Origin of the sequence: Anaeromicropila populeti, from assembly GCF_900112775.1 — a bacterium.
GTDB lineage: Bacteria > Bacillota > Clostridia > Lachnospirales > Lachnospiraceae > Anaeromicropila_A > Anaeromicropila_A populeti.
Genome location: NZ_FOYZ01000004.1, coordinates 28,530 through 86,200, shown reverse-complemented (window position 1 = coordinate 86,200; position 57,671 = coordinate 28,530). Strand labels below are relative to the sequence as shown.

The following is a 57,671-nucleotide window of genomic DNA, read 5'->3' as shown; positions in this document are numbered from 1 at the left end:
CTAAAAAAAGATACTGTTTCTTCATAGAAATATGAAATATAACTTTCTAGACCCATGGACCCACTGTAGATTTGAATTTTTTCCTTAAACTCCTCCACAATCTCAGATATCCTGCCCGCCTCTTCAAACCGCTTATTCTGCTTTAGCTGTTCTACATACTTCTTTTTATCTACTCCAATTTTATGAATTCCTGCTGCAAACCTGTCTTTGTCCAGCACCACTTCTGTTGCTGGATAAATAGTTATCGAATCAATTTGTTCTATTGAACGCTGGCTTTCCACATCAAAAGAACGAATCGTATCAATTTCATCATCCCACAGCTCAACACGATAAGGACAATCTTCTGTCAAAGGGAAAATATCAATAATACCTCCTCTGACAGCAAATTGCCCTGGTCCTTCAACCTGTGCAGCTCGTTCATATCCCAAATGCACCAGCTTTTCCTTTATAATATCTAAATCAATTACCTGCTCAGACTTTAGTGTAAATACCTGATTTTCAATATATTTAAGCGGCAGGAGCCGATCCATACCTCCATCTACTGTCATAATAACCGTAGCTGGCTTCTTTTCCAGTAATCGTTTTAGCACCCTGATACGATCTCTGACAATTGCATTTCCATGAATATCAGCACTATAAAAAATAATATCCTTTGACGGATACAAAAATACATCCTTGTCAAACAACCTGTAATCTTCATAAATTTCCTTTGCTTTTAACTCAGAATAAGTGATAATTACCTTAAAACAGTACTCCTCTGCCAGGCCCGACATAAAATGTACCTTCTGGGTATCGATTGCTCCAGTAATATGCACTGGACTTACTCCGTTTTTTAAAAGCTTTTTGGACTCCTGAAACTCCTTTAATTCTTTTAGTGGTTCAAAAAACGTCTTCACTTTATTGACTCCATTCTAACACGAAATTGCTGTTTCTATTTTAAATTTGAATAATCTATTTTTTTATTATATTGATTCATTGCAAAATCCATTCCTTCTGCGATTATGTCCCGACAGGCATCTGATGCATTTTTTAAAGCTGCTCTGATAATAATCTCCTCATTTTTTGAAAATCTGCCTAGCACATAATCTGCCAAATCCCAGCCCTCTGGTTTATTGCCTACACCAAACTTTATTCTTGGAAATTCTTCTGTCCCTAAGTGCTTAATAATGCTTTTTATGCCATTATGCCCTCCAGCACTTCCCCTGGCTCTTAGCCTTAACTGTCCTACCTCCAGGCTGATATCATCATAAATAATAATCACCTGCGTACTTTCCACCTTAAAGAAATCTACAATTTCTCTTACCGATTCCCCACTGAGATTCATATACGTCTGAGGCTGAGCCAAAAAAACCTTTTCACCATTTATATACCCAGCTCCACACAAAGCCTTATGTTTTTTAATATTCATTGTTATATTATAATCATCTGCTATTCGTGTTATAACATCAAATCCAATATTATGCCTTGTACCAAAATATTCTCTTGATGGGTTCCCAAGCCCCACAATAATGTACATCACTATTTCCTCCGTTTTCTCTATTTTTTCAAACTCCTTTGTGCCATAGGATAGTTTTGTTGAAATAAATCTGTTTTATACTCTTCATCCCGAATATGATCCTGAAAGTCCTGCTGGCCTTTTAAAAAATACAGATATCTGTACTCGTCATTCTTTGCACCAATTGGATCATCCCATGTACAATCTAAGTTATACCACAAATTATCTATTTGCACAATATTCCATGCATGTGGTTCTTCATGTGCCTCTCCCGTAATGACACGGCACGAAATTCCAGCTTCCGTTAACATTATATACGTTAGGTTTGCATATCCCATACACGCTGAAGAATGATTTATCAACGCATCATATGCTGAATTATTTTTTACAGATATATCATATGCCACTGTTTCAATAATATAATCGTGAATTTTCTTAATTTTTTCATAATCTGTTTTTTGTTCCAGATAAAGTGTACTTAAAATTTCCCCAACCTTTTTTTCTACTTCATCGGTTTCTTCTTTTGATTCCAAATAGTTAAAATCATACGTAATAGAATAATTTTTTCCCCAGCCTCTTATTTTTATATTTGCCCCATAATACTTTGTCCTCAAATAATCATAATCGCTGGATGTACCTGGCTCATCTATCTTAAAAGCTTCATTAATTGCTTCTGTTGCAAAATCTTCTATGTCCTCAGCTCCTCCAGAATATCTGACTTCTACTTTTTCCCTTCCTTCCATCATCTGCTCCCTTAATTTTTCAATATATTCCTGCCTAATCGTATCTTTTTTTTCTTCATTTCCTCCAAAAAGAAAAGCAATATCCTTCAAAAACAGGCAGCCAAACAGCACCATGCAAATTAGTAAAAATAAAACTAAGGAATTTTTCCTCATCCTGCACCTTCCTCCTGCACCCTGCTTTTTAGGGTGCTTTTTAAAGTGATAGAAAATGCGGTGCAATTTCCTATCACTTTAAAAAGGGCTGCCACCAACGGCAACCCTATGTAAATACTATCCGAACATTCTACTACTGTGCAGCAGCAGCTGTTTCTTCCATTACGTCACTATCCTCTTCCGCATTTGCAGCAGTTTCATATTTTTCAAGAATAATAGACTGTATCTTTTCGCGAGTTTCCGAATTAATTGGATGTGCAATATCCCTATACTCTCCATCTCCAGCTCGTCTACTTGGCATCGCAATAAACATGCCTTTCTCACCCTCAATAATTTTAATATCGTGTACTACGAATTCATTATCAATTGTAATGGACACTACCGCTTTCATTTTTCCTTCTTTGTTTACTTTTCTGATGCGGACATCTGTTATCTGCATGTGTATATCCCCCTTTTAATTTGCAATATGTAAATTTTACAATACATATCTTTCGTTTTTTTCAACAACTATTTTAATATTGTTTGGTTCACCAACATATGTGGTGTTTGCTCTTATTGTATCACGACTTTCTACAATACAATTTTCAATGTATACATTGTCTCCAATATACACATCGTTTAAGATAATTGAATTCTTAATGGCAGCATTATTCCCAACATATACCTGCTTAAACAGTACGGAATTTTCAACAGTCCCATTAATAATACAACCACTAGATATTAAACTATTTTTTACTGAAGAACCTACATTATATTTGGCTGGAGGTAAATCTTCCACCTTAGAATAAATATCTGGATATCCTTTAAAAAAGTAATCCCTGATATCTTTTTTCAAAAAGTCCATGTTTGTATCATAGTAGGAATCTACAGAAGCTATATTTTTCCAATAACTATCCATAGAATATGCAAAAATTCTTTTAAGACCTTTATATCTTATCAGCACATCCTTAACAAAATCATGGCGCTCTTCTTGTTCAGCTTTTTCAATTAATTCAATCAGCTGTCTGCGTCGTATTACATACACACCAATAGATACTCTATTAGTTGCAGAAATGATAGGCTTCTCCTCAAATTCTTTTATTCTCCCCTCCTCATCAGTTCTAATTACACCAAAGCGACTGGCATCCTCCCCTTCAGGAAGTTCCTTAGTCACTACTGTGATGTCTGCTTTTTTGGAAATATGATATTCCAAAACCTTATTATAATCTATTTTATATACGCCATCGCCAGAGGCAATAACAACATAAGGCTCATGACTATTTTTAAGGAAACTCAAATTCTGTGCGATTGCATCAGCTGTTCCTCTATACCAAAACCCATTATCCACCGTTATCGTAGGAGTAAAAACATATAATCCTCCCTGCTTACGGCCGAAATCCCACCACTTTGATGAATTCAAGTGTTCGTTTAATGACTTGGCATTATATTGTGTAAAAACGGCAACTTTTTGTATATGAGAGTTCGACATATTACTTAATACAAAATCTATACTACGATATCCACCTGCAATTGGCATTGCAGCAATTGCACGCTTATTTGATAACGCTTTCATTCTTGTACTATTTCCACCAGCTAAAACGATTCCTATTGCTCTCATTATCTGTCACCTACCTTAATTAGAGTTTCTCCACTTTCAAGTATACCATTTACGTAATCATTTAATCCTGTTATTCCTGATATTGCAGTGTTCTTACCTACCTTAACGCCGTCTGGAACAAAAGAATCCTCTCCAATTGTTACCAATCCAAACGAATATACATCTGGCTTCACTTTATTCTCCAGTTCTTCGCCTGTTCCCAAAACAACATCATTGCCTACTACAACATTTTCTGCAATTACTGCTTTATCTATAATTGCTCTCTCACCTATTACAGAAGATGACATAATAATTGAATCGCGCACTACAGTGCCTGCTCCTATATATACCCCAGAGCCGATTACGGAATTATGTACCTCCCCATATATTTCAGCTGATTCACCAATAATAGCTTTATCTATAATTGCTGATTCCGCAATATACTGTGGCGGAATCTTGTCTGACTTTGTGTAAATCTTCCAGAATTCTTCGTATAGGTTAAATTCTGGTATCAAGTCAATTAGTTCCATATTGGATTCCCAATAGGAACCTAGTGTCCCTACATCTTTCCAGTAACCGTTGTATTCATAAGCAAAAATCCGTTTTCCATTATCATGGCAGTACGGAATAATATGCTTGCCAAAGTCACAGCCTGGCTGCTCTTTCAATGTAATCAAAGCATCTCTAAGTACAGGCCAGCTAAAAATGTAGATACCCATAGAAGCAAGATTGCTTCTTGGCTTTGGAGGCTTTTCTTCAAACTCTGTAATTTGATTATGGCTGTCAGTAATAACAACTCCAAATCTGCTTGCTTCCTCAATAGGTACAGGAATTGTAGCCAGAGTAATGTCTGCCTTATTTTCTTTATGGAAGTGAAGCATAACTTCGTAATCCATCTTGTATATGTGATCTCCCCCCAGTATCAATACATAATCTGGGTTATAGTATTCCATATACTCTAAGTTTTGAAAAATAGCGTTTGCAGTTCCAGTATACCACTCACTGCTATTGCTTTTTTCATATGGAGGCAGTATGGAAACACCTCCTATGTTTTTGTCCAAATCCCAAGGTATACCTATACCAATATGGGTATTTAAACGCAATGGCTGATACTGTGTTAAAACACCCACTGTATCAATACCAGAATTGATACAGTTACTTAATGGAAAATCAATAATTCGATACTTACCACCAAAAGCAACCGCTGGTTTAGCTACCTTAGCTGTTAAGACACCAAGTCTGGACCCTTGTCCACCTGCAAGTAACATTGCAATCATTTCCTTTTTAATCACGTAATCACCTCTTGTTGTTTAATATACTTATTATAACATTTATTTATACAATTGTGAATAATTTTCACTAATTTTTTGCAATTTATCTTGTTTTTTTTAGCATTTTTTCATTATCACTCCAATTTTATTGCAAAAGACTAGTGTATACTTATATTTTAATATGTTTTTGTTAGAAAAGCTAACAATTTTTCTTTATATTTATGTTTGTTTTTTTACCACAAATGATTATAATATCTTTAGAAAGATCATAATAACATTATAAGGAATAGATAGGAATGATTAATTATGTATAATATTGATTTCAAAAAACCCATTCACATTCATTTTATTGGAATCGGTGGAATCAGCATGAGTGGTTTTGCAGAGCTTCTTCACTCAATGGGATTTCAAATTAGCGGTTCTGATGCAAAGGAATCTAAAATCACGCAACACCTAAAAAATCTTGGTATTAATATATTATATGGACAAAGTGCCACAAATATTACGCCTAACATTGATTTAATTGTATATACCGCAGCTATTAGTAAAGAAAACCCCGAATTTATGGCTGCTTCAGCCTCAAAAATTCCTATGATGGATCGGGCAGAAATGGTAGGTCAGGTCATGAAAAATTATGAAAACGCCATTGCTGTATCTGGCACTCATGGCAAAACAACCACGACCTCCATGCTGTCTCATATTTTTTTAGCTGGAGAATTAGACCCCACCATATCTGTTGGAGGGATACTTGATGTCATTGGTGGAAACATCCGGATTGGTAAATCTCCTAATTTTATTACAGAAGCATGTGAATATACAAACAGCTTTTTAAAATTTTATCCTACAGCTGGGATTATCCTAAATGTAGATGCTGATCACTTAGATTTTTTTAAAGATCTAGATGACATTCGGAATTCATTTCATGCATTTGCAAAACGGATTCCTGCCGATGGAATTTTGGTTATTCATTCTGCCATCGAACACTATGAAGAGATTACCTCGGATTTGACTTGTAAAGTGATTACTTATGGCTTACCTTCTAGTAATGCCCTGTACCAGGCACATAACATTTCCTTTGATCCTATGGGAATAGGCCGCTATGATTTATACTATAAGGATACGTTTATTGCTCCAGTTCAGCTTAGTGTGGTTGGTGAACATAACATATGGAACTCACTTTCAGTGGCTGCTCTTGCTCTTGAAATGAATATTTCAGTCAAAACAGTTCAAAAAGGACTTCTGGCTTTTCGAGGCACTGAAAGAAGATTTGAAAAAAAAGGAATTAAAAACGGTGTAACCATTATTGATGATTATGCTCACCATCCAACAGAGATTACTGCTACATTACAATCTGCCAGAAATTATCCACACAAAAAGCTCTGGTGCGTATTTCAACCACATACTTATTCCAGAACGAAAGCATTATTAAAGGAATTTGCATCTGCCCTGTCTTTGGCTGACGGCATTGTAATAACTGATATTTATTCAGCCCGGGAAAAGGATCCTGGAGATATTTCTTCCAAAGATTTAGTGTCCGAGTTGGAACTTTTAGGTAAATCAGCAGAGTATTTTTCCACATTTACCGAAGTAGAAGACTATTTATTAAAAAAATGTACTAACGGTGACTTGTTGATAACTATGGGCGCTGGAGACGTTGTTTTAATAGGCGAAGAACTTTTATTGAAATAGTTATCCACATTATCCACAACCTTATCAACATTTTTATGTAGATTTGATTGTGGATTTTTTAATGCAAAACTTTGTTATAATCTTAACATTACATTAACTTGTCCACATTATCCACATTAAGCTGGGATAACTTATCCTTTTTCTGACTCAAGAAAGTGCTCTTTGCATAATTCCTAATCTATGCTATAATATTGATACTTTCAAGCAATTAGATAGGATGATGAAATGAATACTATAGTGTTAACTTCAAATAATATAGCTGCTGCTACCATTGTTTCAAATGTTTTTATTGATGTGTATATGCCTCATGCAAATGGTGAATACGTGAAGGTATATCTTTACTTGTTACGCTGTCTAACAGCGGGGAACAGGGAATTTTCTATTACATTAATTGCAGATCAATTAGATAACACCGAGAATGATATTATACGAGCACTACACTATTGGGAAAAGTCTAACCTAATTAGCCTTGACAAAGATGAGCGTGGTGCCATAACTAGTATTATGTTATTAGAACCTTATTCTTCAGAATCTGATTCAAAGAATATAGGAGCTGAGGAAGTCCGCCAGTCAGCAGCACTGGAGACTGCGGCAACTAGAACAGTTGATATGCCAGCTGAATATGAAAAGCCAACTTATACGGAAAACCAGATTTTTGAATTGACAAATACAGACGAGGTAAAATGGCTTATGAATATTATTGAAATTTACTTAGAACGCCTTTTAACTCCTACTGATATTCAGTTGATTTTATACTTATATGAAACCTTAGGATTTTCTACTGATTTAATTATGCACTTATATGACTATTGTGTCTCAAAAAACAAAAGAAATCCTTCTTACATAGAGGCTGTAGCTTTATCCTGGGCAAAAGAAGGAATAGACACCGTAGAGAAGGCAGAGTTATCCATTACAAAATATAACACCAACTATAATGCCATAAACAAAGCCTTTGGAATTAACAGACAGCCTGGTTCTATTGAAAAACAATACATGGATAAGTGGATTTCAAAATATTGTTTTGATACTTCTATTATTGTGGAAGCCTGCAACCGGACTTTATTACGAACTGGTAAACCAGACTTTAAGTATGCAGATAAGATTTTGGAAAATTGGTTTAAAAAAGGGGTAAAATCTAAAAAGGATATTGAACTGCTGGATGAAAAGCACAATAACAAAAATGTGTCCAACCCTTCAGCTGTTACTCAGCAAGCCAAGCCTGCCAATAAATTTAATGCATTTCCTCAACGTAACTATTCTAAAGAAGACTTTTCTTCAATAGAGCAACGCTTGTTAAACAAAATGCAGTGATAAAGGTTTACAAGGAGATTAATTATGGGATTGAAGAATTTTCAATACAATAAAATTTTGCGGGAATATGATGCCCGCCAGATAAGAAACCGTCACGAATTAGAAGAAAAGTACGCAAAGGTTTATAAACAGATTCCAGCCTTACATGATATTGACATTATGATCGCCGAAGAATCCGTTTCCTTTGCAAAGCTAGCACTAAATGGTGATTCTTCTGCCATTACTACCTTAAAGGAAAAAATTGCACTTTTGTCCTTTGAAAAAGAAGAGCTTTTAAAAGCCAACGGGTATCCGGCAAATTACCTGACTCCTAATTATACCTGTCCTATTTGCAAGGATACTGGGTTTGTAGGACGGGATAAATGTCAATGCTTTAAGCAGTCCATCGTAGATTTATTATACACCCAGTCAAATATTCGTTCCGCTATTGCTGAAGAAAATTTTGACACTTTTTCTTTTGACTATTATGATAAAAATTACAAAGAAGAAAGCACAGGTCTCAGCCCTTTTGAAAATATACAAAAGGTTGTAAAGGAATGTTTAAGCTTTATTAAAAATTTCGATTCTGTATATGAAAACATTTTATTTTATGGCAATACAGGAGTTGGAAAGACCTTTTTAACCAATTGCATTGCCCGCGAGCTGCTAAACAACTCACATACTGTCATTTACCTGACCTCTTTTCAGCTGTTTGACATTTTGGAAAAAAACAAGTTTAGCAAAAACGAAGAAAGCTATGAAATTACAGAACAGTTTCAGGGTATTATGAATTGCGACCTGCTGATTATTGATGATTTAGGTACAGAATTAAATAATAGTTTTATTTCTTCACAGCTCTACTTATGTATCAACGAACGTCATTTGAGTAAAAAATCAACAATAATTTCAACTAATTTGTCATTAGACAAATTAAATGCCCAGTACAGCGAAAGAATTTTCTCTAGAATAACCAGTAATTACAAGCTCTTAAAAATTGTTGGTAAAGATATTCGACTAAAAAAAGTATTTGCACCTTGACGTGTCACTTAGAAAATGATATAAAATTAACTGGATAAATTTTAATATCGTACAACGAACTATTAATCAGATACATTTAAAATGGAGGAATTGCAATGGCACCGCAAGAAAGAATTTTTAATACCATACCCGTAGGCACTTTAGGTATAATTGCCTTGGAAAGCAGCAGAGACTTAGGATATAAGGTAAATGATTATATTGTTGACTGGAGAAATGAACGAGATAGTGAACATAAAGCTACAATTGCTTTTGCCGGATATCAAAGAGATTCCTATTTATTGGACGCAGCCTGTCCCCGTTTTGGTTCAGGCGAAGCAAAAGGAGTAATCAAGGAATCTGTCCGTGGTTCAGATTTATACCTAATTGTTGATGTATGTAATTACAGTCTTACTTATACAGTTTGTGGGCAGACAAACCACATGTCTCCCGATGATCATTATCAGGACTTAAAACGTGTTATTGCTGCTGTAGGTGGAAAAGCGAGAAGAATTACCGTTATTATGCCTTTTCTATACGAAAGCAGACAACATAAACGTAGTTCTAGAGAATCCCTTGACTGTGCACTTGCCCTTCAAGAACTAACAAACATGGGTGTTGAAAGTATTATTACCTTTGATGCTCACGATCCAAGAGTACAAAATGCAATTCCTTTGAAGAGCTTTGAAACAGTACAACCTACTTATCAATTTATTAAAGCGCTTCTTCAAAATGTTCCTGATATCGAGATGGACGCAGAACATATGATGGTTATCAGCCCTGATGAAGGGGGTATGGGCAGAGCAGTATACTATGCCAACGTACTTGGTGTAGACATGGGTATGTTTTATAAACGCCGCGATTATACCAAAATAATAGATGGCAGAAACCCTATAGTTGCACACGAATTTCTTGGTACGGACATTGAAGGCAAAGACATGCTTATCATTGATGACATGATTTCTTCTGGTGAAAGTATTATTGATGTGGCAACAGAGTTAAAACGCAGAAAAGCTGGCAGAATTTTTGTTGCATGTACCTTTGGCTTATTTACCAACGGACTGGAAAAATTTGATAAGGCTTATGAAAATGGCTTGATTTACAGATTAATGACTACTAACTTAGTATATCAGTCAGAAGAGCTATTAACCAAAGAATATTATATAAGTGTTGATATGAGTAAATATATTGCTTTATTAATTGATACATTAAACCATGATTCTTCCATCAGCCAATACCTGAACCCAACAAAACGTATTCAGAAAATACTTGAACAGTATAACAAAAGATAATGTTTTATATAGCCAGAGCCTAAAGATTATTGTTACATCTTTAGGCTCTGTTTTAATTTATGGGAAACATCTGGTTTTATTCCACCACTTCTCCATCTTGAGGTTCTGTGTCTGCTCCGCTATCCTCTTCACTTGTTTCACTATTCTCTGTCACATCATCTTGCCCATCTTCTTGTGCTTCATCCGGTTCTTCTTCCATATTCTCTTCATTCTCATCTTCATCCCATTCTGGCTCATCAACCACATCTCCCCCATATCCTTCTACGCCATCTGTGGAAAGTGGTTCTTCTATTGGCTCATCTCCTTCTTCACTCCATTCTTCTTCTGGTGCCTCTTCTTCAGGCTCTTCAGAAAATTCTAAGTGCATATCCTCTTCCTTATAATCAATTTCCTCTTCTGTAGGCTGAACTTCGTTCTTTTCGTCCTTGGTATCCTCATACTCTTCAAACGGTTTATCTTCCAAATCTTCGTGAAGCCATTCCATATATGCTTTCCAAATACGTCCAGGATAAGATGCCCCCTGAAGGTCACTTAATGTCTGTGGTATATCATATCCAACCCAGACACTTGTCGTATAATATCGAGTAAATCCAACAAACCATCCATCCTTTTTATCATTGGTAGTGCCTGTTTTTCCAGCACAAGTCATATTAGAAAGTTTTATTCCAGCTCCTGTACCACTTGTCATAACAGTATTCATGCAGCTTACCATCATTCTTGAAGCATTTTTTTCATAAATTCTTTTTTTTGTAATTTGTTCAGGTACAATTTCATATCCTTGCGCATCTGTTATTTTAACAATACAAGTTGGCTCTCGATACACACCATCATTTTCCAATGCAGCATAACCAGATGCCATCTCTACCGGACTTGCTCCAATTGTCAATCCACCTAGTGCAGATGCTAAACCATAATCACTTTCTTGTATTTTAGCAAAATTCATTTTTAAAACGTAGGCCAGCCCTGCCTTTGGTGTAATTTCCTCAAAAAGCTTCCATGCAATGGTATTTTTTGATTTTGCAACTGCTGTTCTGATTGGAATAACTCCAAGATAAGTATTATCAGAATTCTTGGGACCATCCTTCAGCTTCTCATCCTTCACCTTGCTATTTGGCGTATACCCCAGTTCAAATGCTGGCGTATACACTACCAGTGGCTTAATTGAGCTTCCTGGCTGACGAAAGCTTTGGAATCCACGGTTTAAAGTATAACCAACAGATTTTTGATTACGTCCCCCAACAATTGCTACAACCCTTCCTGTTTTATTCTCAATAGAAACAGCTGCACCCTGTAGTTTATAAATTCCGTCCTCACTCTTCTCATCAAAACTTTTTAATTCCTCATTCACAGCATTCTGAAGCTTCTTCTGTTTTGTCATATCAATAGAAGTATAAATTCGGTATCCGCCGCTATATAGACTTTGCTGGCACTGGGTATACATATCACTATAACTAGTCTCGTAAGCCGCTTTCTCATCCTCTGAACTAAATTCATTTTTAAATTCAAAACCATTCTGGCTCATTAATGCTCTTGTGGCACAATATATAATATATGTGGCAACATAATTCTTTTTAGAAACCGACTTAACATCAAGTTCTATTGTCTCTGCAATAGCATCTTCATAAATCTCCTGTACAATCCATTTGTCCGTTTTCATCTGATACAAAATACGATCTCGTCTTTTTAAGGTATTTTCCAGGTGATCAATCGGATCATACAACGTTGGATTATTGGGTATTGCACATAAGAAAGCAATTTGTGATAAGCTAAGCTTATCTACTGTAACATTAAAGTAGCCTTTGCTTGCTGCCTGAATTCCATAGTAACCATTAGCAAAATAAATATTATTTAAATAAAATTCTAAAATCTGTGCCTTGGAGTACTTCTTTTCTAACTCAAATGCAATAAACATTTCCTTAATTTTTCTTTCCCAGCTTACTTCATGGGTTAAAAAAATATTTCGGCTCAGCTGTTGGGTAATTGTACTGGCTCCCTGGGTCACCTGTCCTCTGTGCTTAACCAACATCCATGCAGCCCGCATAACCCCCTTCCAGTCAACACCATGATGGATTGTAAAGTTTTTGTCCTCAATAGCAATCATTGCCTGCTTGGCTTCATCTGGTATATCCTCATATGCAATGTAATAGGAATCCTTTTCCCCTTTCATAGACATAAGAAGCTTTCCATTGGCACCATAAACCAGACTTGTCTCCGTTTGGCGAAATGTATCAACTGAAGATTCTCTTACTAAAATTTTCGCTTCCTTTTGCAACTGTAAAATATCTTTTCCATAGGCGAAATAGAACCAGACTCCACCAATCAGTCCTATCATTAATGTAATTAAGAAAGTAATTTTAAATGCCATTGTAAAAATATAATACCCACGGCTATGCTTACGCTTCTTTTTTTTCAATTTCTTACCCATAGTTATTCCTTTTCCTTAACAAAATATTGTTTCTGGCACTATAATTTTACAAGATGATATGGTATTTTGTTTTTCTTCATATAACTAATCTCTCTTTCCTGACAACTAAACAAAATAACCTGTCTGTCTTGTTTTTCCAGCCAGCTCATTACGTTATAAAATCTTTTTTCATCATAAAACGAAAAGCTTTCATCTAATAGAACAGGTACTTTTTTATCTGGAAACAAAAGTTCTCCTACTGCTAATCTTAGAGCCAGATACATCTGGGCAATGGTCCCTTCACTTAATCGGCTAATATCTATATATTGATTATCACAAAGAACTTTCATGTTCAGGTCTTCATCAATAAATAAATTAGTATACTTTTCTCCTGTAATCTCTGAAATAATCTGAGACGCCTTTTGATTCAGACTGTCTCCAAACCTGTTATGTATTTCTTTTGCAAGAGTACAGATAGTATCTATTGCCAACTTAATCGCTTGAAGTTCTTCCCTCTCCTTATTCTCCAGCCTGCTTAATTCAGTAAGTCTGCTGTTTAACTGCTCAAGCATCTGCTCTTCTGCTTCCAAGTCAGCCATTTCCCAGTGAAGACGTTCCAGCTGTACACGTCCTTCCTCTAGTTTCTTTGCCTCCTGCTCAAGCCGTTCCATCTGATTGTAAGGATTCTCCCCTGCCTTCTGGTTTATGTTTTGTTTTCCATATAAGTACTGTCTATTATCCACTATAATACACCCAATTACAACCAAAATGCAAAGAAAAAAATTTAGATATACCTTTTGGTAGAGCTGTGTAACACCAAAGATACCTGCAATTATTTCAATAATCAGCCAAAAAAACTTATGCTTTTGCTGCTTCACTGGCACCAGCCTTGTTTCTTGCAAAGCCTTCCACTGCTGACCCGTGAATTTTTCCAGTTCCCTCACCTGATTTTCCAGTTTCATTATTTCCCCAAATAATCTATCTTTTTGTCCTATTATGTCCCCAAGCTGATAAATCTGATCTTCCACTTCTTTTTTCATTAAACTCGTCTGTCTGGAAACTATGTTCTTCTTCTTTTTTTGTAAATGAGAAATCGCCGACGCCACATCCACATCATCCGTTCCTGTAGAAGACATATTTGCTGCAAAGTTTTTTACTGCCATAACAAAATCACGATCTGTACCTAATTGCCTTTGTTCTACAAGTAAAGTATTACGAAAACTGGCTGCTGTAAGCTCTTCTGGCAAAAAATCCGGTCTGCCCCCAGTTATGGTATATTCCTGGCCAGTTTTCCTGTCGTAATATTTTGACTGCTTCACCTCTTTATAAAAATTGCGTGACACCAAATAACCTGCTCCGTCCACAAAGAGTTCCATCTTACCAGAATATAAGGTCTCCGTATCCCATGGAAGATATTTTGTATACAAATCATCCTTGCTGATGCGCCCCCTGCCTTTTTCAATTCCAAACAGCATCCCTCTGATAAACGCCAGAACAGTAGATTTTCCTGCTTCATTATTACCATAAATAACATTAATTCCAGGGGTTAGTAGTATTTCTTTTTTGTGAAATTTTCCAAAATTCTCTAGCAGTAGTTTTTCAATATAAAATGTTTTATTCTCCAACCTTAAGCGCCTCCAGTCCCAAGTAGAGTGCTTTATCTGCTATATCGTCTGCATAGCCCGATTTCCGAATAGCATCAATGTACATTCCAATCATATTATTTCTATTCTCATGGTATAACTTCTCAAAGTCATAATTAGGCATCGTTTCGTCCATCACATCGATTATATTGCCTAGCAAACCTATTGTTTGAAAATTCCACTCCAGATCAATTGCCCGAAACCCACACAATATAATGCGATATAAGTTATTTACTCCATTCCTTTCAATTTCTTCTTTTATAATATCATAGACTTGAAAGGCAGTCATCTCAGGTTCCACCACCACCTTTAAATGAATGTACTCTCTTTTAGCACAAGGAACAAACCGAATGTTTACGGATGCCTTTGTTCCCTCCTTTATAATCTCACCCATTATATACCCATGAGGACCTGTCTCATTAATATCTAATGGCTCCAGTGAACCGCAATAAGCCATTTTATTACTAATCAGCTGTGGCTTATGAATATGTCCCAACGCAATATAATCAAAATTAGAAGCATTCAATTTTCTTACATTAATAGGAATATTTTTTTCGTCTCCTCCATGAGCCAGCAAAATATTAATTTCATTTTCCCTTTCTGCATACAGGCTGTCATAACGCGGCTCTATGATATCTCTTTTGTCATAGCTGAACCCATATACTGTTGTACTAAAGTGGGGAAAAGAAAGACTTTGCATTTCCCCACCTTGCAGAATCTTAACATTTTCCTTCCACTCATACTGAGTGTAATACGAATTTTGTCCAATATAATCATGGTTCCCTGCCATTAAGACTACCTGTGTATTTCTCAACTTTGAAAAGCCATACTCAACTTCCTTTAGTTCCTTTTTTAGTGGCTGCCGATGAAATAAATCCCCTGCAATTAAAAGCAGATCTGCCTTTTCCCTGTTACATACGGCTAATACTTCATAAAAACTTTGCAAAATTTCTTTTTTTCTATTTTCACTCCATGGTTTCCCGGCATCTGGCATCATGCCATAATGAATATCTGCTATATGTATAAATTTCATTGTAACCTCTTTTCTATACCCTATAAATATAAACTCTTGTTCTACCTATTATACCTCAAAAATCCTGTTTTTTTCTACTCCTATTCATAATAAAATTTGCTCTATTATTCCATTTACAAATTTTTCTCCATACAGTATAATAATTGTTGGCAAGTTCGAGACCTTCCTTGCTTAAGCCATCGGCTTTAAACCAAAACTAAAGGAGATTATTATGAAAAATAAAAGCATTCTATTTTTAACCCAGGCTGCCATGATTGCAGCTTTATATGTTGTACTTACCTATGTTTCCAGCATGCTGGGACTGGCAAACTTCGCCATTCAGCTTCGTCTGTCTGAAGCCTTAACGATACTGCCTTTTTTTACTGCTGCTGCCATTCCAGGTGTCTCTGTTGGATGCTTGCTGGCAAATATTGTAACAGGATGCAGTCTGCTAGACATTATTTTTGGTACTTTGGCAACATTGATTGGTGCCATTTGTTCTTATGCCCTGCGTAGAAACAAATTTCTCGTACCCCTTCCACCTATTGCTGCAAATACTATCATTGTTCCATGGATTCTCCGCATCAGCTATGGTATTCCTGATGCCATTCCTTTTTTAATGCTTACTGTAGGAATCGGTGAAATTCTTTCCTGTGGGGTATTAGGATTATTATTATTGTTATCTTTACAAAAACATAAGGCAGTTTTTTCATTATCATAGACAAGTGAAAGGCAGTCTTGTCATTCCTCATTTAATCTGATACACTAAAACTGGTGATGAAAATGGAAATATCTCATAAACTGGCAATAGAAATTTATACTATCTTAACTTTTCATATAGCTGCAATTATTTTACTAACAGGATTTACTACTTTTATCTATTTAAAGTCCAAGCGGACACCTTTGCTCTATAGCTACCTGTCTGTAGTTGCAATGATTCTGCTTTGGATGATTTCTAAGGTTTTAAAAACTGTTTCCCCAAATCAGACGGTTCGATGGTTTTTTATCATAACCCAGTATTTTGGCGTTCAGTTTTTAGGATTATTTTTACTGATTTTCTCGCTTATTTATATTAACAATAGGATACCTGGGAAAACACTCATTTTCTTTTTGTCTGTCCCACCTGTTGTTAGTTATATAATTGTACTTACCAATCCTATTCATATGCAGTTTTATTCCTACTACGATTTCTATCGGGACAAATTCGGAAAATTATTTGTTCCAATACAATCAATTCAATATATTTATTTAATTGTCAGCATTTTACTCCTCTCTAGAAATTTTACTCACCAGCAAAGTTTAAAAAACAAAAAAATAATTAGCTTTCTCCTATCTACAGTTATAATTTTCACCCTGTTATGTAATGGATATTACATACTGTTTAAGCTAACTTCTATTCCATGGATATTTCCATTTCCCGTTTTTGACTTTACACCAGTTTTCGGAGCCTTAACCCTCATACTTTTTACAATACCCGCTTATCGATACCGCTTTTTAGATTTATTACCGGTTTCTTATCAATTAATTTATGATAATATTCCTCAGGGAATTGGTTATCTAAATTCTTCTGGAAACCTACTGTATTGTAATCGTACCTTTAGCAGTTATTTTGAAACGGATATGCTTCCTCCATATATATTTTGTAAAAATTTTTGTTCCAAAACAATTACCTATTGTCTTAATAATATTTACTACAAAATTACAAAAATACCCGCTTCCTCAAGTGATTATATTATTATTTTTCATGATATATCGGAGATTTTAAAGTTGAATCAGGAGCTTCAGACAAAAAATGAAGAACTAGAGTTAATTAATGCTCAGCTTCAGAAATTAGCAGAAACTGTAAAGGAGCTGGCAATAACGAAAACCAAGGCAGATATTGCTCAACGAATGCATGATATACTAGGCCATACCTTTACTGTAGCAATCGGAAATTGCGGACTTATAGCAAGAGAAAACCAAGTTGAAAATTGTATACCTATGGTTCAACAGATTCGTGAACTTCTTGAAAGCAGCCTTTCCGATATTAATAAATCCCTAAGTGGAAAAGATTTTACTATTACCCATACTTCCCTCACTAAGGCTATTGACTCATTGAAAAATCAGAATATATTAGTGGATTTTGTAACCCAGGGAACTATGTATGAGTTAAATACCAGACAGACAGAAGCTATATTCCGCTTATGTCAAGAGGCAGTTACCAATTCCATCCGCCACAGCAATTCTTCCCTCATACATATTATTTTAAGATATAAACCTGCTGAAATTGAGATCTATGTCATAGACGACGGATCAGGCTGCAAAGAAATTAGAAAGGGCTATGGTCTACATGGAATAGAGGATCGAATTAAAAAACTAAGTGGATCTGTCATTTTTGGATCAGATGGGACAAAAGGATTTCATATTCATGCCACTATTCCCAAATAATAAACAGCGGCTATACAATGTTATTTTTAATTGCAAATACAGAGATTTGTGTTCGGTCAGACAGCCCTGTCATACTTATAATATTGGATATTCTGTTTTTAATTGTTCCTTCACTATAGTCCATTATTTTTGCAATTTCCTTATTGGTTCTTCCGTCAGCAATATGCTTCATAAGCATAACATCCACTTTATCAAATGTAAACCCACCACAGGTTATAGCTCGGTCATGTCCTGGCATAGGGCTGGTAAACGAGGTCATTAACTCATATGCATTTTTATGAATTAAGATTATATCGTTATAAATACACTTTACCGCCATTATAAGCACTTCTGGAGTCATATCCTTTATTAGATATCCATCTGCCTTAGATCCTGATGCATTGGCAATGCTTGCGGCATCCTCAAAGGCTGTTAAAATAGCCACTTTTGTAGCTGGCAGTTTATCCTTAATTTCTGCCAAAGCAGTTATACCATCCATTACTGGCATCTGACTGTCTAATAACGCTACGTCGGGCCTGTGCTCAAGTGCCATCTTTACAGCACTCTCACCATTTTCCACAGAGGCTACTACATCAATCTCTTTATCGGTAGCCAGATACATTTCCAGCATAGTACGAAATAATGTCTGATCATCTGCTATCAGTACTGTTATCATGCTGTTCTCCTTCTTTTATATACATGTTTTGTATTGTCTTGCGAATCATTTTATATATGCTTCTTAATTGCATGGAAACATTGGATACGTCTTTATGAAGTTCAAAAACATCACTATACTTTCTATTTTCAATTATAAAAGTATTCTGCACAATTTCCTCTATCCTTTCAATCAATTCTGTTTGTATACCCTCTAACAAATCCAATCTTGCCTTCTCAGACTCAAGTACATTGGCAGCTTCAACATAATGAACAAGCCGCTTATTCACCTTTTCCAAGTTAATATTTTTTTGATTAATCTCATCCATTAACTGTTTTTCACCTGTAATGTCATGTAAAGAAATCATTTTTCCCATAATGCTATTTTTTCCTACTAAAATTGGAACAATTTTCACCAGATAGTACTCGTTTATTTTGGGAAAATATACTTCAAAACTGACATTTATGTTTTTATTTTGAAAGCAATTTTCTATTTCTTTATGCAGCTGCCTGGGGGCAAGTTCCAAAAACATCTTTTCAATAACCTGCTGCTTTATGCACTGATTTCCAAATAACCTTTTATACCTTTCCTCATTGTTGGCACAATATATATGACCTTCATAATCGCAAATCAAAATACAATCAAAAATAGTTGATAAGATACGCTGAATATCCGGGGGAAACTGAAAATGCATATATGTATTCTTTTTACTACTGTACTGTAACAATACATAGATAATACATAAAATAATTCCACACACAAGGAAAAAGCATTCCGCCATTTTATAATATTTTTCAAACTCCAGATTTAAAATAGCAGTACTTATAAATTTACAAACCAAAAATCCCAATAGGCTTAATGAAATAAAATGTATTTCTAATGTCACAATGCTTCTTTTTCGTCTTACAAATAAATACACATTAAAAATAATAAGTATAAGAATTAAAGTCAGTAAAATCGATATTTTAATAATAATATCACCCTGTAAAATAGTCAAATTCAGTTTTCCCCCATGATTTATTTTATCTTATTAACAGCTAAGTTTTTCATATCCTCTATTATACTTTGATCGGTCTGCATATAATTCATAATATTAATTGCTTTATTGGTTGCAATTGATGCTTCCTGTATCGAAATACTTTTTGCCTTGCCCTTCTGAATGATATCACGTATTTCTAACAGCTCTTTTGCATACTGGCGTCTGTTTCTTCCAAGTCCCACAATAAACTGATAACCCATACCGCCGTTTAAGCTTGTTATAAATTCATCTTTAAAAGCATTCTTGTTTTTCCATGGTAGTTTTTCCATATACACAATAAAATTTTTGAAAAATTTCTTATATTCTAAAATACTAAAATCTTTTCCTATCGTCCTTTCAAAGCAGGCTTTTCTTCCTATACCATCTGTAATAGTAACGTTAAGCTTATACTGGGTCGCTCCATCATCTTTAAAGTTATATACTACTTTACTTTCTCCACTGCACTCCCCACTATACTTAGTTCCATTTTTCAGACTACTAAGTATCCACGCTACTTTAACAGGTTCCGATATTATCCCATCATACACAATTTTATTTCTCAATAATCTAAGGTTATTAAAATCTAATGTAAGTGTTTCGGTATAAGCAGCATTTTCTTTTGGTTTTAGAGTAGTATTCTGGATTGCCTGTAGTTCTTTTCCATTTGCCAGCTCTATTTTTTCTATACGGGCATTTTTTAATGAGTTTAAAGAACGCTCTTTTACTTTCGCTTTTGTATTTAAACCAGTTAATTTTGAATTAAGCTGAACCTCTAAATTAGCACTAAGCTGGGGAATGTCAACTACATTCAGCATACTAATTGGTTTATGCACTCCCCACTTATCTGATATAACTGCTTTTACAGTATAAGATTGTTTATTGGCATCTAATGCAAAGGGTATTTGGACAATATGTAAATTTACATTATTATTTTGATAGTTTTCTCCCTCAACAAACCAGCTAAAGTGGAAATCATTCATACTACTTGTTCCAAAGCCATATGGCTGAATTTCATATTTCCCCACATATTCAATAGAATTTGTATGGTTTACTACAACATTTTGCTCCACAAAGCTTGTTTCTACGCACTGGGCATATACATCTGGAAGTCTTACAAAAAAATCCTTTACAAAAGTTTGCCCACTATCACTTTCTGTAACTTTTGCTTTAATCAAATACTGCATAGTATTGGACTTTTCCTGATGATAAAAAAGCTGAATTTTTGCTTTGGATCCACTGGCAATAACTTTTGCTGATATACCAGTACCAGTTGTTCCTGCTGCCGTCCACAGGTAAAGCGGATTACTGATAAATCCATAGGTTTTTATATCGACTGTAACTTCATACACATGATAATATCCTGTCTTCCCAAGATTTCTAATACCCATAGAAGCAGCCTCTGGTTTTCCTTCTATGTAGATTCCCTTGGACGTTTCCCTTACTGGAGAAGTCCACGACATCTGATCCTTTAATGTACTGACATCTAATGTATGGGCAAATGCTTTCTTTCCATTCAGCCAGACCTCAATATACTCAAGTCCCCACTTTCCATAACTTGTTCCATTACTTTCTCTAGAAATTTTAATTCTGGAAATATTTTTTAACTGATACTCTTTTTGTATTTTTTTTAAATTAATATAAAAGAAATCAACATTTCCATTTTCAAATTTATCCCTGTAATAATCATCAATTAAATACTCTTTATCCAATTGAAAGCATAGTAAGGTTTTCTGATCCTTATCCATAAGCTCCAGCTTAATGATTTGATCGGTTCCATTTCCGTTCCCACTCTTATAGTTATATTCTGTATGAAGTTTTACTCCTAACGATTCCAGCTTTTCATCCTCCTCTATTCCAAAGATTGTTTCACTATGAAATGCTGGTCCAGTTGGTGCACAATTACTGTCATCTACTAACCAAAAATTAATATTTTTTTTCTTAATCAATTCTCCATTCAGAGCAACATAAGCTTCTTTTAACAGAACTCCACCATAATCATCTGAATCATTTGCCTTGTAAATATCCAGCCTGGTAACATCTTCTTTTACAAAATTATTTCCTGGATCTATACAGAATATATTTGAAGTATCCCTTTCAAAATCATCGTTCTCTGGATTATCTAGTAAATACATTCTAGAGCCAATGTCAGCAAACATTCTATGATCCGTTCCTGCTAAGTCCACATCTGGAACTATTACTCCTACTTCCATCGTATGGCAGCTCATTATTCCAATTTCCATAACACCTTTAAAACCATCTCTGGTAGCAAAAACCTTAATTCCGTTTATTCCTGCTTGCACATACTCATCTGTGACAAAAGTATCTTTTGCCGGATTGTAATTCCCTGTTATAGTTGCATATACATCATTTTCGGTAAATTCATCATCTTCCTTAAATTGAATTTTAATTGCAATATCTTTATTCAGCTCCTTGGTCAAAACTGGTTTTAAAGCTAACCAGCATGGTTTGGGATTATCTTGATCCAGGTATTCAGACTCTCTGTATAAAACTCCGTCAATAAAAATTCTAGCATAAATATCACTATTTCCACAATAGCTTTCCGTATTTTTACACTCTGGAATACGAATTTTAAGCCACTTAATCTCTTCCTCTATTTTCATTTCACACAACTTCTGAAATTCCATATCCGCTTCTTGATCAAACTGAATATCTTGACACTGGTGGTCCAATGTTCTTTCAAAGGACTGTTTAAATTCTTCAAAAGCATTATTATTGTTTGTTGCTTTTCTTAATAAGTAGCTTAAATAGTCATCTACTTCAAAATATTCGTAATAATAAATTTTCTTTTCAAAATACTCTTGAAAGAGTACAAAGGTAGGACAGCCAGATGAAAAGTCCTTTGCAAAATCTTTAAGCGCTTTTTCTGAATGTTCTTCTCTTGCCATATCTAAAAAATGTTTTCCATTCATTTTCACCCCATTTTGTCTTAAATAAATAAGTTTTCCAGCATTAGACCTTTCAAAAAGATATTTAGAAATATTTAATATGTTTTCTTTCCATTGCTTTAAGAGAGACATCTGAACAAAATCTCTAATTAATGCTGGCGCTTCCTTTACAAGTGCAACTGCTGTCAATGCATCGTACATACTTTTTGGTGATTTCCATGCTCCTGCATACGAAAAAATTTTAAATAATGCACCTGTCCCTGGCTCTGTAATTCTTTTTATTGTAGACCAGTGACTTCCACCATCGTAACTTTCTATTTTTGCCCAAATACTATTCCCTACTACGGACTTCACATAATTAAGCCACATAACGGATGCCCTGAAGGCAGACTTATACGCCCGTTCAAAAAAACTTCTTCCCGCATAATCTTTATGCATTCTTGTATGACTTGGGCGGCCTTCCTTTTTACAGCAAGCAAAAAAATCTTTTTCATCTCCGTATATGTATCTCTGCGCGCCAAACCCATTGTATTTTTTTACTGCTTTTCGTATATCATTTTCTCCCACTTCAAAATAACATGCATTTTCAACCATATTATCTAGTTTGTCTATATACAACTCACTCCAGTTTGTATGAGCATAAAAGTCATGTATAATATGAAGTGTTGAACCGATTACCATAAGCATAGAGGTTATGTCTGCTGTCTGTCCACTTTTCATAAGATCTTTCAATCTTTTATGGGTAGCAAACGCCAGACTTTTTACATACCACTTTACATCAGTTTCCGTTGGCAGATTCTCCGTATGCAGACTTTCTACAATCTCCCTCAGTTCATCTGTAAATGTGGTAGGATCGGCATAGCATATTTCATCTCTTTGAAAAATATCTGTATAAAAATTAGACAGCTGTGCAGTCCGTACAGCCGGGTGATCTTGATGAAATTTATTACTTGTAAATAAAAATGCTTCACGTATCAGGTCACAATGGTATCCAATATTCATATGTTATCCTCCTAAACAATTAGTAATGTCTATTCTATCGCAAGAATAAGTCACTCATAAAGTGTCAACTGGATACATTTTCATATGACTTCTGGCTTTTCCTCGTAAGCAATTTAAAAAAATATTTCTTTTCTCTTTATTCAAAACTATCCTGCACTTTAGAAATTAAAACTTTTCCATCCACAACCTCTAATTTTACTTTATTATCACTTACCCCTATTTCCTCCAATACTTCCTTTGTCAGCTGCACCCTTCCCGCTTTATCGAGAACTGCATACTCTTCGAAATGTTTGTCTTCCTCATGAAATCCTTTTAAAGAATCCAGCACCTCTTTGCTATTTTCACGAAGCAACCGTTCGCTGCTTGTCTTACCGTCTCGAATTCTTACAACCCGGCCCAGTTGATCCGCAAAATGATTATCGTGAGTTACAATGACAATCGTAATCCCATCTTCCTCATTCAGCTGCTTAAATATTTCTAATATTCTATTTGCCGTTTTTGCATCAACTGCCCCAGTTGGCTCATCTGCCAATAAAAGGCGTGGTTTGTTTGCCAAGGCAATGGCAATAGCAACTCTTTGCTGTTCTCCCCCCGACATTTTTTTTAAAGTATTATGAATTCTGTGAGACATCCCCACCTTATCAAGCAATTCCAGCGCCCGCTGCTTCTTCAGCTTTGCATCTCCAAATAACATGGGTACCTGTACATTTTGGAGTGCAGTTAAATAAGGAAATAAATTTCTTGCATTATTTTGCCAAACAAATCCAACTGTATTTCTTTTATAAAAAACTAACTCCTTTTCTGTCAGCTTAAATAAGTCTTTTCCATCCACAAATAATTTGCCAGCAGAAGGTCTTGCCAGACCACCCAGCATATTCAGTAAGGTTGACTTTCCACTTCCACTATTTCCCACAATAGCCATCATTTCACCTTTTTTTACTTTCAAATCCAATCCCTGAAGCGCCATTACCTCAATTTCATCGGTTTTATAAATTTTTACAAGACCATCACACTCAATCATATTATTTGCTTCCAATTATTTCACCATCCTCTAGCTCATATAATTTGCTGCCAACATCCATAAGATCTGTATCATGGGTTGTCATTACGATTGTTACCTTTTCCTTTTGTATTAATTCCTTAAACACCTTAACAACCTGCAATGACATGGTAGAATCTAAAGACGCTGTTGGTTCATCTGCAAATATTACCTTGGGCTTATGGGCAATAGCCCGTGCAATGGCAACTCTTTGCTGTTCTCCGCCGCTCATTTCATAAGGCATATGCTTCATTCTCTTTTCCATGCCTACCTGTTCCAGACACTCCTTAATTCTTTGATCATAATTTCCTTTAAACTTTGCCAGACGAAGTCCAAACTCTACATTTTCATAAGCATTCATAACCGGCAGCAGTGCCACTGTCTGAAAAATGTACCCGATTTCATATCTTCGCAGTTTTTCTCTTCCATTAGCATTATATTTTGTAATCTCATTGCCATCAAAATAAATTTTTCCCTCTGATGGAGTATCTAAAGCACTTAACATATTTAACAGCGTTGTTTTTCCCGAGCCCGAACGCCCCTTTAATATAGTAAGTTCTCCTTTTGGTATTTCCATACTTAAACCCTTTAATGCATAAAAATCATCTGCACCAAATACCGGAAAACACTTTTTTATATTTTCTGTCTTAATAATTGTTTCCATTTTAATCCCCCGTCTTATCTGGTCAAACTAATCTTCACCTAACAGAAGTGCCTGCGTTATTTTGAACTTTGAAATAATAAATCCTAATACTATAATGCAAACAACAAGAACAACGCTGATATTTCCTAATATTTTCATAACTTCTTGTCCAGAATTAACAATTTCCAATGGAAGTGGATGCTTTTCTGGAGAATAGGCAATTCCTATTAACGGTACAAATAGTTCTGACGAAATAATTCCAACTATAGAACCTATAAGTATAGATAAAACCGAACTAAATAAGTGTTCTGTAATCAAAATTCCTATTATCTCTTTCATAGAGATGCCCATTGCCCGGTAAATTCCAAATATAAGCTCTCTTTGACGAATAGAAAGAATCCAAAATATTAAAAATCCAACCGTACAGAGCAATAACGTAATCATATAACTCATTGTCAGAAATCCGTTTGTCGCCTGAAAAAGTGCACTATTCTTATTTTCTGTCACATACACATTTGCATCTTCCGTTTTTATGTACTGTTTTCCCTGATTTTCTAAATAATCATAAATACAATCCGTATTTCCTTTTGTTTTTATCCACACTTCATAAGGTGTAATCCCGGAATCATATACAATTTTTGCATAATTTGTAATAATTAAATATTGACTTTTTCCTTCCTTTTCCGTATCTTCATTGATATAAAATCCTGGCCATGCGTCTATAAATCCTCGTATAATTCCTTTGTGAACACTAGTTTCTCTGTTAAACACATCTTGCCTTGTATAAACAAGCTGTTCGCCTATTTTAGCATTAAATTTTTTTTGAAAATTCTTTGAAACCAAGATAGCATCCGGCTCCTGAGAAATAATATTCAGATATTCATACCAGTGTTTGTCTAAGACACCATCTTTCATCCATGCCGTCTCCCCAAACTCTTTTGTATCAATTGCCATAAGTCGGTTGCCTTCATATTTTCTATTGTTATAATTTATAATTACTCTATCATCTATGATTACCTTCGTAATACTTTCTACCTCGTCTCTCAATGCGTCATATTTAGTAAAATCTGGCTCTTCATATGCAACATCCAATTGCTTTCCATCCGTCTTAGCCTTTCGGACTTGTATCAGATTATCCTTCCACTTTTCTTGCAAAATAAAGTCAGTACCAAGATTATAGCGAATTCTTTCTTCACTATTTTTATTAATTGTAGCAGCAACATTTGCATGAAAAATTCCCATTGCAATCGTAAGTATCATAAAGGTAGAGGTGAAAATATATTTACGCTCTGTCCTCATAATCTGCATAAATGCAGCATATAAAAAAGCTGGTAACCTCTTTTTAAAAATTAGAAAGAATAATTGTACCAATATTTTAATTATTCGCAGAGATATAAGTCCAGCACCAAGCATAAAAATAGAAGAATCTAAAAATAAGATAGAATTTGTTCCTTTTCCACTAATTACCTGTTGAGCAATATAATCTTCTTGTCCTGAAAACACCTTCCAGTAATAAATGGAAATTGCAAACAAAATAAAATCTAGAAAAAATTTTCTCCAAACAGGCTGTGTATTATTTTTATTATTTTGCTTCAGTTCAATAATAGAAAGCTTTGCATACCTAATGACCGGAAGAGTAATAAATGCAACCGAAACTATACCTGCCAATACAGCATAAGCAATTAACCTTAAGGCACTGCAATCAATTTGAAAAGAAGTACGATTCACAAAGTTCATAAAGGAATTTGTTGAACCTAGCATAATACAAAGATAATACCCGAGAGGAATGCCCAAAATTCCACCTGCTAATGCTAATAAAGATGATTGAAACAAATATACCTGTACTACCTGCCCCTTACTAACACCACGGCTTTTTAGCATAGCAATTTCATTTTGTTCTAACTCCAGCATTTGCTTGGATACCATATAAATAAATACAAGAAGTAAAAGAATCATTGGTACTTGTAAAATCCACATTGTAGCACATAGCTTTTCATCTTCTGCATCATATGCTTTTAATGAGTTCAGCATGGCACAGCTGCATTTTACTTTCTCTAGCTCCCCACCTGTTTCATTAATTAATTCTGCACTTTGTATTAGTTTATTTATGTTAGAGGGTTCCACAGCTTTATAATCAAAGAATACAAAAAAATTAGTTTTTACTTCTAGTTGTTCCTTATTGACTTGTTCCATAAGCAAAGGAAAAAAATCTTCCCTTACAAAAATAGAGTCCTCATAATAAGAAACAGGATTTACCCAATAATATTCTGGCTCGGAAGCATCCTCACTTTTCTCTTTAAAAACTCCCACTATCTTAAATTTTAATGGTCTGTCATTGGTTCTATTTACTTGTGCAAATGTAATTTCTTCTCCTAATATGAAGCCGTATGTATCCAGTGTATGCTTACTGACAACACATTCTATTACATCATCTTCACAGCTTTGCTCTCCGAATAGAGTTCCACTTATTAAGTCAATGTGTTGTTCCAAATCCGTCATACCAGCAAACTCCATGTATTTTTTCCACACACTTTCATCTTTTTCATATGTTCCTTTGACTAACCCCTTCATAGAAGCTCGATATGCAATTGTACTTTTGACAGGTAGCTGCATTGTTTGCTCTATTTTAGGCGGAATTTTTTCAACTTCACCAAAAAAGGCAGAATTAATACTGGTATCCTCTCCATAAATATATTTTGCAGAAACAGAAACTACTCCTGGATTTTGATTGTTGGTTCTCATATAATCGCTAAACTTCTTTTGCAACGTACGCTTTAAACCCGCATCCATATAAAGCTGACCGCAAATAAAAATTCCTGTCAGCAAAATGATTCCAATTAAAATACATAGATTTAACCATCTTTTATGTAATAATTTATTTTTAATAAATGTAAACATTTTATACCTCCCAGAGCTTTTTCTCTCAAGATAGCTAGAAAACAGCTACCTCCTGACCTGCCTCTACTCCATCCACAATCCAGGCTGCATTACTTGAAACTGCTCCTACTGTCACATATTGTTTTATCAATTCTCCATTCTTTTGGATAAATACATACTCTCCAAAATCATCCTTTTGAACTGCATTTTTATTGATGACAACAGCCTTTTTCAATGCTAGTTTGTCAAATACTATTTTAACATTTGGACTATACACCGCCGTTATTATTTCTGCCGGTCCTTTAATTGAATAGTAGGTAGTTAAATCAGTCTGAACGTTGGCTGACTCTAACTGGGCATCTGGAAAAGAAAAAACAACCTCGCCCTCTATCGTCCTCCCAGATTCTGTTTTGTCCCGACTAAACTTGATTTTTTCTCCACTGTGTAATACATGAGACTCCAAAAAAATACGAATAATAACATTTTCCATATTAGTTACATAAAATTCTGCTGACTCTTTCCCATTTATAACTGTTTTTTCAATATGCACCTGCCCTGTTGCAGGAGCTTTTAATGAAATGCCTGATAATAACTCCTTTTTCCTTTCCAGCTGTTTTTGCAATGCATCCTCTTCTTTAGAATATCTCAATTCTATCAGTTCCATTTCAATTTGTTTTTGTTGTATTTCCAAATTTATATCTTCACCTGTATTTTCATCCAGGCTTTCTATCTGTTTTCTAACCTGCTTAATTTCTTTTTGCTTACTTACTTTAAGCCCATCCAATTGGTCTTCTAATTCCAGTATATCCGTATTTTTTACCTGTCCTACATACTCTGCCAGTATATCTCCCTTCTCTACCCACGACTGTTCTTCAACATTGATGTTTTTCAAAACAAATTCTTCAGAATAACTCTTTACTTTCATTATACTTGCTTCATCTATCAATGAATGTTCAATGCTTTGCGAAATATAAAATTCTTTTTGTTCCGCTTTTTCTAATGAATACTCCCATGCTAAAACTGTACTTGGCTGCGCTAAAATAACCTGCCCTTCCTCCAGGCCCGTCAAAATTTCAGCATATACCTTTGTATACATTCCAATTGTAATAAATGTCTGTACTCTCTCGCCATTTTCCATTCTATAAACGTAAGCTTGATTTTCTGTAAAATTAATACATTCCCTTGGAATATACAGCACATCTTTTGCTGAATTTTTTTCTACTAAAACAGGAAGCATCTCCCCTTCTCCGAGATTTTCTATTTCATCTGGAAGATATAAACGGTTTGGAATAAAAATTTGATTTGCATTTGCAATTTTTATAGTTTTTTCGGAATACGGATATTGTTCCATTTTGTATCTATTATCGTCTACTACTCCGTAAACAAACTCTGCATCTTGAAAATCAACTGCCTTTGCATCATCTACTACAACACATTTTTCTGCTGTATTTGCTATTAGAAAAACTATTTCGTTTCTATTTACATTATTGTTATTTGATAAATTTACTGCATATACAATTTTCCCACTGACTGGTGCATATACATACGATTTATCAATTTCCTTCTGACATTCTTTTAACTGCTTTTCCAAATCCTCCAGTTGCAATTCTTCCTTTTTCTTTTGGTACTCATTTTCAATCAGAAGCTCACTAATTGAAAGCTTTTGCAGTGCATATGCCGTTTCCTCTCCATTTTCTAATTTCATTAGCTTTAATTGCTGTTTTCTTTCCTCTATATTTCTCTGTCGCTGAACCTTTTCATTGTACTCTTTTTCATAAATTATTTGTTCTTTGAGTTGTTCTATTGTTTCTTCTTCCTTCTGGGTATCCATCTTTAGAAGTTTTTGTCCTTTCTCCACCCAATCACCAAGGGAAACATATCTATTCTTTATCACTCCTGACAGCTCCGTTTTTACCTGTACATAGGTATATTGAACATGTGCAGTAAACACTGAAATGTCCGAAATATCTCCTCTCTTTACTAATACTGTTTGATCCTGCATTTTTACTGGCTCTAACAATTCAGGTGCCGCTGCTGTACTACTTTTGCTACAGCCTGCTAAAACTAACAAAAAAAGAAAACATACACAGCTTAGCATATAACTTTTTCTCACTAATTTCATCTTAATCATCCTTATTCTTTTTCCGCCCATCATAATATGATTTAACTTAAAATCACCTTTTCATTTTTTTCAAGACCACTTTTGATTTCTACAAAACCATTTACCGTTTTTCCCACATCTAACATTCTTATTTCTTTCTCACCTGTCTGCCCCATAATATACGCATAATTCTTTCCACCAGACCGAAAAACTGCTTTTTCTTCTACGTACAAAACATTTTTTAGCTGGTTTCTTTCTATCCATATACTTCCATAAAGAAAGTTTTCCATATTATATATAGGATCAATTAATTGAAAAGTAACAATCCATAAACTCTTTTCATTTTTTTTACTCATTACCTTAACCCGATGACTCTCTTCCCCGACCCACATTTCATAAATTTCTTCTACGGGAAATTCTTCTTGTTCACTTACTTTTGCTGTAAAAACATTCTCCTCGCTGGATAATGTAATAAAATCTTTTCCTGCTACCGATACACTCCCTTCCGTATAATCAAAAATTTTACTTACAATTCCATTCATAGGAGCAATCAGCTGTCTGTCCTCTTTTTCTTTTGTACACTCCTCTATATAATTTTTATAGTGATTAATGTTTTTTTTAAGAGTTCTTAACTCATTTTCATAATCCTCTAACGTTTCCTTTTGTGCACCGCCTAAATTATACTTTTTCTTTTCAATTTCAAAAATTTTCTCTGTTTTATCCTTTTCTAATTCAAGATCCCGCACCTGACTTTGATATTTTTCCATCTTCTCATCCAAATCTTCTGTTTTTAATACCGCAAGAACCTCTCCTTCTTCTACACTCTCTCCCTTTCTTACATATACTTCTCCATATTCAATAGCGCTAACATGAAAACTAAGAGTCTTTTGCTCAGCAGCTTTATAAGTACAAACCACTTCTTTTCGCTCTTTCAAATCCCCTTGTTTTACCAAAGTATACTCATATGTATTTTCCTCTTTATCTGGAACTGCTGAAACATATCTGACATTTTCCTCTGGTGGCAGCAACGCACAGCCTGTCAAAAAAATACACATTCCTAAAACAAAGAGGCTCTTTCCTCTAATTTTCCCACTCATTCTTACTCCTATCCGAACATACTATTCCATTACAAAACTGATTACTTTATGATTACTTTACATGTCCGTCCCTTATTTCCAGCCTTATCTACTGCATAAACCTGAATAACATCTCCTTTAAATAAGTAATAATTAATTTTAACCTTATAAACTCCCTTAGAAGATGCTTTTGCAGAATATAAATGACTGCTATTGTTTATTTTTAAATATACCGTTGCGCCTGCCTCAGCTTTTCCCTTCACGTAATATTGACCTGCTTTACAATATGAAACAACAGGTGCTTTTGGCTTCACATTATCCACATCTGAAACATAAATTGCTGTTTGAAACATTTTTCCTGTATAATCCGTGATCCGCACTGTATAATACCCAGCTTTATTTACTGCAAAACTATTCTTGCCTTTTCCCAGTACTGTTCCATTGTCCCAGGCTGTTGCTGCCACGTCAGTCGTATAAAAATTTCCTTTTAAATATCTGATTTCCTTATATTCTGTTTTTGTATTAACATATATTATTGGTTTCTTGTAGGAAAGAGTCAAATCATACTTTTGTTTCATAACTCTAACTTCTGATTTTCCTCTTGCTGTTGAAGAAATTTTAAAGTAATAGGTTCCCTTTTCCACATATTTTTCAACTTCAAACCACTCCATTCCTCCTGTAAAACTGCCGTCTGCTATTTTATTATTTGAAGTATCAAAAAGCTCTATCTGGGTAGTTCCTTCCTGGTTTGTCCAGTAACCTATTTTAACTGGTGTTCTTCTAGAAACAGTAAATTCGTAATAATCTACTGGAGAAATATCTGAAATAAATCCACTTAATGCTTTATCTAATGTAATTTGATTTCTTTTATGTAAGGTAGAAATGCTTTCGCTTTCATTGGAACTGCAATCTTGGTAAAGCACAGCTGTCTGTAACATTCCATAAATACCCAGTTCCTCTACTGCATCGCTTATTTTAAATTGAATATAATAGGTCCCTTTTTCTAATGCAACTGCCTCCGTTTCTGAAACCTGATCAGGACCTGCCATAACTTCCTTTCCAACTGGCTGAATAAAATTTTTATTCCGATACAATATAGTTGAAGCCCCAAGATAAGTTGTCACTCCCTCTGCATATTGGCGTATCGTATTTGCTTTTGTAACAATTTTCACAAATCCATCCTGTGGTATCGTAAACTCTGCATAAGCACTTTTACTGCTTGTTATGTAAATATTCTGAAGTTCAAAATCTTCCTGGCAGTCCTTTATATTTTCAACCCGCACAAAATCAATTTTTTCAATAGATTTTGCCATTGAACTGGCTCTGCAAACAAAAACATTGAGGAAGTTCCCAATTACACATATGATACAAAATAAAATTAACCTTCTTTTCATTTTTTCGCCCCCATTTCTTACTTTTATTATAAGTTTTTTCCCATTACGAGTCAAGAATATATGGCTTTTAATTATTAAAAAAACTGCGCTGTACTCTTACAACGCAGTTTTTTATCTATATGATTTATTATAAAGGACTACTCTTTTCTGTGCATAGATATCTTTTCGGCTTCAAACTTATTCAGATTTTCTTCAATTCCTCTTCCGTCTGCTGCCAATAGCAATTTTTCACGATCCTTCTTTGCCTGAAGTTCTCTTTTAATACTTCCTGGACCATTTACGCAGCCGCCTTCACAAATCATGCCTTCGATAAAATCTTCTGGAAGCTTTCCATTTTTCAGCAGTGCCAAAGCCTTCTTACATTCCATAGCTCCATTACACTGACGTACCTTTATATCTGTACTTTCTCCTTGTTCCTCCAGTGCCTTCAAAACGGCATTGGTTACACCACCTGCATTAGCAAAACGTTTTCCATAAATACTTGCCTGCTGTCTGTTGCTTCCAAAGCTGGAAAGATTGACATCCTTTGCCTTCAGCATAGCATATAGTTCTTCAAAGGTTAATGCATAATCCGCATTATCCTTCCCCTGGCTTGTACATACCTCACTTTTTTTCGCAATGCATGGACCAATAAATACTGTAACTGCTTCTGGTTCCATACTTCGGATATACCGATGTACTGCTGCCATAGGAGAAATAGTTGTTGACATATTTTCATAAACCTGTGGAAAATGCTTTTGTATCATGTTTACAAAAGCAGGACAGCAGGAGGTTGTCATTTTTTTACCTTCCTTATATGCTTCTGCCCACTCTGCCGCTTCGCTGTCTGCTACCATATCTCCACCTAGCGCTACTTCATACATCTCTTCAAATCCAAGACTTTTACATGCTTCTGCTAAAACACCCATAGAAACGTGGCTTCCAAACTGTCCTTCCCCTGCTGGTGCTATCATGGCATATACTTTTTTGCCCATATTAATTTCATTAATTACATCTACCATGGAAGATCGATCTGCAATTGCACCAAATGGACAATCTTTAATACAAGCTCCACAGCGGATACATTTTTCTTCATCAATTACAACAATGTGATTCTCATCCATAGAAATTGCATCTACTGGACAACTTCTCTTACAAGGACGCATCAGATCCGCAATTGCATTATAAGGGCATGCCTTTGCACACATTCCGCACTCTTTACAATTTTGAGGATCAATAAATGCCCGGTCTCTCAGCATAGTAATTGCGTTAAAATGACATGCCTGCTGACATTTTTTACTCATACATTTCTGACAGTTGTCTGTGACAACAAACCTGGTTATTGGACATCCTTCACATGCTGATTTAATAACCTGAACCGTATTTTTATTATTACTATTTGAGCCAGCTGGCTTGCCCTGAGCCAGACGCACTCTCTCCCTGATAATCTCTCTTTCTCTGTATATGCAGCATCGAAAGTTTGCCTGTGGACCAGGAATAATATCAAATGGAATCTGTTCTTCCTTCTCCTTAAGCTCCGCTGCAAATGCCAGCTTTGCAACCTTATAAAGTACCTCATGTTTGACGTTACCTATTGTAGCATCTTTTTCTAACATATAAACTCCTCCTAGCTATGCATATACTTTATTATGAAATAATTTATACTAAATTACGATTACTTGATATAACAATAAATTTTTCTCAATATTAAGAATGTGAAATTTTTGACTAATGCATATTATAACTTGTTTTATTGTATTTTTCAACGAAAGAATGGCTTTTCTGTTGTATTTTATTGCATACAATACGCGTCTGCTTTTCCTTATAACCTGTCAGTTTGTATTTTTATTTAAACAGGCTAATTTATACAGATCATTTCCAGTATTTTAGTACGACATTTTCGTAACATTTCCTTGATTTAACATATGATTAATGATAATATATAATCACTAAGTTTTTTTGATAAAAATTTGTCACAAGTGTTACAAATGTTACATTTTTTATCATTTAAGGTATATATAAGTAGTCGCTTGACACATAAGAAAGGAGAACTATATGTTAGCGCAAAATGAAATCGAAAAGATTGACGTGATTTTGAAAAAATATGAGTACAACAAATCCTCCATTATTGCCATAATGCAGGAAATACAAAAGGAATATCGCTATCTTCCTGAAGCTGTTCTTGCTTATGTAGCAAAAGCCATAAAAGTAAGTGAGGCTAAAATTTATGGTGTTGCTACCTTCTATGAAAATTTTTCTCTTGAACCAAAGGGGAAATTTGTCATTAAAGTATGTGATGGAACTGCCTGCCACGTTAGAAAATCAATTCCTATATTAGAGGAATTCAGAAAGGTTTTAAATGTGTCTGCTTCCAAACCAACAACAGATGACATGCTTTTTACAGTGGAAACTGTTTCCTGTCTGGGTGCCTGTGGATTAGCGCCTGTATGTACAGTAAACGACAAAGTATATGCAAGCATGACACCTGAAAAGGCAAGAGAATTAGTAAACCAGTTAAAGGAGGATGCAGCTAATGGCAACTAGGATTAATACACGCAAAGATCTTGAAATGATGCGTACACAATTCAAAGAATCACTGGATAGTCAGAAAAAACAGATTTTAATCTGTGCTGGTACAGGCTGTGTAGCAGGTGGTTCTCTTAACATATATGCTAGACTAAAAGAAATAATGGATGAGCGCGGAATTAACTGTTCTCTTGTCTTGGAAAAAGAGCCACATGATGAATCCGTAGGCGTGAAAAAAAGTGGCTGCCATGGCTTTTGCGAAATGGGTCCATTACTTCGCATTGAGCCAATGGGATGGTTATACATCAAAGTAAAAGTGGAAGACTGTGAAGAAATAATTGAAAAAAGTATTGTAAATAACGAGGTAATTGATCGTCTGGTTTACCATGATGCAGAAGGTGCCGCTTATGATAAGCAGGATGAAATTCCTTTTTATAAACAGCAGACTCGTGTTGCTTTAGAACATTGTGGACAAATTAATGCAGAATCTATTAAAGAGTATATTGCAGTTGGCGGATACAGTGCAGTTGCAAAAGCCTTGTTTGATATGACTCCGGAAGAAATTGTTACTGAAATTTCTGAATCCAGTTTACGTGGACGTGGAGGCGGTGGTTTCCCAACAGGAAAGAAATGGTCTCAAGTTTTAAGTCAGGATTCTGAGGTTAAATATATTGTATGTAATGGTGATGAAGGCGATCCAGGTGCTTTTATGGATCGAAGCATGATGGAGGGCGATCCTCACAGAGTAATTGAGGGTATGATTATTGCTGGTATTGCTACAAAGGCTCATTATGGATATATTTATGTTCGTGCAGAGTATCCTTTAGCAGTATCCCGTTTACAGACAGCTATTGACAAAGCAGAAGCCCGTGGTCTTTTAGGTAAAAACATTTTAAATTCTGGTTTTGACTTTGAACTGAAAATCAGCCAGGGTGCTGGTGCCTTTGTTTGTGGTGAAGGTAGTGCCTTAACTGCATCAATTGAAGGTAATCGTGGTATGCCACGAGTAAAACCACCTAGAACAGTAGAAAAAGGATTATTTGAAAAGCCAACAGTATTAAATAATGTTGAAACATATTGTAACGTACCTCCAATCATTTTAAATGGTTCTGACTGGTACAGACAATATGGTCCAGAAAAAAATCACGGTACAAAGGCATTCGCCTTAACAGGTAACGTATGTAACACCGGATTAATTGAAGTTCCAATGGGAACAACGTTAAGAGAAGTTATTTTTGATGTAGGTGGCGGTGTAAAAGGCGGCGATTTTAAAGCGGTGCAAATCGGTGGACCTTCTGGCGGCTGTTTAGTTACCAGTCCAACTGAAAATCACTTAGATATGAAACTGGACTTTGACTCTTTAAAGAAAGTAGGAGCCATGATTGGTTCTGGCGGACTGGTTGTTATGAATGACAAGAGCTGCATGGTTGAAGTTGCCCGTTTCTTTATGAACTTTACCCAGAATGAATCTTGTGGAAAATGTGTACCTTGCCGTGAAGGTACAAAAAGAATGCTTGAATTATTAAATGACATTGTAGAAGGTCGTGGAACATTAGAGCATATTGATTTACTTGAAGAATTGGCAGAAACGATTTCTGCAACTGCTTTATGTGGTTTAGGTAAAACAGCAGCTTCCCCAGTAATCAGTACATTAAAATATTTTAGAGATGAATACATTGCCCATGTTGTAGATAAGAAATGTCCAGCTGGTCAATGCAAGGCTCTTATTTCTCTTCAAATCGACCCTGAACTTTGTAAGGGTTGTACGAAGTGTGCAAGATTATGTCCAGTTGGTGCCATTTCTGGAGCTGTAAAGCAGCCTCATGTAATTGATACTGCCAAATGTATTAAGTGCGGTGCTTGTAAAGAGGGATGTAATTTTAATGCGATTAAAGAAGTATAGTCAGCTGGTGATAGTGAACACTGGAAAGGAGAATTTACAAAAATGTCTAAGTACATGATTATTGATGGTAATAGAGTAGATTTTGATAATGAAAAAAATATATTACAGGTTGTTAAAAAAGCTGGAATTCACTTACCTACTTTTTGCTACTATTCTGACCTATCTATATATGGTGCCTGTAGAATGTGCGTTGTAGAAGATAAGTGGGGTGGAATTATTGCATCCTGTTCTACACCACCAAGAGATAAGATGGAGATTAAAACCAATACTCCAAAGCTTCACCAACATCGTAAAATGATTTTGGAATTGTTACTTGCTGCTCATTGCAGCGATTGTACAACCTGTGAAAAGAATGGAAAGTGCAGGTTGCAGGAGCTTGCTGGAAGATATGGACTGACTCAGGTCCGCTTTAAAGATGAACATACGGTTCGTGAAATTGATGACTCTTCAAAGTCAATTGTCCGCGATCCATCTAAATGTATTCTTTGTGGTGACTGCGTTCGTATGTGCCAGGAAGTACAAAACGTTGGTGCTATTGATTTCGCGCATCGTGGAGCTAATATGATTGTCAGCCCTGCATTTAATAAAAAGCTTGCTGAAACAAACTGCGTAAACTGTGGTCAATGTGCTGCTGTGTGCCCTACAGGTGCTATTACCGTAGCCAGCAACTTAAAGGATGTTTGGAAAGCTATTTATGATCCAAAGAAACGTGTGGTTGCTCAGGTTGCCCCAGCTGTTCGTGTTGCGTTGGGAGAAGAATTTGGTTTAAATCCAGGCAAAAACTCCATTGGCCGTATTTTTGCTGCTATGCGTATGCTAGGATTTGATATTGTATTTGATACCTCTATTGGTGCTGATTTAACTATTATGGAAGAAACAAACGAATTACTTGAAACACTTGAAAAAGGTCCTGGTAAATACCCATTGTTTACTTCCTGCTGTCCAGCTTGGATTCGCTATGCTGAGACTCAGCACCCAGAAATTTTGCCTTACATCTCCTCTTGCAAATCTCCTATGGAAATGTTCGGTGCAGTATTAAAGGAATATTATAAAGAGCAGGATGAAAAAGAAGGCGTTTCTACTGTTTCTGTTGCTATTATGCCATGTGCTGCAAAGAAATCAGAGGCAGCTCGTGAAGAATTTATACGCAACGACGTTGCAGATGTAGATTATGTTTTAACTACAACAGAATTAATCCGTATGATTAAAGAAATTGGTATTCAGTTTAATAATCTGGAACCACAGGCTCCTAATATGCCATTTTCTATTTCTTCAGGCTCAGGTGTTATTTTTGGTGCTACAGGTGGTGTTACGGAAGCAGCTCTTCGTCGAGTTGTTGCTGATAAATCACCAACTAGCTTAAAGGAAATTGAGTATTTAGGCATTCGTGGATTTGAAAGTATTAAAGTTGCAGAAGTTCCGCTTGGTGACAAAGTTGTACGTCTTGCCGTTGTAAGTGGCCTTGGAAATGCTGAAAAGCTATTAGAAGTAATTGAATCTGGCGAAGAACATTTTGATTTTGTTGAGGTTATGGCTTGTCCTGGAGGTTGTATTGCTGGTGCTGGCCAGCCATTCAGCCATAGACCAGAGAAAGAGCAGCGTACTGCTGGTTTATATAAATCTGACAGCGTTTCTCAAATTAAATTATGTGAAGATAACCCTGTTATTCACGATTTATATGAAGGTCCTATCTTAAAAGACAGAACCCATGAGCTTTTACATGTTCACTACAAACATTAATATATTTTAATAATATTTATTTATAGGGGCTGACGCACTAATGATTGAAAAATCATAACTGCGTCAGCCCCTTCTGTATATTGACATTTCTTTTTTTATCAGATAAAATTAGTAATAGATACTATTTTTATATTTAAAGGAGGATTCTTATGGCTGTGATTAAATTTAGCAGACAACGTGAAGCTATTAAAAGCTATTTGGCACAAACAACCTCTCACCCTACAGCCGCCACGATTTATGAAGAATTGCGTACTGACCACCCTAACATAAGCCTTGGTACCGTTTATCGCAATTTAAATTTTCTTGTGGAGCAAGGTGAAATTCTTAAAATTTCTTGTGATGATGGCTCCGATCATTTTGACGGAAATACAAACCCACATTATCATTTTGTCTGCACAAGCTGTCACCAGGTTAGTGATTTAGATTTACCTGATATGGAGCACGTTAATGTTTTAGCAAGTGCAAACTTTGCTGGTAAGATTGTAGGCCACACTACTTATTTTTACGGCACTTGCCCACAGTGTCTGAAACAATCCCAGCGCGTTTCAGATACAGTTGATTAATTGTCAAAGACCTTAGAAAATAAATGATAATTTTTTTCAAAAAAGTATTGACAAATTAATGAGAAACTATTATTATTAATATATCAATAACGATTACTATTATTGTTTTAAGATAAAAAATAAATTATTTGAATTTAAGGAGGATTTTTATTATGAAAAAATATGTATGTCAAGTTTGTGGTTATGTTCATGAAGGGGATTCTGCACCAGAATCTTGTCCAATTTGTAAAGCACCTGCTTCAAAATTTACTGAGCAAGAAGATACTATGTCATGGGCAGCTGAACACGTTGTTGGTGTAGCACAGGGCGTTAGCGAAGATATTCTTGCTGATTTGAGAATGAATTTTGAAGGAGAATGTTCTGAAGTAGGTATGTATCTTGCAATGTCAAGAGTTGCACATAGAGAGGGTTATCCAGAAATTGGTCTTTATTATGAAAAAGCAGCTTATGAAGAAGCTGAGCATGCTGCAAAGTTTGCTGAATTACTTGGTGAAGTAATTACAGATAGCACTAAAAAGAATCTTGAGTTACGTGTTGCAGCTGAAAACGGAGCAACTGCTGGAAAGTTTGATTTAGCTAAACGTGCAAAAGCAGCTGATCTTGACGCAATCCATGATACTGTACATGAAATGGCTAAAGATGAGGCAAGACATGGCAAGGCGTTTAAGGGATTGTTGGAAAGATATTTTGGAAAGTAAGAATAGAAATAAAAACATAGGTTGACACTAGGTAAATCAAGGGTTTGACTGGTGTCAGTACAGATATAGTTCTTGAATATAAATCGAGGGTCATTGAGAAATCAATGTCTCTCGATTTTATATTTTTTGAAATCTCAAGGGAGATTTGCGGAAAATTTTCCTTGAGAATTGTTGTAAGGCTTGATTTTACTAGGGTTTGAATGTTGAAAATTAGGACCTACAAATATATTAATTTGGCAATGCTATTTTATTTATAATTTTCTTGATAGGTTTTTGTTCTTAGCTATATTAGATACAGTTGCGGGAGATATCCCAACAATGTTTGCTATATTTTGATATGTGTACATATAATCCTCTGTCTGTGGTTTCAGTTTTTGCAACATTTCAACAACTTGTACTTCCTTAATTTGTTTTATTTCTTTGGTGTTGTTAGATATAGTTCTACGCATATTTTCATTTTCTCTCTTTAACCTTTCTATTTCATTAGTATTCTTTTCTGTTTGCTTCTCATTTTTTCCCATTCTTTTGTTTAATTTGTTAATATCTTTGCTCATATTAAAATCTCCTTTAATTATTATACTATTTAAATAACTTATTTAAATAGTATAATAATTAAACATAATAGTCAATGCAGTTTTAGACTAAATAATAAATTTAATTTCGTATTATTTTGAATAAAATTTTACCAGCATAAATTTTGTTTAAAGTTTTTTAAAATTGTGCTATTGAAATTTGCTCTATTATAGAACTCCATTTAATAGGGAAAATTGTTTTAATTGCATGCACTATTTAGATAATATTTTGTTATAAATTTTAATTCAATGAGGTGAATTCCAGTTGAACTACTTGAAGATTATCAAGGATATCAATATATATGGCTATTTAATAAACAATTATTATATTTTAGTGTAACAAAATATATATCCCTTATTAGGAAGATAAAATACCGTTCCTGCTAAGGGTGTGGAAGAAGCTGAAATCAAAATCTATACAAAGGAACAGCTTAACTCATTTGAAAAACAATTTTCATCTACAAACTTGCTTACTGCTTTTAAATTGGGCAGACCTTTAGGTGCCAGAGTTGGTAAAGCATTTTGTCTACTTTGGTCTGATATTGATTGGAAAAAGAAAACAATCAAAGTCACTAAACAGTTGGTTCTTGAGGATAAAATGTGGACCTTACGTAATACTAAGACAGTTGCAAGCATCTATGATCTTAACTTACAAGAAGATATCTACAATTATTTAAAGGAGCTGAAAGCTACACTGGATAGGCAAAAAGCAGAGTTAGGATTGGCTTATCGGAAAACTAGAGTGGCAATTGATAGGGGCAGGAACAAGGCAAAGGAAATTGTAGAAGATTTAGACTTTATCAATGTTAAGTAAAATGGTGAACTGCTTACAGTTGACTTAGAAAAAATATTAGGTAGATTAGCAAGAAATGAATTAGATGTGAATTTTATGTTTCACAATCTTAGGCATACCCATTGTAGTAGACTAGCTGAAATGAATATTCCGTTGGTCATAGTTAAACAACGATTGGGGCACTCAAAAGAAGAAACCACTATGAGATATTATACTCATAGTGTAGAGGAAATGCGAGAAAATCTAGTAAACTTTCTTAACGCCCATTAATTAGTATTAAAAGTCTTTTAAATTTTAGTAGACGACTTTTTTATTATTTTATGGTATAATAAGGTAATTAATAACAAGGAGGACAGGAACATGGCACAAGGAATTATTGGTGGCGCAACATCATATAATGAGCAATCTCTACTTGATATTTTAAGTGATATTAATGACTGGATAGCTTATACTTCTGACAGAAAAGCTTTTATATTAGCTCAAAGGGAAAAGTTAAATATCAGCCACTATTGGAATACAATACCTTTTAACTTTCAAATGACCATACTGACTACCATATCTTATTTTAATACGATTTTATATGATTTAAATTTAGTCAAGAAATCTATTGAAAATAATTGTATAACAGAAAAAGAAGTTCTTTTACTCAGAAATATTGGTAAAAAGTCAATAGAATACAATTGTGAATATGGCAGGACATATAATGAAGAGAGAAGATGGAAAGATTACGGTAACACAGACTTTAGAGTTGCAGAGGAAGTTTACGGAAGGGGTAGAGATTATTTTGTTACTATGCAGGATGCTGGAAATGCTGCATCTAGATTGGAGGACTATATGGAAAAAGGACAGGTTATAAACAACACTTTGAATATTGGTGGTAATGTTTCAGGTTCACTAATACAACAAAATACTATAAATTCAAGTCAGACAATGACAGTTGAAAACAATTTTGATTATGACAAAATAATGGATGTATTAAACAAAATTCAAAGAACAACAAACTCTAGTGATTTTCAAGAGGATTTCACAGACAAAGCAGAACAGGTTAAAGAAATTATATCAGAAACAATTCAAATGCTTCAAAAAAAAGAAGAACCATCTAAGATTAAGAAAGCACTGACTACTCTAAAAAATTTAGCAGTTGGAATAAGTGGAAGCATTATTGCTAGTGGCATTGTTGGATTAATTGCCCAATTGCCAATATGGTAAAAGGTGGTGTGTTATGGCTATTGTTTTAGAATTACAAGAAGAAGCTTTAAAAAGTGACGCTGATATATTATCACTATTAAGAAAATCAAGTCTTATTGCAAGAAAATTAGATTTAAAGGATTTTCAAGAATGGATATATAGTGAATTAAACGGATACAAAAATACAGATAATCTTCCTGATTATAGGTATATCAGAGGTGACCTTAAAGCATTGAACCCTGTACATGGATGGGTTCCTGTTGTTATTTCAGGTGAGGAGGAAAAACGTTTTAGCATTAGAAAAATTTATGACTCAATTCCCAGTATAAACAGCTTACTCGTATCAAACGATAAGCAATTAAATCTATCATTGAGCGGTAAAGAAATAGATTTACTTAATAAATATATACCATTTAAGACCACTTATATTATTCTAATATCTCCAAACTCTGTTAGCAATATCATAGAACAAGTTAAAAATAGAATACTTGATTGGTCTATTACACTTGAAGAGTACAGAATATTAGGCGACAATTTAAGTTTTACAACAGACGAAAAAGAAAAAGCAAAAAATGAGCCTCAAATAGTGAATTACATAAGCAATTTTTACGGTCCTGTTACTGATACACAGTTTCAACAGGGGACAACAAACTCAAAACAGAAATTAAAGAAAACCCTACCAAAACAAGCTAAATAAAATCGAAAAACTCGCGGGAAATATACGGGATAACGGGACATTGACTTCCCAATCCCTTTAAATCCCAACATAATAAATCATAGTCACTGAACGAATCTAGACATGGCAAGGCTTTTAAGGGATTGTTGAAAAGATATTTTGGTTAATAAAAAATTAGTTGTATTGCCTACAAAGTTTATATGAAAATTAAAATGGGGCAGGTGTCTGCCCCATTTTAAGACTGTTTTTTAGTAATTTAAAAAACTAAAACCACAATTTAAAATCTCATTATTTTTCCAATCATATGCCCTTAGTATTCTTGCTCTTTCAGCGTATGTTTCTTCAGGTGTTCTAATTGAAAAATATGTATTAAAAATTGCCTTATATATGCCTGACTTTTTTTGTAAGTATCTATTTTGAGTATTCGCTATTTTCTCAATAAACCTACTACTTTCCTGTATCACTTTCTGTTCTATGGCATCTATACCTAATGCATTTAACATAATCGATTCAATGGCTCCCGTTTCAGTTTCTGGTATACATTTAATATATAATTCAATTTTTTGAACCCCTAAAACTAAATTTTCAACTTCCCATTGACTCCAAATATTAATCTGATTTTCAGTAAAAGTTTCTCCTATACATATATTTAACTGCTCAATAAACTTCTTATTACTATCAACTGTATCATGATCTATCATAATAATAATTTTATTATATATTTCATCGTTTTTCGTTGCATATTCTATTACTTCCTTAATTTTCAGCATTTCTTTTGATATATTTGTAATACCACCACATGAATTTATTTCAGTTATCTGGTTGTCTTTAATAAGCCTTTTCTTGATCAGGCGGTTTGTAATTGCATTTTCAACAAATCCATCATATTTCCAATCATATTTATACTGTAACACAAATTGCAACATAATTAAATCCGTTGTCCCTTCACACAAAATAAGTGTTTTCATTTATCTTAACTCCAATCCATACTCATCTAATAATTGAACAGCTTTTTCCCCATTTACATTTCGAACTTTAACTTCATCTTCAACTTTCACTAGTGTAATCATACGTATATTTGTTTGCAAAACAGGACAACACTTTAGGACTGATTCAATAGCTTCTATGCTATGTGAGGTCATAAATATTTGAACATTCAATTTAACAGCAGTATCAATAATCCAGCTGAAGACATCTTTCATAGCAGAAATATGAATTGCTGTTTCAAATTCATCTAATAGCAAAATCCCATCTTTGGCCCTTATGACAGCACTTAATAAAAGCATTGCTTTTTTCATGCCATCTCCATATGCATTTAACAGCAAACCTTCTTTATGATTTTTAGATAAAATAACAAATTTTCTTCCGTATGAGTTTTCTTCTTCAATCGAATTTATAGATATAAAATAAGGATCAAACTGTCTCATTATTTCCACAAACTGTTCATACAAATCCGGCTCTGTAAACAAGGAATTTAAAAAGACAACATTTTGTGCATGCTGAGTCGGTGATATATATACTATATTTTCAACTATTGTTTTTCTGTTCCTCACACTTGTCATACGCAAGCCCCTCTGCATTCCATAAACTGTATCTTTCCCACATTTATTCCCGTTAATTTTATATTGTATTTCCATCACAGTGGTTTCGAATTCATTGTTTGTCTCCTGATCGTCAATATCCAATTTAGCTGAATATATCAAACCACCTGCAAAATCTAATTGCTTTTCTGTTACTATAGTATCTGAAATCTGTCCAGAAATTTCAACCTCAAATGCTTCGCCATTATTAATACCAGAATACTTTATTCTCTCTCCCACAGCCTCTATATTAATTGGAAATAACGACTTCATGGTATCATAAATGGTTGTAACAATTCGTGGTGAATTCTCTTCCCTTCTTCCTATTATTCTCCAATTTTTCAAATCATTTGGAGCCTTCAAACTTTGAATAACCTCTAATATACTTGTTTTACCCGTATTATTAGCCCCTGCAATTATATTAATTTTTCCTAAATCGTTTAACTTAAGATTTTTCACTCCTCTAAAATTTTCGATATATATTTCAGAAATCATATGCTCTTCCTTCCATAATCCATTTTATAATATCAAATATTTTTATATCTATATAATTTTTTAGCAAAACCTTTGTATTTTTATTATAGCCAAATTTCTCGGTTCAGTGTTTTCATATCTCCGACTTATTACTTAATTATAGCAAATGTTATAACATTGCTCAATTATTTATTATACAAAAAGCCACTGCTCCACAGATAACTTCTTATCTATTTTGCAGTGACTCTTTTTATTTAACCAAATTTTTTATTTCCTTCACTAACCTACTTAGCATTTGCAGGTTCTATATTAATGGACTTACCCTTTATCTTAGCATTTTTCATTACTTCAATAACCTGTCTTGCATGTTCTCTAGGCACCTCAACAAATGTGTACTTATCATACATATCAATTGTTCCTATTAATTCTCCCTTTATACCAGTTTCTCCTGCAATTGCACCTAGTATGTCACCTGGTCTTGTCTTTTGGTTTTTACCAATATTAATAAATAGGCGAACCATTCCGTCCTCAGCACCAGTTTCTCCAAAATCAACTTCATTTTGTTCTGCTCTCTCAGGATCACCAATTGTTAATTTAAGCAGTGCTGCCGCAATATCCAAAGACGTAATGTCTTCTTCATTTATTTTATCTTCAATATAGGTAATCATAGATGCCAAATCTTCCGTTTCAATTGTATCCACAATTTTAGAAAAAATCTTTTCCATCTTAGTATTTGTAACATCATGGATGGATGGTATTGGTTTTGCAATAATCTTTGTCTTACAGTATCTCTGAATGTCCTTTAATTTATAGACTTCTTTTCCAACAATAAAGGTGAATGCGGTTCCATTTCTTCCCGCACGTCCAGTTCTTCCGATACGGTGTACATAATACTCATCGTCCTGTGGTAAATCATAATTAAATACCGCTTCCACATCATCTACATCTATTCCGCGGGCTGCAACATCTGTAGCTACCAGAATATCTGCCTGCCCACTACGAAAATGCTTCATAACACGATCTCTTTGCTGTTGCTTCATATCTCCATGAAGCCCTTCTGCAAAATAACCTCTGCCTTTTAAATCTTCTACCAATTCATCTACACCTTTTTTGGTATTACAAAAAACTAAGGAAAGCTTAGGTGCATAAATATCTAAAAGCCTTGAAAGCACTTCATTTTTATTCTTTCTCTTTACTTCATAATAATACTGTTCAATCTTTGGTACCGTTAATTCTTTTTTTACAACCTTGATAATCTCTGAATCCTTTTGATAAGCCTTAGCAATTTCCATAATTGGCTTTGGCATCGTTGCAGAAAATAAGATTGTCTGGCGTTCTTCTGGAATTGCTGTAAGAATCGTTTCAATATCATCTCTAAATCCCATATTTAACATCTCATCTGCTTCATCCAGTACTACCATTTTAACTGTATCCATTTTCAAAGTTTTTCTTCTCATATGGTCCATGACACGCCCTGGTGTTCCAATAATAACCTGAACGCCACCCTTAAGTGAACGTATTTGCTTTGTAATATCCTGTCCGCCATAAATCGGCAAGATTTTTATTCCATGAGAAAACTTTCCTAATTTACGAAATTCCTCTGCTATCTGAATTGCAAGTTCTCTCGTTGGGGATAAAACAAGTGCCTGTAACTGTCTTTCTTTTGTATCAATAGATTGTAATAAAGGGATACCAAACGCCGCTGTTTTACCTGTACCCGTCTGCGCCTGTCCCACAATATCTCTGCCTTCTATTATAGCAGGTATTGCCTTAGCCTGAATTGGGCTGGGCTGCTCAAATCCCATTTCCGCAACTGCACGAAGCAGCTTTGGATCCAAATCAAACTCTTCAAATGTTTTTATTTCCATAAAATTTGCCCTTTCTAAACCATAAATCTGACTGAGGCTTTTTGCTTGACTGCAAAAAAACCTTTGCATAAAAAAAGCTCCAGCCTCAATGGTATGGAGCTAATCGTTATTGTTTATGCTAATTGGGAGTATAACATGCCCAAAGTACTATTGTCAAGGGATTCCTTAATTTCTTTTTGGTTTTGCCACCAAATTATCTCCCTCCACATCAATCACTACTGTTTCCTCCGCACTGACTGCATCACTTAATATCAGACGGGCAGTAATTGTTTCTACATGCTTTTGTAAAAATCTCTTTAATGGTCTTGCGCCATAATACGGATCATAGGCACTATTAGCAATAAAGATTTTTGCTTTCTCGGTTAGTTCTATTTTCAGTTCCTTGTCTGCCAGACGTTTATTTAAATCCTGTATTAACAAATTAATTATACCTTCTATGTTTTCTTTTGACAGCGGTTTAAATAAAATAATTTCATCTAAGCGATTTAAAAATTCAGGTCTAAAATGATTTCGTAAGTCCTCCATAACTAATTTTTGAGCACTTTCCTGAATTTCTCCTAAATCATTTATTCCCTCTAACAAATAAGAGGAACCTATATTAGATGTCATAATTAAAATTGTATTTTTAAAATCTACAGTTCTTCCTTGTGAATCCGTAATGCGCCCATCATCTAATACCTGAAGCAAAACATTAAATACATCAGGATGTGCTTTCTCAATTTCATCAAAAAGGACTACGGAATATGGTTTTCGCCGTACAGCCTCTGTTAACTGACCTCCCTCTTCGTATCCTACATAACCTGGAGGTGCTCCAATTAAACGGCTCACTGAAAACTTCTCCATATATTCACTCATATCAATGCGCACCATATTCTGCTCATTATCAAACAGACTTTCTGCCAATGTTTTTGCAAGTTCAGTTTTTCCTACACCTGTAGGTCCTAAAAATAAAAAGGAACCTATTGGTTTGGACGGATCTTTTATCCCTGCCTTAGAACGCAAAATAGCTTCTGAAACCTTTGTAACACCTTCATTTTGTCCAATCACCCTGTTGTGAAGCTGTTCCTCTAAATGCAGTATTTTTTCCCGTTCTCCCTCTGTCAGCTTTGTTACTGGAATACCCGTCCATCTTGCAATTATTTTTGCTATTTCCTCGTCCGTTACATTTTCATGAACTAGTTCCCTATCCTCTTCTTGTAACCGTTTTTCCTCTTCTGCCAGACGTTTCTCCAATTCTGGAAGCCTTCCATATTGAAGCTCAGCCGCCTTGTTCAAGTCATAATTTCTTTGTGCTATCTGAATCTGGTTATTCAAATCCTCAATTTCTTCCCTTAACTTCTGCACCTTTTCTACAGCAGCTTTTTCATTGTCCCACTTAGCTTTGGCACTTGCAAACTCATCTCTAAGCGCTGCCATTTCGCGCTGTAGGTTTTCCAGACGCTCGGCACTTAACCGATCCTTTTCCTTTTTCAGTGCTGCCTCTTCTATTTCCATCTGCATAATTCGCCTTTGCACATCATCCAGTTCCATTGGCATAGAATCCAACTCCGTCTTTATCATAGCACATGCCTCATCTACCAAATCAATGGCTTTATCAGGAAGAAAACGATCACTAATATAACGATTAGATAGAGTTGCCGCAGAAACTAATGCCGCATCTGTAATTTTCACTCCATGATAAACCTCGTATCGGTCTTTTAGCCCACGCAAAATAGAAATGGTATCTTCTACGCTTGGTTCTGCTACCATAACTGGCTGAAATCTTCGTTCCAAAGCAGCATCCTTCTCAATGTACATACGATATTCATTTAATGTTGTCGCCCCAATACAGTGCAGTTCACCTCTTGCTAACATAGGTTTCAGCATGTTTCCTGCATCCATAGCACCATCTGTCTTTCCTGCACCTACTATTGTATGAAGCTCATCAACAAATAAAATAATCTGCCCTTCACTCTTTTTTACTTCCTCTAATACTGCCTTCAATCTTTCTTCAAATTCGCCTCTATACTTTGCCCCCGCTACTAAAGCACCCATATCCAATGCAAAAATCTTCTTATCCTTTAACGCCTCTGGCACATCACCCCGCACAATTCTCTGAGCCAGTCCTTCTACTGCCGCTGTTTTACCAACCCCAGGCTCTCCTATTAACACAGGATTATTCTTAGTTTTTCTAGAAAGAATGCGAATAATATTTCGAATCTCACTATCCCTTCCAATAACAGGATCTAATTTTTGTTCTTTTGCACGTTTTACCAAATCATACCCGTACTTTTCCAGTGTATCATAGGTAGCCTCTGGATTATCACTTGTAACCTTCTGATTTCCTCTAACTGTAGAAAGTGCCTGAAGAAATGTTTCTGTATTAATCGTATACTTTTGAAACAAAGTCTTAATTTGTGGATTTGCATTTTTAATCATACTTAAAAACAAATGCTCAACGGAAACAAATTCATCACCCATTCTCTTTGCTTCATCCTCTGAATAAATCAGAACTTTATTTAAATCTGCACCGACGAAAACATTTCCTCCGGATACTTTTGGTCTGCCTTCCAGAAGGCTCTGAACTTCCGTTTCAAATTCACTTACTTGTATTTTTAACTTTTTTAACAGCTTTTTAATCAGACTCTCATCTATAGTTAGAAAGCTGTATAATAAATGTTCCTGCACCAATTCCTGATTTCCAAATTCATACGCTATTTTCTCGCAGTTATTCACTGCTTCTAAAGACTTTTGTGTAAATTTATTAATATTCATAGGACTCCTCCTCACTAATAAACATTTGTTATATTACATATATAACACATATATCATTATTGGTCAAGAGGAATATTACTTATTTCTATAAAATAAATTTATTTTATACTTTGATTTCGATACTGCTTTGGCGTCATATTCATAATTCTCTTAAAAACCCGGATAAAATAGCTGAAATTTTTAAATCCTGCCTCAAATCCTACCTCCATTACGGAAAGGGTAGTTGAAGCTAATAAAATACATGCCTTTTCAACCCTAAAGTGATTGACGTATTCAACAAAAGTAATTCCAAAGGTGACTTTGAAAAACGTGCAAAAATAACTAGGAGAATAATTTAATAATGTAGCTGCCTCCTCAAGAGAAACCGAATTTTTATATTCATTTTGTATATAAGAAACAATGCCTTTTATTTCTGCCGTCCTTACTGCTCTAGAGCTATTTTTACCTGTTGTTCCATTTTCTATAAATAAATTTTTTTGCTGCAAAATAGAAATTATTTTGAATAAACAGGCCTTTACATTTAGCTGGTATCCCTCCTCCTTATTTTCACTTATTTGAAGTAATTCAATCATTTCCCCTCTTATCTGCTTATATCCTGGTGTAGACGGTGCAACACAAAAGGGAAATAATCTATTTTTTGAAAGGGGATTCATAGACGTTGTTTGACTATAATCTTCCAGCTTAAAATCTAAATATTCTAATGGAAATACATATGCATAATAAACTAGGCCAGAATCTACACTCGAAAACTGATGTAATAATTCACGATTAATAAAATAAATATGGTTATCTTTCAAAAGAAATTCTTCCCCGTTCAAAAGCAAATTTACCTTTCCACTTACCACATAAATAATTTCTATTTCACTATGCCAATGGTAGGGCACAAACAAGTTTTCATTTATGGAATTCATCTTATAATGCTGAAACGGAAATAATTGCGTTCCTCTCTGCCGTTTTTCCATTAATTCAGATTTCATTTTAATCTCCCAATTCTAAAAAATGTACTACTTTTTCTTGAAATACTGCAAGAATACATGAAACAATAGTAATATACTATTATTATAACAGATAAAATAATTGAAAGAAAGGATACGCAAATGAATACATGGTTAAATACAGCCGTCTTTTATGAAATATACCCTCAAAGCTTTCAAGACTCCAATGGAGACGGAATTGGAGATTTTCAAGGAATTATCCGCCGTTTAGATTATATTAAAGAATTAGGATGCAATGCCCTCTGGCTTAATCCCTGCTTTGTTTCTCCTTTTTCTGATGCTGGCTATGATATAGCTGATTACTTTTGCGTTGCTCCCCGCTATGGAACCAACGCAGATATAAAGGAGCTTTTTGATGAAGTTCATAAGCGAAATATGCACATTATTTTAGATTTAGTACCTGGACATACCTCCATTGAACATCCTTGGTTTAAGGAATCCATGAAGGCTGAAATAAATGAATACAGCGGCCGCTATATATGGACAGACAGCATTTGGGATAACATGTCTGATATAAAAAATATTACAGGCTGCATACGGGGAATTTCCTCACGAGATGGCAGCTGTGCCATAAACTTTTTTTCCTCACAGCCTGCACTAAATTATGGCTTTGCACGAATTGACCAGCCATGGCAAAAATCTGTTGATTCCCCTGAAGCAGTTGCTACAAAAGAGGCAATGAAAGATGTTATACGCTTCTGGCTAACCATGGGGTGTGACGGTTTTCGAGTAGATATGGCTGGCTCACTGGTTAAAAATGATGAGGAAAGTCTGGCAACAATTGCCTTATGGCAGGAAATCCGTTTATTTTTAGACACAGAATTCCCTGACGCTGTAATGATTTCTGAATGGGGTGAACCAGATAAGTCTCTTTCAGGTGGATTTCATATGGATTTCTTGCTTCATTTTGGTCCATCACACTACTTAGATTTATTCCGCAATGAAAACCCTTATTTTTCAAAAGAGGGAAAAGGAGATATCTCTCAGTTTGTTGATCATTATAAAAAATATAATTCCTTAACAAACGGAAAAGGACTTATTTGTATTCCTTCTGGCAATCACGATATGGATCGTATGGCAAGAAGTCTTTCTCAAGAAGAAATGAAACTGGCATTTGCATTTTTATTATCCATGCCAGGCGCCCCATTTATTTATTATGGAGATGAAATTGGTATGCGCTATATAGAAAATTTAGTTTCTGTTGAAGGCGGATATGGCAGAACCGGCTCCCGCTCTCCTATGCAGTGGGATAATGGAGTAAATGCAGGTTTTTCTGCTGCTCCTAAAGATAAACTATATATAATGCAGGATGAATCTCCTAACCGCCCTACTGTAAAAGCACAGATGGAGGCCAAAGATTCGTTATGGCAAGAAGTCAAGAAATTAATAAGTATTCGTCAAGCAGAATCCGCGCTACAAGCAGATGGAACAATTAAATTTATTTATGCAAAAGAAAACGCTTATCCTCTGGTATACACAAGGTCTTCTGCTGACAGTTGTATCCTCATTGTACTAAATCCATCTGGACAAACTGCTGTATGTCATATTGGTACTTATACAATAGAAAATATAATTTATTCTTTTGGAGAAAAGGCACAATTTGAGAATGGTAGTGTCACAGCCCCTGCCTGCTCTGGAACATTTTTTAAATTAGAATGTAGGTAGGTATAGAGTAGGTTCGGAAACTTTTAAGTAAATATACATTTGTTATGTATATTTGAAAAATTCAAATCAATTCTTGCAAGGAACACTGCGTTGAATAAAAAAGAGCATAGCAAACAAATCAGTCGTATATCGGCTAAAAAAGTTATTTTATTTATAGATGTCAAGCAATAGCTGACATATGTTCTACATGATAATCATTGAGAATTCTGGTATTGATACGCTCTGAACACGTTCTTGTTTTAAACATATTCTTGAAGGCTTTTGTACCTCGTGGGATAGGTGTAAAGATTCTGGGATTAACAGACGGTTTGGTATAGATTACTCTGTGCCATATTCAGAGGGAGAGTATTCTGCTTTGCAGGAACACTTTCATGTCGGTTTGCATTTAAGATACAAAATAGAGAGGCAAATCCGTATGATAGTCCTTTCAGTAACAGGAAAGAAGGTAGATTGTATGCCCATAGAACCAGATTTCCTTGCTGCTGTCCCATCCCAAACGGGCATCTGGATCAGAAAGGTGACGGTTGCATTTACAGTTCCATTTACCGTCTTGTTTACAAGTGCAGGTCTTGATTCCATAACTAGAAGATGGAACTGGAAGACATGTACCATCGCCAGCCGCAGAGAGTGATGAAGAATCGATCAGCCCACATTCGGCAGACGGATTTACAGCAAGAAGAACAAAAATTTCCTGTAGAAGTCGTTCAAAGGAAACAAAAGAATGATCGGATTTAGCCGCCAAAGCAACCTACTTTACTACACCAGATTTAAAAACTGAAAGTTTTTGTCTCTTTTTCAGTTTGCCCTTCTTAGGTTTTCGATAGGAACCTTGTAAACGCAAGAAATCAGACTCTGATAGAGAGTCAGCACCATCAGAAATAAACTGACGGTACTGGTTATGTAGTGTCCAACATTTAAGCATAAGCAAAACCTCAAAAAAAAATATATTTAAGGGGTCTGTAACAAAATATGGCTCTTTGTCAAGTTAGTTGAATCAAGCTAAAATTTTTAGGTGGAGTAGGTTGAAGTTACAGCGACCATACATCTGCCTTTTTATTAATTTAATTTTATTATTGTGCCCTTCTGTTAATCCATTACTAAAATGATACCGTATTGCATTTTCTACAGCCTCCCTGTCCCCTTTTATTAATTTTATGAAACGATTTAGTTCTGTTGTCCCGCTTTTCAGCTAAATCAAGCCATTTTCCCAGTTTTTTCACTTCATTACCCAAAATAATCTCTTTAAACTCTAAAATATCTTATGTTGTGTTTGAATTTATGCCGTATTTCTTTCATTTTTCTATTATATAAAGAAATTTGTCTTGGATATCCTTCCTCTTTGATGAGCTGAAATATTTCTGTATAATGCAATCCATCTAAAAGAAGCTCTTTGATTCTTGGAATGAAAGGGTCTCGTATGCAAGGCCTGGCATCAATAGGGGGCTTTGTGATTTTAAGATATTTAATCACGGTAGGACGTGCCATGCCTAATAGTCGGGCAATTTTGGAGTTGTTATTTCCCTCCTCCTTTAATTGATGTGCCTTTCTTACTATTTCCCACTTTCTTGTTCCTGTTTCCACTTTTCTCCGCTCGCGTTTACTTAAATATTCTTTCTTATGTAAGGGTACAGTTGATATATCCGCTATTTTGATATGATTATCTACAATGACTGAGTAATATACATTTCTTTTTAAGAATGCAAAATCATCAATTTCAATATTTTCTGCATTATAATCTATTTTGATGTTTTCTTTTTTTAGGATCCTCAATACAGTATTAGCGGAAACTGGCACATGACTGAAACTAATTTGATTCTTGGCATTAATCGAACTATTTTTCAAAGCAAGCTGATAAATATAATCATTTAGTCGTTTTGTATGAATTGAGTTGGTTTCAATGAAATCAAATGCATACGCAAATGTTTTATGCGGGCAGTCTCTGTTGCAACAAAAATATTTAGGAACTGTAATGACTAGTTTCACTTGATAGTTTTGTATCGGAAGGTCAGATACGGTACGAAGATAACGGCTATGAATTTTTACAGATTCCCGTCCACAGTATGTACAGTTTGCTATAGGTTTATTTACTTAGCAGTATAGATACAATATTCCACTTTTCAACTAACTTGACAAAGAGCCAAAAATCTTTACACCCTCAATGGATCCTTAGATATAGCTTGCATAGCCAGCACATAATATGCTTATATTCGAATTGTAAATGAACATTATTTAAAACATTTAAAACATACTCTTCGTTATTATTAGAATCATGGGGCTCAGTTTCCCATTATTGCTATTACTAGAAGTTCTTATTCCACGACATACTACATAACTTACTCTATTTTTCCAATAAAACATTCCATTTAACTACACCAAAATTACGCCCTATTATTTGGAATAAATCTATATGTATATTATTTTCTTTTTCAATATCTAGTATTTTATTGTGTAATTTGGATGTCACCATACTCTCTTCCAACTGGCTTTACTCTCCAGTATCAACTGCTCCTGCTCCATAACATGCTCTATCTCTCCCCCTGCAAAAGCCACTGTCACCTCTGTTACCACGTCATCCACCTTCTCTATCGTCATACAGTACCTTGCTTCCTCTAGATCCACTTCAACTTGTAGCAACACATCCAAGTCTATGGTGCCGCTCCCCCACTCTCCATCTTTTCGTTCCTTACATTCTAATACCGCAAGCTCCCCTGTTTCCTAGATACGATTCTCTTTCTCTGATTCCTCTTTCAAAGCCTCTTTTTCCGTTTCTATTTATTCCATTAAAAGAATATTAAGGGAATACTATTTGCTCATGTACTACGTCCTATATCAGCTTTATGACCCACTCTGAATTGCAGATATGAAAAACTGCCGTTGTAGTAACTGCTTTCCGTACCTACCACCCACCGATTCGGTTGATACAAATCTATGTAACTCTGCCCACTTTGCTGTTGCTTCCGATGTCACTTTCTTTCTGATCATGGTGGAACTGACAATGACCATAGAAGTTGGCGTGCATCCACTGGTGTCAAAAGTACTCGAAGCTTGCTACAAGGATCACTGCTGATTTGGTTAGTTCGGACTTGTACTGGTAAGCTAATCACAACCTTCAGAACACACAACTTAAACCTATTAGATCTTTTTATAGAAAAGTCATGTAATATACTGCAAATAAAAATGAAATAACACTTAATAATATATTTTTAATATAGCCTTGCTTTCTATTACTTTTTTCATACGCAATAATAATATTTACAACAATCAATATTAATAACTGTATAGGAATAGTTACCGAAAAAGGAATAATCCTTAATATTGATACAAAAAGTAACACTATGACTAATATAACAAATGTTGATATTATAAACTGATTATTTTCTAATATGATATCTAAAATCATTCTTATTCTTTTTTTCATTTATATAACCCCAACTCACATGTATTATATATAGGATAATACATATGCATAAAAATTACAATAAAATATTGACATATTTTATCAAAATAATTATAATTACATTGCAACTATTTACATTATCAATAAAAATATGGTTATACAATGGTCGCAACATGTGATTATTGTAATTGCCAAGAAAAAAATGGAGGTACTATATATGAAAAAAATCACTAAACTTTTAAGCTTACTACTTACTATTGCTATTTTGGGTAATTCAACATTTTCCTCAGCAGCTTCAAGAACTTTAACAGAAGATACAGATTCATTTACTTTTACCGATAGTGTTGGAAATAAAATAACTATGGTTTTTTTGAATGAAAACACGATCAATACATATGTAGACGATAAATTAATAGAAAAAACAAGTTTAAGTAATGATAAAGAAAAAATTACAGATACCATATTTGATCAAAATAATAATACAGAGACTTCTGTTTATTGTGTAGATGATTTTAATGTAAATGTATCAAATGACACTATTGAAGTAGCAAGACCAAACAAAAGCAACTTAGTTCAAACTTCATTTTCACCTTATTTTCCTTATGACGAAGGCTACTCTCGTATAACAGCTTATACTGAAGCAGTTACAGGTTATTATGTAGAGGGATTTCAAAAACCAGATGGCTATTCCTACACAAAAGTATGTCAAGCTAGTATTGCAAGAGATACTGCTATAGGTGTTTTAGTTAGTATTATTGTGGCAATAGCTGCAAAAGAATATATGTGTGCAAAATTGGTTACAGAAGCAGTAGTTGCTTGTTTTGGTGGCTGTATTGTCGCTGGGTATTTTAATAAAGATGTTAATACAACCGTTCATTATAAGGATATTTATACAAGATGGCTTGCCATCGTTGAACATTCATATACATCATTAGTTAGACAAAAAATCAGATATGTTAGGGTAATGGGTGACAGAACTGGAGAAGAAAGTTTAACAGAAGCAACGGGATTTGCTCATGACTATCCCTATGACTTTTACTATTTTTGCGATCTTGCAGTATCAGATTTCTCAAATCAATAGTTTTGGTACACAGATGTTAAATTTTGAGGGTGTAAATATTTTCGGCTCTTTGTCAAGTTAGTTGAATCAGGCTAAAATTTTTAGGCGGAGTAGGTTGAAGTTACAGCGACCATACATCTGCCTTTTTATTAATTTAATTTTATTATTGTGCCCTTCTGTTCTTTTTAAATATTCGCCAATATGTTCTGTCAAAATCTTCAGAATATGAAACCGATCCACAATTTGTTTGGCATGGGGTAAGGCTTTCTGTATAGCAGCTCTATAGCTTTTAGAAAAATCTCGTGTTACAGTTTTGACATTTTGGAACTGGCCTAATGCTTTTATTACTTCTGGCTGTTGTCTGGAAGCAACTACACCTAGCCTTTTATGAGTATCATTATCTACAATGACTGAGTAATATACATTTCTTTTTAAGAATGCAAAATTATTAATTCCAATATTTTCTGCATTATAATCTATTATGATGTTTTCTTTTTTTAGGATCCTCAATACAGTATTAGCGGAAACTGGCACATGACTG

At 34.8% G+C, this 57,671-nt stretch carries 50 protein-coding genes (1 of these 50 only partly in view); 17 read left to right on the top strand and 33 right to left on the bottom strand.

What is annotated here, in order from left to right:
* From mfd to BM305_RS06110, 6 genes are all read right to left on the bottom strand, one after another.
* On the bottom strand, positions 1–896 hold the 5' portion of the coding sequence (mfd, locus tag BM305_RS06135; RefSeq protein WP_092559828.1) for a transcription-repair coupling factor. Its footprint begins 2,644 nt before the window's first position; the window shows 896 of its 3,540 coding nt (coding positions 1–896); its start codon is at positions 894–896; its stop codon lies off the left edge, out of view.
* A gap of 35 nt (positions 897–931) precedes the next feature.
* A complete protein-coding gene (pth, locus tag BM305_RS06130) occupies positions 932–1,516 on the bottom strand; it encodes an aminoacyl-tRNA hydrolase (protein ID WP_092559827.1) in 585 nt (194 codons plus the stop codon).
* A gap of 20 nt (positions 1,517–1,536) precedes the next feature.
* Positions 1,537–2,391, bottom strand: coding sequence for a transglutaminase domain-containing protein (locus tag BM305_RS06125; protein WP_092559826.1), 855 nt, complete (start codon positions 2,389–2,391; stop codon positions 1,537–1,539).
* Between the two features lie 133 nt (positions 2,392–2,524).
* A complete protein-coding gene (gene spoVG / locus BM305_RS06120; protein WP_092559825.1) occupies positions 2,525–2,830 on the bottom strand; it encodes a septation regulator SpoVG in 306 nt (101 codons plus the stop codon).
* A gap of 36 nt (positions 2,831–2,866) precedes the next feature.
* Positions 2,867–3,988 (bottom strand): glucose-1-phosphate adenylyltransferase subunit GlgD, encoded by a 1,122-nt coding sequence (gene glgD, locus BM305_RS06115; RefSeq protein ID WP_092559824.1) that lies wholly within the window; start codon positions 3,986–3,988, stop codon positions 2,867–2,869.
* A complete protein-coding gene (locus BM305_RS06110) occupies positions 3,988–5,259 on the bottom strand; it encodes a glucose-1-phosphate adenylyltransferase (protein ID WP_092559823.1) in 1,272 nt (423 codons plus the stop codon). The genes glgD and BM305_RS06110 overlap by 1 nt, the downstream gene beginning before the upstream one ends.
* A gap of 285 nt (positions 5,260–5,544) precedes the next feature.
* Here BM305_RS06110 and murC point away from each other — a divergent pair, with 285 nt between their 5' ends.
* The 4 genes from murC to BM305_RS06090 all read left to right on the top strand — a co-directional run bounded on the left by murC (position 5,545) and on the right by BM305_RS06090 (position 10,523).
* A complete protein-coding gene (gene murC / locus BM305_RS06105; RefSeq protein WP_092559822.1) occupies positions 5,545–6,927 on the top strand; it encodes a UDP-N-acetylmuramate--L-alanine ligase in 1,383 nt (460 codons plus the stop codon).
* Between the two features lie 225 nt (positions 6,928–7,152).
* Entirely contained in the window at positions 7,153–8,238 is a 1,086-nt protein-coding gene (locus tag BM305_RS06100; protein WP_092559821.1) for a DnaD domain protein, read from the top strand.
* Between the two features lie 24 nt (positions 8,239–8,262).
* A complete protein-coding gene (locus tag BM305_RS06095; protein ID WP_092559820.1) occupies positions 8,263–9,255 on the top strand; it encodes an ATP-binding protein in 993 nt (330 codons plus the stop codon).
* 95 nt (positions 9,256–9,350) lie between these two features.
* Positions 9,351–10,523 (top strand): ribose-phosphate pyrophosphokinase, encoded by a 1,173-nt coding sequence (locus tag BM305_RS06090; RefSeq protein WP_092559819.1) that lies wholly within the window; start codon positions 9,351–9,353, stop codon positions 10,521–10,523.
* 76 nt (positions 10,524–10,599) lie between these two features.
* Here the strand turns inward: BM305_RS06090 and BM305_RS06085 are convergent, their stop codons facing one another.
* From BM305_RS06085 to BM305_RS06075, 3 genes are read right to left on the bottom strand one after another with little or no spacing between them, the layout of a single operon-like run.
* On the bottom strand, positions 10,600–12,948 hold the full coding sequence (locus BM305_RS06085) for a transglycosylase domain-containing protein (RefSeq protein ID WP_092559818.1): 2,349 nt from the start codon (positions 12,946–12,948) through the stop codon (positions 10,600–10,602).
* Positions 12,949–12,986: 38 nt separating this feature from the next.
* On the bottom strand, positions 12,987–14,552 hold the full coding sequence (locus tag BM305_RS06080) for an ATP-binding protein (RefSeq protein ID WP_177214573.1): 1,566 nt from the start codon (positions 14,550–14,552) through the stop codon (positions 12,987–12,989).
* Positions 14,542–15,603 (bottom strand): metallophosphoesterase family protein, encoded by a 1,062-nt coding sequence (locus tag BM305_RS06075; RefSeq protein ID WP_092559816.1) that lies wholly within the window; start codon positions 15,601–15,603, stop codon positions 14,542–14,544. The genes BM305_RS06080 and BM305_RS06075 overlap by 11 nt, the downstream gene beginning before the upstream one ends.
* A gap of 211 nt (positions 15,604–15,814) precedes the next feature.
* Here BM305_RS06075 and BM305_RS06070 point away from each other — a divergent pair, with 211 nt between their 5' ends.
* Together BM305_RS06070 and BM305_RS06065 are read left to right on the top strand one after the other, a co-directional pair.
* On the top strand, positions 15,815–16,303 hold the full coding sequence (locus tag BM305_RS06070) for a QueT transporter family protein (RefSeq protein WP_092559815.1): 489 nt from the start codon (positions 15,815–15,817) through the stop codon (positions 16,301–16,303).
* A 62-nt stretch (positions 16,304–16,365) separates the two neighbouring features.
* Positions 16,366–18,009, top strand: coding sequence for a sensor histidine kinase (locus BM305_RS06065; RefSeq protein WP_177214572.1), 1,644 nt, complete (start codon positions 16,366–16,368; stop codon positions 18,007–18,009).
* Between the two features lie 10 nt (positions 18,010–18,019).
* Here the strand turns inward: BM305_RS06065 and BM305_RS06060 are convergent, their stop codons facing one another.
* The 10 genes from BM305_RS06060 to BM305_RS06015 form a co-directional block, all read right to left on the bottom strand.
* Positions 18,020–18,664, bottom strand: a complete 645-nt coding sequence (locus BM305_RS06060; RefSeq protein WP_092559813.1) for a response regulator transcription factor — start codon at positions 18,662–18,664, stop codon at positions 18,020–18,022.
* Positions 18,639–19,640, bottom strand: coding sequence for a transcriptional regulator (locus BM305_RS06055; RefSeq protein WP_092559812.1), 1,002 nt, complete (start codon positions 19,638–19,640; stop codon positions 18,639–18,641). Before BM305_RS06055 ends, BM305_RS06060 begins: the two co-directional genes overlap by 26 nt.
* 20 nt (positions 19,641–19,660) lie before the next feature.
* Positions 19,661–23,569, bottom strand: a complete 3,909-nt coding sequence (locus BM305_RS06050) for an HET-C-related protein (protein WP_092559811.1) — start codon at positions 23,567–23,569, stop codon at positions 19,661–19,663.
* A 136-nt stretch (positions 23,570–23,705) separates the two neighbouring features.
* Positions 23,706–24,605 carry an ABC transporter ATP-binding protein gene (locus BM305_RS06045; RefSeq protein WP_330393429.1) on the bottom strand — a complete coding sequence of 300 codons (900 nt, stop codon included), beginning with the start codon at positions 24,603–24,605 and terminating at the stop codon, positions 23,706–23,708.
* On the bottom strand, positions 24,592–25,272 hold the full coding sequence (locus tag BM305_RS06040) for an ABC transporter ATP-binding protein (protein ID WP_092559810.1): 681 nt from the start codon (positions 25,270–25,272) through the stop codon (positions 24,592–24,594). Before BM305_RS06040 ends, BM305_RS06045 begins: the two co-directional genes overlap by 14 nt.
* Positions 25,273–25,299: 27 nt before the next feature.
* Positions 25,300–28,149, bottom strand: a complete 2,850-nt coding sequence (locus BM305_RS06035) for an ABC transporter permease (protein WP_092559809.1) — start codon at positions 28,147–28,149, stop codon at positions 25,300–25,302.
* Between the two features lie 34 nt (positions 28,150–28,183).
* Positions 28,184–30,250, bottom strand: a complete 2,067-nt coding sequence (locus tag BM305_RS06030) for an efflux RND transporter periplasmic adaptor subunit (RefSeq protein ID WP_092559808.1) — start codon at positions 30,248–30,250, stop codon at positions 28,184–28,186.
* A 41-nt stretch (positions 30,251–30,291) separates the two neighbouring features.
* Positions 30,292–31,326 carry an efflux RND transporter periplasmic adaptor subunit gene (locus BM305_RS06025; RefSeq protein WP_092559807.1) on the bottom strand — a complete coding sequence of 345 codons (1,035 nt, stop codon included), beginning with the start codon at positions 31,324–31,326 and terminating at the stop codon, positions 30,292–30,294.
* 41 nt (positions 31,327–31,367) lie between these two features.
* Positions 31,368–32,699 (bottom strand): Ig-like domain-containing protein, encoded by a 1,332-nt coding sequence (locus BM305_RS06020; protein ID WP_092559806.1) that lies wholly within the window; start codon positions 32,697–32,699, stop codon positions 31,368–31,370.
* A 137-nt stretch (positions 32,700–32,836) separates the two neighbouring features.
* Positions 32,837–34,294 carry a 4Fe-4S dicluster domain-containing protein gene (locus BM305_RS06015; protein WP_092559805.1) on the bottom strand — a complete coding sequence of 486 codons (1,458 nt, stop codon included), beginning with the start codon at positions 34,292–34,294 and terminating at the stop codon, positions 32,837–32,839.
* 439 nt (positions 34,295–34,733) lie between these two features.
* Here BM305_RS06015 and BM305_RS06010 point away from each other — a divergent pair, with 439 nt between their 5' ends.
* The 5 genes from BM305_RS06010 to BM305_RS05990 all read left to right on the top strand — a co-directional run bounded on the left by BM305_RS06010 (position 34,734) and on the right by BM305_RS05990 (position 40,108).
* Positions 34,734–35,222: an NADH-quinone oxidoreductase subunit NuoE family protein gene (locus BM305_RS06010; protein ID WP_092559804.1), complete on the top strand. Its 489-nt coding sequence runs from the start codon at positions 34,734–34,736 to the stop codon at positions 35,220–35,222.
* Positions 35,212–37,107 (top strand): NADH-ubiquinone oxidoreductase-F iron-sulfur binding region domain-containing protein, encoded by a 1,896-nt coding sequence (locus BM305_RS06005; RefSeq protein ID WP_092559803.1) that lies wholly within the window; start codon positions 35,212–35,214, stop codon positions 37,105–37,107. The genes BM305_RS06010 and BM305_RS06005 overlap by 11 nt, the downstream gene beginning before the upstream one ends.
* 42 nt (positions 37,108–37,149) lie before the next feature.
* Positions 37,150–38,847, top strand: coding sequence for a [FeFe] hydrogenase, group A (locus tag BM305_RS06000; protein WP_092559802.1), 1,698 nt, complete (start codon positions 37,150–37,152; stop codon positions 38,845–38,847).
* Between the two features lie 149 nt (positions 38,848–38,996).
* Complete coding sequence (locus BM305_RS05995) at positions 38,997–39,410, top strand: Fur family transcriptional regulator (protein WP_092559801.1); 414 nt, start codon at positions 38,997–38,999, stop codon at positions 39,408–39,410.
* 152 nt (positions 39,411–39,562) lie between these two features.
* Positions 39,563–40,108, top strand: a complete 546-nt coding sequence (locus BM305_RS05990; protein WP_092559800.1) for an NADH peroxidase — start codon at positions 39,563–39,565, stop codon at positions 40,106–40,108.
* A gap of 251 nt (positions 40,109–40,359) precedes the next feature.
* On the opposite strand, the gene BM305_RS05985 is transcribed toward BM305_RS05990, so the two are convergent.
* Positions 40,360–40,662: a hypothetical protein gene (locus tag BM305_RS05985; RefSeq protein ID WP_092559799.1), complete on the bottom strand. Its 303-nt coding sequence runs from the start codon at positions 40,660–40,662 to the stop codon at positions 40,360–40,362.
* A gap of 409 nt (positions 40,663–41,071) precedes the next feature.
* Between BM305_RS05985 and BM305_RS05980 the strand changes: the two genes are divergently transcribed.
* The 4 genes from BM305_RS05980 (at position 41,072) to BM305_RS05965 (ending at position 43,358) form a co-directional block, all read left to right on the top strand.
* A complete protein-coding gene (locus tag BM305_RS05980) occupies positions 41,072–41,494 on the top strand; it encodes a site-specific integrase (protein ID WP_092559798.1) in 423 nt (140 codons plus the stop codon).
* A gap of 9 nt (positions 41,495–41,503) precedes the next feature.
* Positions 41,504–41,743 carry a tyrosine-type recombinase/integrase gene (locus tag BM305_RS19875; protein ID WP_092559797.1) on the top strand — a complete coding sequence of 80 codons (240 nt, stop codon included), beginning with the start codon at positions 41,504–41,506 and terminating at the stop codon, positions 41,741–41,743.
* A gap of 90 nt (positions 41,744–41,833) precedes the next feature.
* The gene (locus BM305_RS05970) at positions 41,834–42,682 is read left to right on the top strand and encodes a hypothetical protein (protein WP_092559796.1); all 849 of its coding nucleotides are present in this window, start codon (positions 41,834–41,836) and stop codon (positions 42,680–42,682) included.
* 13 nt (positions 42,683–42,695) lie between these two features.
* The gene (locus tag BM305_RS05965) at positions 42,696–43,358 is read left to right on the top strand and encodes an AbiTii domain-containing protein (protein ID WP_092559795.1); all 663 of its coding nucleotides are present in this window, start codon (positions 42,696–42,698) and stop codon (positions 43,356–43,358) included.
* A 227-nt stretch (positions 43,359–43,585) separates the two neighbouring features.
* Here BM305_RS05965 and BM305_RS05960 read toward each other — a convergent pair whose 3' ends face one another.
* The 5 genes from BM305_RS05960 to BM305_RS05940 form a co-directional block, all read right to left on the bottom strand.
* Entirely contained in the window at positions 43,586–44,305 is a 720-nt protein-coding gene (locus tag BM305_RS05960) for a DUF3226 domain-containing protein (RefSeq protein WP_092559794.1), read from the bottom strand.
* On the bottom strand, positions 44,306–45,412 hold the full coding sequence (locus tag BM305_RS05955) for an AAA family ATPase (protein ID WP_092559793.1): 1,107 nt from the start codon (positions 45,410–45,412) through the stop codon (positions 44,306–44,308). It abuts the gene before it with no gap.
* 263 nt (positions 45,413–45,675) lie between these two features.
* Positions 45,676–47,259: a DEAD/DEAH box helicase gene (locus BM305_RS05950; protein WP_092559994.1), complete on the bottom strand. Its 1,584-nt coding sequence runs from the start codon at positions 47,257–47,259 to the stop codon at positions 45,676–45,678.
* A gap of 165 nt (positions 47,260–47,424) precedes the next feature.
* Positions 47,425–50,013, bottom strand: coding sequence for an ATP-dependent chaperone ClpB (clpB, locus tag BM305_RS05945; RefSeq protein ID WP_092559792.1), 2,589 nt, complete (start codon positions 50,011–50,013; stop codon positions 47,425–47,427).
* Between the two features lie 98 nt (positions 50,014–50,111).
* On the bottom strand, positions 50,112–50,990 hold the full coding sequence (locus tag BM305_RS05940; RefSeq protein ID WP_092559791.1) for an AraC family transcriptional regulator: 879 nt from the start codon (positions 50,988–50,990) through the stop codon (positions 50,112–50,114).
* A 120-nt stretch (positions 50,991–51,110) separates the two neighbouring features.
* Between BM305_RS05940 and BM305_RS05935 the strand changes: the two genes are divergently transcribed.
* Complete coding sequence (locus tag BM305_RS05935; protein ID WP_092559790.1) at positions 51,111–52,673, top strand: alpha-amylase family glycosyl hydrolase; 1,563 nt, start codon at positions 51,111–51,113, stop codon at positions 52,671–52,673.
* A 427-nt stretch (positions 52,674–53,100) separates the two neighbouring features.
* On the opposite strand, the gene BM305_RS19320 is transcribed toward BM305_RS05935, so the two are convergent.
* From BM305_RS19320 to BM305_RS05915, 7 genes are all read right to left on the bottom strand, one after another.
* The gene (locus tag BM305_RS19320; protein WP_143099137.1) at positions 53,101–53,415 is read right to left on the bottom strand and encodes a hypothetical protein; all 315 of its coding nucleotides are present in this window, start codon (positions 53,413–53,415) and stop codon (positions 53,101–53,103) included.
* Between the two features lie 6 nt (positions 53,416–53,421).
* Positions 53,422–53,595, bottom strand: a complete 174-nt coding sequence (locus tag BM305_RS18915) for a hypothetical protein (protein ID WP_177214570.1) — start codon at positions 53,593–53,595, stop codon at positions 53,422–53,424.
* A 72-nt stretch (positions 53,596–53,667) separates the two neighbouring features.
* Positions 53,668–53,820, bottom strand: coding sequence for a transposase (locus tag BM305_RS19870; protein WP_408606116.1), 153 nt, complete (start codon positions 53,818–53,820; stop codon positions 53,668–53,670).
* Positions 53,771–53,905 (bottom strand): hypothetical protein, encoded by a 135-nt coding sequence (locus BM305_RS19605; RefSeq protein WP_272481946.1) that lies wholly within the window; start codon positions 53,903–53,905, stop codon positions 53,771–53,773. Before BM305_RS19605 ends, BM305_RS19870 begins: the two co-directional genes overlap by 50 nt.
* A 10-nt stretch (positions 53,906–53,915) precedes the next feature.
* Complete coding sequence (locus BM305_RS05920) at positions 53,916–54,749, bottom strand: transposase family protein (RefSeq protein WP_092559788.1); 834 nt, start codon at positions 54,747–54,749, stop codon at positions 53,916–53,918.
* Positions 54,750–55,133: 384 nt separating this feature from the next.
* Positions 55,134–55,310 (bottom strand): hypothetical protein, encoded by a 177-nt coding sequence (locus tag BM305_RS18910; RefSeq protein WP_207649459.1) that lies wholly within the window; start codon positions 55,308–55,310, stop codon positions 55,134–55,136.
* 505 nt (positions 55,311–55,815) lie between these two features.
* On the bottom strand, positions 55,816–56,091 hold the full coding sequence (locus BM305_RS05915; protein ID WP_092559787.1) for a hypothetical protein: 276 nt from the start codon (positions 56,089–56,091) through the stop codon (positions 55,816–55,818).
* A gap of 196 nt (positions 56,092–56,287) precedes the next feature.
* On the opposite strand from BM305_RS05915, the gene BM305_RS05910 reads away from it, so the two are divergent.
* Positions 56,288–57,151, top strand: a complete 864-nt coding sequence (locus BM305_RS05910) for a hypothetical protein (RefSeq protein WP_092559786.1) — start codon at positions 56,288–56,290, stop codon at positions 57,149–57,151.
* 66 nt (positions 57,152–57,217) lie between these two features.
* On the opposite strand, the gene BM305_RS05905 is transcribed toward BM305_RS05910, so the two are convergent.
* Positions 57,218–57,671, bottom strand: a 454-nt coding sequence (locus tag BM305_RS05905; protein ID WP_177214568.1) for a transposase, incomplete at its 5' end; no start/stop codon positions are given.

Excerpts from the sequence above, each read along its gene's own strand:
- pth (WP_092559827.1), bottom strand. The coding sequence starts at position 1,516 with ATGTACATTATTGTGGGGCTTGGGAACCCATCAAGAGAATATTTTGGT.
- BM305_RS06125 (WP_092559826.1), bottom strand. The coding sequence starts at position 2,391 with ATGAGGAAAAATTCCTTAGTTTTATTTTTACTAATTTGCATGGTGCTG.
- spoVG (WP_092559825.1), bottom strand. The coding sequence starts at position 2,830 with ATGCAGATAACAGATGTCCGCATCAGAAAAGTAAACAAAGAAGGAAAA.
- glgD (WP_092559824.1), bottom strand. The coding sequence starts at position 3,988 with ATGAGAGCAATAGGAATCGTTTTAGCTGGTGGAAATAGTACAAGAATG.
- murC (WP_092559822.1), top strand. The coding sequence starts at position 5,545 with ATGTATAATATTGATTTCAAAAAACCCATTCACATTCATTTTATTGGA.
- BM305_RS06100 (WP_092559821.1), top strand. The coding sequence starts at position 7,153 with ATGAATACTATAGTGTTAACTTCAAATAATATAGCTGCTGCTACCATT.
- BM305_RS06095 (WP_092559820.1), top strand. The coding sequence starts at position 8,263 with ATGGGATTGAAGAATTTTCAATACAATAAAATTTTGCGGGAATATGAT.
- BM305_RS06090 (WP_092559819.1), top strand. The coding sequence starts at position 9,351 with ATGGCACCGCAAGAAAGAATTTTTAATACCATACCCGTAGGCACTTTA.
- BM305_RS06085 (WP_092559818.1), bottom strand. The coding sequence starts at position 12,948 with ATGGGTAAGAAATTGAAAAAAAAGAAGCGTAAGCATAGCCGTGGGTAT.
- BM305_RS06075 (WP_092559816.1), bottom strand. The coding sequence starts at position 15,603 with ATGAAATTTATACATATAGCAGATATTCATTATGGCATGATGCCAGAT.
- BM305_RS06070 (WP_092559815.1), top strand. The coding sequence starts at position 15,815 with ATGAAAAATAAAAGCATTCTATTTTTAACCCAGGCTGCCATGATTGCA.
- BM305_RS06065 (WP_177214572.1), top strand. The coding sequence starts at position 16,366 with ATGGAAATATCTCATAAACTGGCAATAGAAATTTATACTATCTTAACT.
- BM305_RS06060 (WP_092559813.1), bottom strand. The coding sequence starts at position 18,664 with ATGATAACAGTACTGATAGCAGATGATCAGACATTATTTCGTACTATG.
- BM305_RS06050 (WP_092559811.1), bottom strand. The coding sequence starts at position 23,569 with ATGAATATTGGATACCATTGTGACCTGATACGTGAAGCATTTTTATTT.
- BM305_RS06040 (WP_092559810.1), bottom strand. The coding sequence starts at position 25,272 with ATGGAAACAATTATTAAGACAGAAAATATAAAAAAGTGTTTTCCGGTA.
- BM305_RS06035 (WP_092559809.1), bottom strand. The coding sequence starts at position 28,149 with ATGTTTACATTTATTAAAAATAAATTATTACATAAAAGATGGTTAAAT.
- BM305_RS06030 (WP_092559808.1), bottom strand. The coding sequence starts at position 30,250 with ATGAAATTAGTGAGAAAAAGTTATATGCTAAGCTGTGTATGTTTTCTT.
- BM305_RS06025 (WP_092559807.1), bottom strand. The coding sequence starts at position 31,326 with ATGAGTGGGAAAATTAGAGGAAAGAGCCTCTTTGTTTTAGGAATGTGT.
- BM305_RS06020 (WP_092559806.1), bottom strand. The coding sequence starts at position 32,699 with ATGAAAAGAAGGTTAATTTTATTTTGTATCATATGTGTAATTGGGAAC.
- BM305_RS06015 (WP_092559805.1), bottom strand. The coding sequence starts at position 34,294 with ATGTTAGAAAAAGATGCTACAATAGGTAACGTCAAACATGAGGTACTT.
- BM305_RS06010 (WP_092559804.1), top strand. The coding sequence starts at position 34,734 with ATGTTAGCGCAAAATGAAATCGAAAAGATTGACGTGATTTTGAAAAAA.
- BM305_RS06005 (WP_092559803.1), top strand. The coding sequence starts at position 35,212 with ATGGCAACTAGGATTAATACACGCAAAGATCTTGAAATGATGCGTACA.
- BM305_RS06000 (WP_092559802.1), top strand. The coding sequence starts at position 37,150 with ATGTCTAAGTACATGATTATTGATGGTAATAGAGTAGATTTTGATAAT.
- BM305_RS05995 (WP_092559801.1), top strand. The coding sequence starts at position 38,997 with ATGGCTGTGATTAAATTTAGCAGACAACGTGAAGCTATTAAAAGCTAT.
- BM305_RS05990 (WP_092559800.1), top strand. The coding sequence starts at position 39,563 with ATGAAAAAATATGTATGTCAAGTTTGTGGTTATGTTCATGAAGGGGAT.
- BM305_RS05985 (WP_092559799.1), bottom strand. The coding sequence starts at position 40,662 with ATGAGCAAAGATATTAACAAATTAAACAAAAGAATGGGAAAAAATGAG.
- BM305_RS05970 (WP_092559796.1), top strand. The coding sequence starts at position 41,834 with ATGGCACAAGGAATTATTGGTGGCGCAACATCATATAATGAGCAATCT.
- BM305_RS05965 (WP_092559795.1), top strand. The coding sequence starts at position 42,696 with ATGGCTATTGTTTTAGAATTACAAGAAGAAGCTTTAAAAAGTGACGCT.
- BM305_RS05960 (WP_092559794.1), bottom strand. The coding sequence starts at position 44,305 with ATGAAAACACTTATTTTGTGTGAAGGGACAACGGATTTAATTATGTTG.
- BM305_RS05955 (WP_092559793.1), bottom strand. The coding sequence starts at position 45,412 with ATGATTTCTGAAATATATATCGAAAATTTTAGAGGAGTGAAAAATCTT.
- BM305_RS05950 (WP_092559994.1), bottom strand. The coding sequence starts at position 47,259 with ATGGAAATAAAAACATTTGAAGAGTTTGATTTGGATCCAAAGCTGCTT.
- clpB (WP_092559792.1), bottom strand. The coding sequence starts at position 50,013 with ATGAATATTAATAAATTTACACAAAAGTCTTTAGAAGCAGTGAATAAC.
- BM305_RS05940 (WP_092559791.1), bottom strand. The coding sequence starts at position 50,990 with ATGAAATCTGAATTAATGGAAAAACGGCAGAGAGGAACGCAATTATTT.
- BM305_RS05935 (WP_092559790.1), top strand. The coding sequence starts at position 51,111 with ATGAATACATGGTTAAATACAGCCGTCTTTTATGAAATATACCCTCAA.
- BM305_RS18915 (WP_177214570.1), bottom strand. The coding sequence starts at position 53,595 with ATGCTTAAATGTTGGACACTACATAACCAGTACCGTCAGTTTATTTCT.
- BM305_RS05915 (WP_092559787.1), bottom strand. The coding sequence starts at position 56,091 with ATGAAAAAAAGAATAAGAATGATTTTAGATATCATATTAGAAAATAAT.
- BM305_RS05910 (WP_092559786.1), top strand. The coding sequence starts at position 56,288 with ATGAAAAAAATCACTAAACTTTTAAGCTTACTACTTACTATTGCTATT.